The 55740-nt window shown below is 60.8% G+C and carries 59 protein-coding genes and 1 tRNA gene (2 of these 60 running past the window's edge); 31 read left to right on the top strand and 29 right to left on the bottom strand.

Annotation, left to right across the window (positions count from 1 at the left end; genetic code table 11):
• Positions 1-292: the 3' end of a cyanophycin synthetase gene (gene cphA, locus WBK19_RS18090; protein WP_511292235.1), read on the top strand. It extends 2282 nt beyond the left edge of the window; the window shows 292 of its 2574 coding nt (coding positions 2283-2574); its start codon lies off the left edge, out of view; the stop codon is at positions 290-292.
• A 104-nt stretch (positions 293-396) separates the two neighbouring features.
• Here the strand turns inward: cphA and WBK19_RS18095 are convergent, their stop codons facing one another.
• Positions 397-1008, bottom strand: coding sequence for an FxDxF family PEP-CTERM protein (locus tag WBK19_RS18095; RefSeq protein ID WP_511292237.1), 612 nt, complete (start codon positions 1006-1008; stop codon positions 397-399).
• Positions 1009-1586: 578 nt separating this feature from the next.
• Here WBK19_RS18095 and WBK19_RS18100 point away from each other — a divergent pair.
• Positions 1587-2243 carry a hypothetical protein gene (locus WBK19_RS18100; protein ID WP_511292239.1) on the top strand — a complete coding sequence of 219 codons (657 nt, stop codon included), beginning with the start codon at positions 1587-1589 and terminating at the stop codon, positions 2241-2243.
• Here WBK19_RS18100 and ahbB (WBK19_RS18105) read toward each other — a convergent pair.
• From ahbB (WBK19_RS18105) to WBK19_RS18140, 8 genes are all read right to left on the bottom strand, one after another.
• Complete coding sequence (ahbB, locus tag WBK19_RS18105; protein ID WP_511292241.1) at positions 2240-2716, bottom strand: siroheme decarboxylase subunit beta; 477 nt, start codon at positions 2714-2716, stop codon at positions 2240-2242. The genes WBK19_RS18100 and ahbB (WBK19_RS18105) overlap by 4 nt on opposite strands.
• Positions 2713-3171, bottom strand: a complete 459-nt coding sequence (locus WBK19_RS18110) for an Lrp/AsnC family transcriptional regulator (RefSeq protein WP_511292243.1) — start codon at positions 3169-3171, stop codon at positions 2713-2715. Before WBK19_RS18110 ends, ahbB (WBK19_RS18105) begins: the two co-directional genes overlap by 4 nt.
• The gene (gene ahbB / locus WBK19_RS18115) at positions 3164-4135 is read right to left on the bottom strand and encodes a siroheme decarboxylase subunit beta (RefSeq protein ID WP_511292245.1); all 972 of its coding nucleotides are present in this window, start codon (positions 4133-4135) and stop codon (positions 3164-3166) included. The genes WBK19_RS18110 and ahbB (WBK19_RS18115) overlap by 8 nt, the downstream gene beginning before the upstream one ends.
• Before the next feature lie 14 nt (positions 4136-4149).
• The gene (locus WBK19_RS18120; protein ID WP_511292247.1) at positions 4150-5313 is read right to left on the bottom strand and encodes a cytochrome D1 domain-containing protein; all 1164 of its coding nucleotides are present in this window, start codon (positions 5311-5313) and stop codon (positions 4150-4152) included.
• Between the two features lie 7 nt (positions 5314-5320).
• On the bottom strand, positions 5321-5638 hold the full coding sequence (locus tag WBK19_RS18125) for a c-type cytochrome (RefSeq protein WP_494647318.1): 318 nt from the start codon (positions 5636-5638) through the stop codon (positions 5321-5323).
• Positions 5625-5975 carry a plastocyanin/azurin family copper-binding protein gene (locus tag WBK19_RS18130; RefSeq protein WP_511292249.1) on the bottom strand — a complete coding sequence of 117 codons (351 nt, stop codon included), beginning with the start codon at positions 5973-5975 and terminating at the stop codon, positions 5625-5627. The genes WBK19_RS18125 and WBK19_RS18130 overlap by 14 nt, the downstream gene beginning before the upstream one ends.
• A gap of 6 nt (positions 5976-5981) precedes the next feature.
• The gene (locus WBK19_RS18135) at positions 5982-6815 is read right to left on the bottom strand and encodes an ethylbenzene dehydrogenase-related protein (protein WP_511292251.1); all 834 of its coding nucleotides are present in this window, start codon (positions 6813-6815) and stop codon (positions 5982-5984) included.
• A gap of 133 nt (positions 6816-6948) precedes the next feature.
• A complete protein-coding gene (locus WBK19_RS18140; RefSeq protein WP_511292253.1) occupies positions 6949-8634 on the bottom strand; it encodes a cytochrome D1 domain-containing protein in 1686 nt (561 codons plus the stop codon).
• A 258-nt stretch (positions 8635-8892) separates the two neighbouring features.
• On the opposite strand from WBK19_RS18140, the gene cobA reads away from it, so the two are divergent.
• The 5 genes from cobA to WBK19_RS18165 all read left to right on the top strand — a co-directional run bounded on the left by cobA (position 8893) and on the right by WBK19_RS18165 (position 10809).
• Positions 8893-9657 carry a uroporphyrinogen-III C-methyltransferase gene (gene cobA / locus WBK19_RS18145; protein WP_511292255.1) on the top strand — a complete coding sequence of 255 codons (765 nt, stop codon included), beginning with the start codon at positions 8893-8895 and terminating at the stop codon, positions 9655-9657.
• Complete coding sequence (locus WBK19_RS18150; RefSeq protein ID WP_511292257.1) at positions 9654-10052, top strand: Rap1a/Tai family immunity protein; 399 nt, start codon at positions 9654-9656, stop codon at positions 10050-10052. Before cobA ends, WBK19_RS18150 begins: the two co-directional genes overlap by 4 nt.
• 25 nt (positions 10053-10077) lie before the next feature.
• Positions 10078-10162: transfer RNA gene (locus WBK19_RS18155), tRNA-Leu, on the top strand.
• Positions 10163-10319: 157 nt separating this feature from the next.
• On the top strand, positions 10320-10529 hold the full coding sequence (locus WBK19_RS18160) for a hypothetical protein (protein WP_511292259.1): 210 nt from the start codon (positions 10320-10322) through the stop codon (positions 10527-10529).
• A 64-nt stretch (positions 10530-10593) separates the two neighbouring features.
• Positions 10594-10809, top strand: coding sequence for a hypothetical protein (locus tag WBK19_RS18165; RefSeq protein WP_511292261.1), 216 nt, complete (start codon positions 10594-10596; stop codon positions 10807-10809).
• 72 nt (positions 10810-10881) lie between these two features.
• Here WBK19_RS18165 and WBK19_RS18170 read toward each other — a convergent pair whose 3' ends face one another.
• Positions 10882-11388 carry an OmpH/Skp family outer membrane protein gene (locus WBK19_RS18170; protein ID WP_511292263.1) on the bottom strand — a complete coding sequence of 169 codons (507 nt, stop codon included), beginning with the start codon at positions 11386-11388 and terminating at the stop codon, positions 10882-10884.
• 287 nt (positions 11389-11675) lie between these two features.
• On the opposite strand from WBK19_RS18170, the gene queA reads away from it, so the two are divergent.
• The 9 genes from queA to WBK19_RS18215 all read left to right on the top strand — a co-directional run bounded on the left by queA (position 11676) and on the right by WBK19_RS18215 (position 23003).
• Entirely contained in the window at positions 11676-12749 is a 1074-nt protein-coding gene (gene queA / locus WBK19_RS18175; protein ID WP_511292265.1) for a tRNA preQ1(34) S-adenosylmethionine ribosyltransferase-isomerase QueA, read from the top strand.
• On the top strand, positions 12739-13848 hold the full coding sequence (gene tgt, locus WBK19_RS18180) for a tRNA guanosine(34) transglycosylase Tgt (protein WP_511292267.1): 1110 nt from the start codon (positions 12739-12741) through the stop codon (positions 13846-13848). The genes queA and tgt overlap by 11 nt, the downstream gene beginning before the upstream one ends.
• Before the next feature lie 45 nt (positions 13849-13893).
• Positions 13894-14220, top strand: coding sequence for a preprotein translocase subunit YajC (yajC, locus tag WBK19_RS18185; protein WP_511292269.1), 327 nt, complete (start codon positions 13894-13896; stop codon positions 14218-14220).
• 48 nt (positions 14221-14268) lie between these two features.
• On the top strand, positions 14269-16146 hold the full coding sequence (gene secD, locus WBK19_RS18190; RefSeq protein ID WP_511292271.1) for a protein translocase subunit SecD: 1878 nt from the start codon (positions 14269-14271) through the stop codon (positions 16144-16146).
• 12 nt (positions 16147-16158) lie between these two features.
• The gene (gene secF, locus WBK19_RS18195) at positions 16159-17103 is read left to right on the top strand and encodes a protein translocase subunit SecF (protein ID WP_511292273.1); all 945 of its coding nucleotides are present in this window, start codon (positions 16159-16161) and stop codon (positions 17101-17103) included.
• A 585-nt stretch (positions 17104-17688) separates the two neighbouring features.
• A complete protein-coding gene (locus tag WBK19_RS18200) occupies positions 17689-20241 on the top strand; it encodes an ATP-binding protein (RefSeq protein ID WP_511292427.1) in 2553 nt (850 codons plus the stop codon).
• Positions 20242-20243: 2 nt separating this feature from the next.
• On the top strand, positions 20244-21398 hold the full coding sequence (locus WBK19_RS18205) for an ATP-binding response regulator (RefSeq protein WP_511292275.1): 1155 nt from the start codon (positions 20244-20246) through the stop codon (positions 21396-21398).
• Entirely contained in the window at positions 21367-22035 is a 669-nt protein-coding gene (locus WBK19_RS18210) for a response regulator (protein WP_511292277.1), read from the top strand. Before WBK19_RS18205 ends, WBK19_RS18210 begins: the two co-directional genes overlap by 32 nt.
• A 161-nt stretch (positions 22036-22196) precedes the next feature.
• Positions 22197-23003 (top strand): Crp/Fnr family transcriptional regulator, encoded by an 807-nt coding sequence (locus tag WBK19_RS18215; protein WP_511292279.1) that lies wholly within the window; start codon positions 22197-22199, stop codon positions 23001-23003.
• A gap of 63 nt (positions 23004-23066) precedes the next feature.
• Here WBK19_RS18215 and WBK19_RS18220 read toward each other — a convergent pair whose 3' ends face one another.
• The 5 genes from WBK19_RS18220 to purB all read right to left on the bottom strand — a co-directional run bounded on the left by WBK19_RS18220 (position 23067) and on the right by purB (position 26511).
• Positions 23067-23759 (bottom strand): cytochrome b/b6 domain-containing protein, encoded by a 693-nt coding sequence (locus WBK19_RS18220; protein ID WP_511292281.1) that lies wholly within the window; start codon positions 23757-23759, stop codon positions 23067-23069.
• Positions 23760-23828: 69 nt separating this feature from the next.
• Entirely contained in the window at positions 23829-24284 is a 456-nt protein-coding gene (locus WBK19_RS18225) for a c-type cytochrome (RefSeq protein ID WP_511292283.1), read from the bottom strand.
• Positions 24285-24447: 163 nt separating this feature from the next.
• Positions 24448-24765, bottom strand: a complete 318-nt coding sequence (locus WBK19_RS18230) for a DUF2322 family protein (protein WP_511292285.1) — start codon at positions 24763-24765, stop codon at positions 24448-24450.
• A 102-nt stretch (positions 24766-24867) separates the two neighbouring features.
• Positions 24868-25143: a hypothetical protein gene (locus WBK19_RS18235; protein ID WP_511292287.1), complete on the bottom strand. Its 276-nt coding sequence runs from the start codon at positions 25141-25143 to the stop codon at positions 24868-24870.
• Entirely contained in the window at positions 25144-26511 is a 1368-nt protein-coding gene (gene purB / locus WBK19_RS18240) for an adenylosuccinate lyase (protein ID WP_511292289.1), read from the bottom strand.
• 94 nt (positions 26512-26605) lie between these two features.
• On the opposite strand from purB, the gene WBK19_RS18245 reads away from it, so the two are divergent.
• Together WBK19_RS18245 and WBK19_RS18250 are read left to right on the top strand one after the other, a co-directional pair.
• Positions 26606-27214, top strand: a complete 609-nt coding sequence (locus WBK19_RS18245) for a glutathione S-transferase (protein ID WP_511292291.1) — start codon at positions 26606-26608, stop codon at positions 27212-27214.
• A 151-nt stretch (positions 27215-27365) separates the two neighbouring features.
• The gene (locus tag WBK19_RS18250; RefSeq protein ID WP_511292292.1) at positions 27366-27971 is read left to right on the top strand and encodes an HD-GYP domain-containing protein; all 606 of its coding nucleotides are present in this window, start codon (positions 27366-27368) and stop codon (positions 27969-27971) included.
• A gap of 6 nt (positions 27972-27977) precedes the next feature.
• Here the strand turns inward: WBK19_RS18250 and mnmA are convergent, their stop codons facing one another.
• The 3 genes from mnmA to WBK19_RS18265 are packed head-to-tail and all read right to left on the bottom strand — an operon-like array spanning position 27978 to position 30071.
• Entirely contained in the window at positions 27978-29075 is a 1098-nt protein-coding gene (gene mnmA, locus WBK19_RS18255; protein WP_511292293.1) for a tRNA 2-thiouridine(34) synthase MnmA, read from the bottom strand.
• Positions 29068-29622: a hypothetical protein gene (locus WBK19_RS18260; RefSeq protein WP_511292295.1), complete on the bottom strand. Its 555-nt coding sequence runs from the start codon at positions 29620-29622 to the stop codon at positions 29068-29070. Before WBK19_RS18260 ends, mnmA begins: the two co-directional genes overlap by 8 nt.
• Positions 29622-30071: an NUDIX hydrolase gene (locus WBK19_RS18265; protein ID WP_511292297.1), complete on the bottom strand. Its 450-nt coding sequence runs from the start codon at positions 30069-30071 to the stop codon at positions 29622-29624. Before WBK19_RS18265 ends, WBK19_RS18260 begins: the two co-directional genes overlap by 1 nt.
• A gap of 89 nt (positions 30072-30160) precedes the next feature.
• Between WBK19_RS18265 and WBK19_RS18270 the strand changes: the two genes are divergently transcribed.
• The 8 genes from WBK19_RS18270 (at position 30161) to WBK19_RS18305 (ending at position 36916) form a co-directional block, all read left to right on the top strand.
• Positions 30161-31081 (top strand): branched-chain amino acid transaminase, encoded by a 921-nt coding sequence (locus tag WBK19_RS18270; RefSeq protein ID WP_511292299.1) that lies wholly within the window; start codon positions 30161-30163, stop codon positions 31079-31081.
• Positions 31082-31096: 15 nt separating this feature from the next.
• Positions 31097-31285 carry a zinc-finger domain-containing protein gene (locus WBK19_RS18275; protein WP_511292301.1) on the top strand — a complete coding sequence of 63 codons (189 nt, stop codon included), beginning with the start codon at positions 31097-31099 and terminating at the stop codon, positions 31283-31285.
• Between the two features lie 82 nt (positions 31286-31367).
• Positions 31368-32378, top strand: a complete 1011-nt coding sequence (gene waaF / locus WBK19_RS18280) for a lipopolysaccharide heptosyltransferase II (protein WP_511292303.1) — start codon at positions 31368-31370, stop codon at positions 32376-32378.
• Positions 32375-32806 (top strand): nuclear transport factor 2 family protein, encoded by a 432-nt coding sequence (locus tag WBK19_RS18285; protein WP_310493178.1) that lies wholly within the window; start codon positions 32375-32377, stop codon positions 32804-32806. Before waaF ends, WBK19_RS18285 begins: the two co-directional genes overlap by 4 nt.
• A complete protein-coding gene (locus WBK19_RS18290; RefSeq protein ID WP_511292305.1) occupies positions 32803-33768 on the top strand; it encodes a YheT family hydrolase in 966 nt (321 codons plus the stop codon). Before WBK19_RS18285 ends, WBK19_RS18290 begins: the two co-directional genes overlap by 4 nt.
• Positions 33769-33870: 102 nt before the next feature.
• Complete coding sequence (locus WBK19_RS18295) at positions 33871-35247, top strand: phosphomannomutase/phosphoglucomutase (protein WP_511292307.1); 1377 nt, start codon at positions 33871-33873, stop codon at positions 35245-35247.
• A 9-nt stretch (positions 35248-35256) separates the two neighbouring features.
• A complete protein-coding gene (locus WBK19_RS18300; RefSeq protein ID WP_511292309.1) occupies positions 35257-36507 on the top strand; it encodes an EAL and HDOD domain-containing protein in 1251 nt (416 codons plus the stop codon).
• A 94-nt stretch (positions 36508-36601) separates the two neighbouring features.
• Positions 36602-36916, top strand: a complete 315-nt coding sequence (locus WBK19_RS18305; RefSeq protein WP_511292311.1) for a hypothetical protein — start codon at positions 36602-36604, stop codon at positions 36914-36916.
• On the opposite strand, the gene WBK19_RS18310 is transcribed toward WBK19_RS18305, so the two are convergent.
• The 5 genes from WBK19_RS18310 to WBK19_RS18330 form a co-directional block, all read right to left on the bottom strand.
• On the bottom strand, positions 36917-37219 hold the full coding sequence (locus WBK19_RS18310) for a hypothetical protein (protein WP_511292313.1): 303 nt from the start codon (positions 37217-37219) through the stop codon (positions 36917-36919).
• On the bottom strand, positions 37216-39831 hold the full coding sequence (gene alaS, locus WBK19_RS18315; protein WP_511292315.1) for an alanine--tRNA ligase: 2616 nt from the start codon (positions 39829-39831) through the stop codon (positions 37216-37218). The genes WBK19_RS18310 and alaS overlap by 4 nt, the downstream gene beginning before the upstream one ends.
• A gap of 177 nt (positions 39832-40008) precedes the next feature.
• Positions 40009-40362 carry a hypothetical protein gene (locus WBK19_RS18320; RefSeq protein WP_511292317.1) on the bottom strand — a complete coding sequence of 118 codons (354 nt, stop codon included), beginning with the start codon at positions 40360-40362 and terminating at the stop codon, positions 40009-40011.
• Positions 40363-40427: 65 nt separating this feature from the next.
• Positions 40428-41171 (bottom strand): glycerophosphodiester phosphodiesterase, encoded by a 744-nt coding sequence (gene ugpQ, locus WBK19_RS18325; RefSeq protein ID WP_511292319.1) that lies wholly within the window; start codon positions 41169-41171, stop codon positions 40428-40430.
• Positions 41171-42469 (bottom strand): extracellular solute-binding protein, encoded by a 1299-nt coding sequence (locus WBK19_RS18330; RefSeq protein ID WP_511292321.1) that lies wholly within the window; start codon positions 42467-42469, stop codon positions 41171-41173. Before WBK19_RS18330 ends, ugpQ begins: the two co-directional genes overlap by 1 nt.
• A gap of 93 nt (positions 42470-42562) precedes the next feature.
• Here WBK19_RS18330 and WBK19_RS18335 point away from each other — a divergent pair, with 93 nt between their 5' ends.
• From WBK19_RS18335 to WBK19_RS18350, 4 genes are all read left to right on the top strand, one after another.
• Positions 42563-42979: a hypothetical protein gene (locus WBK19_RS18335; RefSeq protein ID WP_511292323.1), complete on the top strand. Its 417-nt coding sequence runs from the start codon at positions 42563-42565 to the stop codon at positions 42977-42979.
• A gap of 46 nt (positions 42980-43025) precedes the next feature.
• Positions 43026-45572, top strand: coding sequence for a sensor histidine kinase (locus tag WBK19_RS18340; protein WP_511292325.1), 2547 nt, complete (start codon positions 43026-43028; stop codon positions 45570-45572).
• Positions 45556-45921 (top strand): response regulator, encoded by a 366-nt coding sequence (locus WBK19_RS18345; RefSeq protein ID WP_511292327.1) that lies wholly within the window; start codon positions 45556-45558, stop codon positions 45919-45921. Before WBK19_RS18340 ends, WBK19_RS18345 begins: the two co-directional genes overlap by 17 nt.
• A 161-nt stretch (positions 45922-46082) precedes the next feature.
• Positions 46083-47555, top strand: coding sequence for a DEAD/DEAH box helicase (locus WBK19_RS18350; protein ID WP_511292429.1), 1473 nt, complete (start codon positions 46083-46085; stop codon positions 47553-47555).
• Positions 47556-47780: 225 nt separating this feature from the next.
• On the opposite strand, the gene WBK19_RS18355 is transcribed toward WBK19_RS18350, so the two are convergent.
• The 5 genes from WBK19_RS18355 to WBK19_RS18375 form a co-directional block, all read right to left on the bottom strand.
• Positions 47781-48557 carry a PP2C family protein-serine/threonine phosphatase gene (locus tag WBK19_RS18355; RefSeq protein ID WP_511292329.1) on the bottom strand — a complete coding sequence of 259 codons (777 nt, stop codon included), beginning with the start codon at positions 48555-48557 and terminating at the stop codon, positions 47781-47783.
• A gap of 86 nt (positions 48558-48643) precedes the next feature.
• A complete protein-coding gene (locus WBK19_RS18360; RefSeq protein WP_511292331.1) occupies positions 48644-49537 on the bottom strand; it encodes an HDOD domain-containing protein in 894 nt (297 codons plus the stop codon).
• Positions 49534-50769 carry a glycolate oxidase subunit GlcF gene (gene glcF, locus WBK19_RS18365; protein ID WP_511292333.1) on the bottom strand — a complete coding sequence of 412 codons (1236 nt, stop codon included), beginning with the start codon at positions 50767-50769 and terminating at the stop codon, positions 49534-49536. Before glcF ends, WBK19_RS18360 begins: the two co-directional genes overlap by 4 nt.
• Positions 50769-51830 carry a glycolate oxidase subunit GlcE gene (glcE, locus tag WBK19_RS18370; RefSeq protein WP_511292335.1) on the bottom strand — a complete coding sequence of 354 codons (1062 nt, stop codon included), beginning with the start codon at positions 51828-51830 and terminating at the stop codon, positions 50769-50771. The genes glcF and glcE overlap by 1 nt, the downstream gene beginning before the upstream one ends.
• Complete coding sequence (locus tag WBK19_RS18375; RefSeq protein WP_511292337.1) at positions 51830-53311, bottom strand: FAD-linked oxidase C-terminal domain-containing protein; 1482 nt, start codon at positions 53309-53311, stop codon at positions 51830-51832. Before WBK19_RS18375 ends, glcE begins: the two co-directional genes overlap by 1 nt.
• Before the next feature lie 194 nt (positions 53312-53505).
• On the opposite strand from WBK19_RS18375, the gene WBK19_RS18380 reads away from it, so the two are divergent.
• Entirely contained in the window at positions 53506-54783 is a 1278-nt protein-coding gene (locus WBK19_RS18380; protein ID WP_511292339.1) for a GGDEF domain-containing protein, read from the top strand.
• Here the strand turns inward: WBK19_RS18380 and WBK19_RS18385 are convergent.
• On the bottom strand, positions 54780-55740 hold the 3' portion of the coding sequence (locus WBK19_RS18385) for a glycerate kinase type-2 family protein (RefSeq protein WP_511292341.1). 296 nt of this gene lie beyond the right edge of the window; only the last 961 of its 1257 coding nucleotides appear in the window; its start codon lies off the right edge, out of view; it ends in the stop codon at positions 54780-54782. The genes WBK19_RS18380 and WBK19_RS18385 overlap by 4 nt on opposite strands.

Raw genomic sequence — 55740 nt, forward strand, 5'->3', positions numbered from 1 at the left:
CGACGACGATATCCGCCAGCAGACCGAAATCCTCGGCGACGCCTTCGATGATGTGATTCTTTACCAGGATGCCTGCCAGCGCGGCCGCGAAGATGGCGAAGTGATCGGCTTGTTGCGTGAAGGCCTGGCCAACGCCCGCCGCACCAAGCAGATAGACGCCATTACCGGCGAATTCATCGCCATCGATACGGCGCTAGGTCGTCTGCAGCCGGGCGACCTCTGCCTGATCCTGATCGATCAGGTTGAAGAGGCATTGGCGCATATTGCAAAGCGGATTGGCGAAGCCGGCTAGCGAGGGAAACCGCCAAGCATGTCGACTAGTCGCATCCTGGCTTCTAGGCAAAAAAACGGGAGCCTCGGCTCCCGTTTGAATTTTAGTCTGCCTCAGCGAACAGATCAGGCGGTCTTTTTCTGCTTGCGGCGAGCAACCAGCGCGCACAAGCCAAGGCCGGCCAGAACCAAGGAGTAGGTTTCCGGTTCCGGAACAGGTGTAGCGACCAAGGAGACGCGGTAGCTGGGGTCCGAAGTTAAGACGGAATCGCGATAGGAGCCGGAAACCACTGCACGATAACTGCCCCCTTGAGTAAGGAAATCATCAAAAGCCACGTTAATCAGATCGCCCGCGTTAGCGGATGCATCCGAGGCACTCCAGATGGAAATCCAACCGCCAATCTGCTGTGCTTGCAGATCCAGTGAAATCGTCGAAAAGCCGCTGGAAGTGAGAGCAAGCCCGAACAACCCCGTTGTCCACTTTCCCTTGCCGCCCAATTCGCCGCTCAGCTCCCACTGCGGCGATGTCGCCGGCAGGTTGAACGTGAGGTAGTCGGTGAAGGAAAGTGTGGCAAGGCCGGCAAGCGCAGCAACAGAGTTGGTACCGGAATCGAAAGATATCGTGCCATTCACTGTTTGTTTCAGACCATTTGTATCGAGACTCTCGGTTATGGCCTGAGCGCCTGCTGAAAAGGCAAGTACCAGTGTGGCAATCCCAATTTTAAGTTTGTTTTTCAACGCAATATTCTCCTTAAATTTCGCAATCAGCCGTTAAAGTTGCAGGCTGGAACAGGGTTTGTCTTATTGCTACCGTTGTTCGATCCAAGTCTCACACACGAGCAACACTGACCGACCACTGCCCCCACCCCAGGAGTCCGGCCGAATCACCCCGTAGGAGCAGGTTATCGACCGTTGGCGAAATTGACCGTGGCATAGTGCACAGTTGAAATGAAATTGTTGCTTGGCACTGTCGGCTGGGTCGTTTGCGGAGAATTCCGCCTGCGTATCGTGTGCGCCTCGGATTGAGGGCACCTGTTTGTTACTGGCCACGTTAGGCAAGCATTGGCTGCTCGCACCCAGGCCAATTTCGCCTCCAACGGCTCTCGGCGGTGCCTTTGAAGATGCGACTCTTTACCAGGACACCTGCCAGCCTGGCGGGGAAGACGGCGAAAAATTGGATTCTTGCGTCAAGGTCTGGCCAATACCCGCCGCTCCAGGCCGCTTGGCGGAAAACGCTGACTTCAGGCGATCCACCGTCAACGGCATTTCACATTGCTTGGGCAAAATGCTCTTGTTGCCTGAACGAGCCCCCTAGCATGAAATCCCGCTTTGCCCTCCTGCTTCTGCTTGCCAGCACACTCGCCGGGGCCAACAACGACAGTTTCAAGGCGCACTGCGAAAAACTGGCGGCGGAGGCTAATTTCACTGCCGTATTCGAGGACAGTCCGGTAAGCCGCGACGACGGCGTCCGGATGGCGGACCTGGCGCGCTTTGCCAAGGCGGGCAGCAGCCTGAACCACAGCACGCTGGGCGTAACCCGGGCCGAACCGGCCGCCAGCATGGCGCTTTCCGTACGCACCATGAGCAATCGCGACGGCCGGGTGTGTGCCGTACCGTCGCTGCAACTGAAACTGGGCTTTTCGAGCTTCGAGGTCCTTCTTGCCCGGGAACTCGGCACCCATCCTTGCCGGCGACGCATCGTGGACGAACATGAGCAGGAGCACGTCACGGTCTGGCGCAACCATCTCAGGATCGGCGCCCGGCTGATGCCGGTTGCGCTACGTCAGTCGCTCGGCCAGGCGGCTTATTTTTCCAGTGTCGGCGAAGCTGAATCCGTGCTGCGCCAACGCGCCGACCAACAGCTCGCCAGCCTGCTGAGCAAGCTCAAGGACGGGATCAATGCCGCACATCAGCAGATCGACTCCCCGGCATCCTATCGCGCTGCGGAAAACCGGATGCGAGCCTGTCCTTAGCTGCCTATCCTCAGCCCGGTCTTTTTGAGGATTCGGGTCGAGTACAGAATGTCCTGCCCGCGACAGGCATCGCCGAGCAAGCGGCGGATTTCGTTGGCCTTGGCCGAACACTCATCGCGTGAGGCACCGTGCACCATGGCGAACAGGTTGTACGGCCAGGCCGGCAGGGCGCGAGGACGGCGGTAGCAATGGGTGACGAAATCGAGGGCGCCGATGCGGGCACCGAGTTCGTCGACCTGCTCATCGGCGACATCCCAGACGGTCATGCCGTTGGCCGTCCAGCCGATGGCGTAGTGGTTGGGAACGGCGCCGATGCGGCGGATGACGCCCGATTCGAGCATGGCTTTTAGCCGGGACATCACCTCGTCGGCCGACAGCCCGAGTTGCTCGGCAAGGGCGTGATAAGGGCGCGGCACAAGCGGCAGGCCGCCTTGCGTGGCAACGATCAGGGAGCGATCAATGTCGTCGATCACTGCCGCGCCTCGAGCTTCATTTCAACGAAAAATTCGCGTTCCTTGGGGAAGGCATAGACCGCCAGGCCGGTGTCACGCTCGATGTGGGCAATGGCTTCGGCGATGCCATCCTTCGTTTCGGTAGCGAGCACGAACCACATGTTGAGCGCGTGTTCGCGGCGGTAATTGTGGGCGACCTGGGGTAGCGCGTTGACCTGCGCCGTGACCTCGTCGTAACGCTCCTCCGGGGCGGCCAGTGCGGCCAGCACGAAGGCACCGCCCATTTCCTCGATCTGGAACATCGGGCCGAAGCGGGTCAGCACCTTGTCGGCGAGCAGGGACTCAATACGTTGCAGCAATTCATCCTCGCTGATGCCCAGTTGTTCGGCGGCCTCGGCGTAGGGGCGTTCGCAGATCGGGAAGTCGCCTTGCAATTTTGCGAGAATTTTCCGGTCGACCGTGGAAAGCTCACGCATAGCGCGCGCCGTTCTGCTTGAAGCGGGTCAGCGAGAAGAGCACCTCGTGGGCGGCCGTTTCAATGCCGTGGTGCTGGCGCAAGTCGGCGATGATGGTCTCGACTTCGCCGCGTTCGCGGCCATGGATCATGCAGAACAGGTTGTACGGCCAGTCGGGCAGGCGGCGCGGCCGGCGGTAGCACAGCGTCACGGCCGGCTCTTCGGCCAGGGCGCGGCCGATCTCGCTGACCTGCCCGTCCGGGATGTCATGAACGAGCATGGCGTTGGCCCGGTAGCCGAGTTCGTGGTGGCGGACAACAACGCCGAAGCGTTTGATGGCGCCCTCTTCGAGCCAGCGGCGAATGCGGCCGAGGACTTCCGGTTCCGAGGCGCCGATGCGCTCGGCGATCAGGGCGAAAGGCCGAATAAACAGCGGCAGACCTTCCTGCAGCACGGAAACCAGACGGCGTTCGGCCTCGTCGATGAGCGCCACCGGATGGACCGGTTGGGCCATGGCGACGCATTTTTTCTTGTCGCCGTTCAGGCAGAAACCGAGGTCGATATGGAATTCCTCTTCGAGCGGCAGGGCCATCAGCGAATAGCCTGCTGCCTTCTCGATGGCGCCAAGGCTGGCCTGCAGGCGCCCTTCAGTCGCGGCGGTGACGACGAACCACAGGTTGTAACGATGCTCGCGTTCGTAGTTGTGATTGACCTCGGGGAAGCGGTTGACAGTGGCCGCCACCGCTTCGAGCTTTTCCGGCGGCACGGCCATGGCGGCCAGCGTCGAGGCGCCGATGCGCTTCGGTGCAAAAACGGCGCCGACGCGGGAAATCTTGCCTTCGCGGCGCAGGTTTTCGAGGCGGCCGAGAACGACCTTTTCCGCCACGCCAAGACGCGCCGCCAACTCGGCAAACGGCGCCGAAACCAGCGGGAAATCACGCTGGAAGTCATTGAGCAACTGGAAGTCGAGGCTGCTGCTGTTCATGGCCAAAGCGTTCATCAGAAACCTATGCGCACGGCGCGCGCGGTGAAGAATATGCCGGACGGGCTTTCGGCCGGGATTTCGCCCAGTTTGGCGAAATTCTCGGTGTTGTAAATCAAAACCTTGTTGTCATCGCGCGCCGAGAGCCAGACATTTTCGCCACGCGGCGCGAATTCCATGTGCAGGATGCCCTTGCCCGGCTCCATCTGATGCGTAACTTTGCCGGCCAGGGTGTCGATGACATCGACCTTGGCGTTGTCCGGGAAGGCGAAATTTACCCAGATCTGGCGACCGTCGGGGCGGGCCATGACGAAGACCGGCTGGCCGCGCACGGGAATGCGGCCGACTTCCTTCCAGGTGGCGACATCGACGACCAGCACTTCATGGCGGCCGATCGCCGGCAGATAGGCCTTGCCCTGCGCCACCGACCAGCCGCGCAGGTGCGGCATCTTGAAAACGGGCAGTTTCTCCTGGCCGCGGCCGTAGTTTTCGAGAATCTTCTTCGCCCCCTTTTCCGGCTGCCAGAGGTCGAGCATGGCGACGCCGTCCTCGCCGAACAGGCCGGCCAGGAAGTAGCGGCCATCCGGCGTCACGAGACCGTCGTAGGGCTGGCTGCCGGCCGGGAAGCGCTGGGTGGTCGGCTGCCTGGGATTACTGAAATCGGTGACGCGGATTTCACCGCCGTCAAACAGTGCGTAGGCGAACCTGTTGCCACCCGTATCGGCGAGGCCGACGACCTTGGAGAACTGACCGGGCGCGAACTCGGCCGGCACTTCGGAAAGCAGTTCGAGGGTATCGCTATCGAAGGCCTTGATGCCGCCCGGTGTGTAGTTCTGGGCGACGACAATGCGACCATCCTGCGAGATCGAGCCGCCGATGGAATTGCCGGACTGGATGATGCGTTTGACGATTTTCGCTTCGAGCAGATCGATCTTGGTCAGCCCGCCGTCGCGGCCGAAGATGAAGGCGTAGCGGCCGTCACGAGAATAGACGGCGGAGGCGTGCGAGAGATCGCCGAGGCCGCCGATGCGGGCATAGGGCTGGCGCGCCGTGGTGTTGACCAGCGTGACGTGGCCGCTGGCCCGCTCGACGATCAGGCCGAGATCGCCGGTGCCGCGCAGTTGCGGGCCGGCGCAGGCGTTGAGGAGCAGGGCAAACAAGGCGATCAGCAGCAGGCGCATGGCGTTCTCACTGGGGGAATGCGGTCATCAGTTTATCGACTATCCACGCCGCTTCGGCTTCGGATAGAAAGGCTTTCCACGGCGGCATCGGCGTTCCCGGGCGGCCGTAGTAGATCGTTGCAGCCAGCCCCTCGGCCGGCTTGTCACGCAGGGTTTCCGGCAGCAAAGCCGGGCCGAGGCCGCCTTTGAGCGTCATGCCGTGACAGGAGCCGCAATCCTGGCGAACGAGGTGCACCAGCTCTTTTTGGCGCGCCACATCCGGCTCGCCGGCGATTGCCACGGTCGACAGGAAAAAAAGGCCAAAAATGAAATTACTCGGCGACAAGAACGACACCTTCCATTTCGGGATGCGGCCCACAATGATAGGGGTAGCGGCCCGGCTTATCGAACTGGCGCTGCCAGCTTTCATCGGGAAACATCCGTTCCGACTCCCGCCCGCCTTCGGCCGGAAAGACGATCGAATGACTGGTGCGTTTTTCGTGATTGGTCCACCGCACGCTGTCTCCCGCCTTGATACTCACCTCGGCAGGGAGGTATTTGTAGCCTTCGATCCGCACCTCGGCCACATTCCCGGCCAGCGCCGAAAATGAAAAGAGCGCCAGCACAAGCGGCGCTCTTTTCAGGCATAGCCATCCGGTATTCAGAACGCGGCCGGATGGCATGCTGCGTTACTGCTTGGCTGCCTTCACGTCGCCATCGGCACCCAGACCAATCGTGTGGCCGAAGGAAACGTGATGGAAACGTCCGCCGGCATGGTCGGCATGAATGGCGATGCCGAAGGGCACGGCCTTGCCCGCTGCCAGAACGGCGTTGCCGGTCAGCTTGCGGGTGAAGGTCACGGTATAGGTATCGCCGGCCTTGGCCCCTTCAGCCGTGCCACCGGCCTTGCCGCCTTCCATGCTGCGCTTGTCGGCGACGTAGCCGTCTGACGATTTGCCGCTGCTCGCCCATTGCACCAGATCGAGGGCACCGGCAGCGACATGCTTGGTCTTGTCCTTGCCCTTCGGCATGCCCTTGGCGTCCTCGTGGCAGGCGGCCCAGCAACCGGCCTGATCAGCCAGCGGCACCTTGTCGTTCGGGAACATGATCGTGGCCTTGACGTCGTTATCCTTGTCGGAATGGTCGAAACCGCCCGCCGGGGCCTTGAAGCTCAGGCGAACATAGAGATTGCTTGCATCGAAAGCAGCCTGCACGGTGACCGGATAGGTCATCGTCTTGGGCGCGCCCTTCGGCTCCATTTCCTTGCTGGCCAGACGCTTGGTGTCGAGGCTCAGCTTGCCGTCTTCAATATGGCAACCGGCACAGGTCTCGCCCTTTTTCAGGCCGGCTGCACCGCTGTGCTCGCCCTTGCCCTGGACCCACTCGATCGGTGCCGCACCCGGGTGGAAAACGTGGATCGTGCTCTTGGCCGCCTTGTTCCAGTCCGGTGCGGCAATGGCCGATTGCGAACCGAGGGCGACGAACGCGCCAAAGACGGCCAGGGAAACGAGATTCTTTTTCATCGTGCTTATCTCCACCAAAATAATTTACTCACCGCGCAGGCCATTGTCCCCCTGCGCAAATTGCTGCTGTTTCATATGCTACGGGGGCTTGCGCCCCCGTAGCTTTAAGTCACATCAAACAATCGACAGTCGATCAGTAGATGTCGTGCTGCGTGTTGTAGACGTTGAACTTGCCGGTCGGCGTGATCATCTTAGGATCGGTGATCACCTTCTTGACCTTCAGCGTAGCATCGTCATAGACAACGATGGCGGACTGGTCGGTCTTGCCGCCCCACAGGGAAATCCAGACTTCCTTGCCATCCGCGCTGTATTCCGGATGCACGGCCCGCTTGGTCGCCTTGGCTTCCGGCATGCCGGAATCCTTGGCAACGTTCAGGATCGCCTTCGGTTTGGAGAGATCCGCCATGTCCCAAACGGAAACAGATTCAGCACGATCCTTGTCGGAGTTCTGTGCCGAGTCAGCCCACAGATGCTTGGAGTTCGGATGCGTCTTGACGAACAGGTTGCCCGGCACGTGCTTGATCTCCTGAACAACCTTCCAGTTGTACTCCTTGAACTTGGCATCAGCCTTCTTGTCAGAAGGTGTGCTGATCAGCGTCACAACATCGGCGCCCAGGTGACCTGTCGCCCAGACCGGACCGAATTTCGGATGAATGAAATTGGCGCCACGACCCGGGTGCGGAATCTTGGCGACATCGACCAGCGCGGCCAGCTTGCCGGTCTTGGTATCCACCGCAGCGATCTTGTTGGAGGCGTTGGCCGCCACCAGGAAGTAGCGCTTCGAAGCATCCCAGCCGCCGTCATGCAGGAACTTGGCGGACGCAATGGTCGTCGTCTTCAGGTTTTCAATGTCGGAATAATCAACCAGCAGAATCTGACCGGTTTCCTTGATGTTCACCACCCATTCCGGCTTGATGAAGGAAGCAACGATGGAAGCAACGCGCGGTTCCGGATGGTACTCGCCATCAACCGTCATGCCGCGGGTGGAAACAACCTTGCGCGGCTTCAGCGTGTCGCCGTCCATGATCACGTACTGGGGCGGCCAGTAGGAACCGGCGATCGCGTACTTGTCTTCAAAGCCTTTGAACTTGGAGGTATCGACCGAGCGGGCATCGAAACCGATCTTGACTTCAGCCACCACACCCGGTTTTTCCATCCACAGGTCGATCAGCGACAGACGACCATCGCGACCGATCACGTAAACGTAACGACCGGAAGCGGAGAGACGGGAAATGTGAACCGCGTAACCGGTCTTGACGATGCTGCGGATTTCCTTGGTATCGCCGTCGATCAGGGCGACTTCACCCGTGTCGCGCAGGGTGACCGAGAACATGTTCTTCAGGTTGTACTTGTTCATCTGCTTGGTCGGACGCTGATCGACCGGCACGATGACCTTCCAGGAATCCAGCGTTTCCTTGAAGCTGTACTCAGGCGGCACATCCGGTACATTCTGGATGTACTTCGACATCAGGGAAATTTCATCCTTGGTCAAAATGTCGTCGAAATTGACCATGCCGCCATCGGTCCCGTAACCGATGATCTTTTCCAGACGCTGCTGGCCGAGCTTGAGCGTGCCACCTTCGGTGACGTTACCGTCCTTGTCCTTCTTCGACCAGTGCGGCTCCAGGTTCTTGCCGGTGGCTCCCTTGCGCAACACACCGTGGCAACCGGCGCAACGTTCGAAGTAAATCTTCTTTGCAGTTTCTTTTTCTGCCGCCGTCATGCTCGGAGCCGCTTTGGCGGTTTCCTGAGCGAAGGCCGTACCCATGGCGACAGCCATGGCGCTAAGTGCAAGCATCCCCACTACTGTTTTCTTCATCTTTCTATCTCCTGGATCGAAATAATTCGCGTCCATCTCCCTCAACGCGATGTCCGCAAGGTTGAACCTGAGCCTCTTCTGCATCCTTGATACTCATCAATCTTTTCGGGCTGATAAATCCATACCATTCAAACGGTTATAGTTCTTTTTAACTACACAGTTAATACTTTGGGCCTATATCGATCATTCATTGACTTCCCGCTATTGGCAGGCGCCGTGTCCCGCATTAGGATGGCCGCCCAAAGGCAGGGATTACGCATGAACAAGCTGAACACACTCGCAGCCGGAAAAGTCTGGCTGGTCGGCGCCGGCCCCGGCGACCCGGACTTGCTGACCGTCAAGGCAGCGCGCCTTATTGGCGCCGCCGATGCACTCGTCTACGACCACCTGGTCGGCGACGGCATCATGGATCTGGCCCGCCCCGACGCCCGCCGCATCTACGCCGGAAAGGAAGCCTCGAAGCACACGCTGCCCCAGGATTCGATCAACGAATTACTGGTCAAACTGGCCCAGGAAGGCCTGTCAGTCGTCCGCCTCAAGGGCGGCGATCCGTTCATCTTCGGCCGCGGCGGCGAAGAACTCGAAACCCTCGTCGCCTCCGGCATTCCCTTCGAAGTGGTCCCCGGCGTCACCGCTGCCGCCGGCTGCGCCGCCTACTCAGGCTTCCCGCTGACCCATCGCGACCACGCCCAGTCGGTCACCTTCGTCACCGGCCACCTCAAGGACGGCACGGTCAATCTCGACTGGCCGGCTCTGGCCCGACCGCGGCAGACCGTCGTCTTCTACATGGGCATCGGCGCCGTCGCCGAAATCTGCCGGCAGATGATCAATCACGGACTGCCCTCGCTGACCCCGGCTGCCGTCATCCGCAATGGCACGCAGACCGACCAGCAGACGGTACTCGCCACACTGGGTACACTGCCGCACCGCATCGCCGAATCCGGCATCAAGCCGCCGGCGCTGATCGTCGTCGGCAGCGTCGTCGGCCTGCACGAAAAACTCAACTGGTTCGAAAAACAATGAAACTTCTCTGGGCCATCCCTCTCCTCTTCGCCGCCTCGGCACACGCCTATACCGGGCAGGAGCTGCGCGGCGACTGCCAGGTAGCCGACGAGATGTACGCCGGGCAAAAGTCCAGCGACCCCTTCCAGGCCATTCGCAGCGCCCGCTGCATCGCCTATGTCGCCGGCTTTGCCGACAGCTACGGCGTCAGCGACTATCTGGCCGAGCAGGTTGGCGTCAAACTCAACGCTTTCTGCCTGCCGAAAGACGCCGACCTGTCGCTGCGCCTCGTTCGCGCCGTCGTCATCCATGTCGAACGCGTACCGCCCAACACGACCGTCAGCCCGGCCACCCTGGTTGCCGGCGCACTGGCCAAAGCCTTCCCATGCAGCGATTCACTTGAACCAAAGAAGTGATTCGTGGATAATCCGCGCTCCGAATGCCCCGGTGGCGGAATCGGTAGACGCAGCGGATTCAAAATCCGCCGCCGAAAGGTGTGCCGGTTCGAGTCCGGCCCGGGGCACCAGGAAAATTTTCCAAGCAGTCCAGGCAAGTCCATAGAACCCGCCCATGCGCGGGTTTTTTGTCGCCTTTCATTCCGGCACGGTCCAGAATGACTGACACGCTCTGAATGTTTAACTTGTTCCCTTCAGAATGCCCCGCCTAACCAAAGGTAGCGAACAATGAAAACGCTGATTGCCCTTGCCGCCCTGCTTCTCTCCGGGTGCGGCCTTGAAACCGCGGGAAGCGCGGCGACAGTGGGAAAACTACAGGCTGACCAGGCCAAGCAGGCGAAGCAGAACATTGACGCCATGAAAGCCGGCCTTGACGCAGCGAACAAGGAAACCGAGGCGAGAAACAAGGCATTGGAAGAAGCGGGAAAAACCGAGTAACACTGCCGCCCGTTTCTGGCACGGGTTCTGCAAGGAACCATGGTCACAGTAGATCGAGGTAACCATGTCCATCAGTTCAATCATGTCCAGCGGCATGCAAAGTTTGCAGGCCAGCATCAACCGTACAGCCATTGCCGGAAGCGGCCTGAATGTAGAAAACGATGACTTCTCCGGGAAGATGGTGGCCATGCGCCAGGGAGAAATTGAAGCCAAGGCAGCGGCAAACGTGATCAAGACCGGCGATCAGATTCTCGGCACGATCATCGATATCCGGGGGTAGTGCGGCAACCGTTGCCGCTCCCCCGGCAAAGCAGGCCGAAAACAATCCGGCCTGTTCCCAGCCTACGGGAGTTCAGTCCCCGGTCATTTTCTTGATGACTTTATCGGTCACATCGATTCTGCTGCTGACGGATACTGCTTCTTGGAGAATCAAGTCCCAGTGCTCGGACTTGGCCAGATCGAAGATGGCTTTATTGGCTTTTTCAAGCACGGCCGAAGTCTCTTCGTTCTGCCGTAGTTTGAGGTCTTCCTGGAACTCCTGCTGTTTGCGCTGAAAACTGACCGATATCTCGGCCAGTTCAGACTCCCTGGCTCGTCGCTGACTATCCGACAGCGAGGCGCCCTTGTCCACCAGCGCCGCCTGACGCGCCTTGATATCATTTTCGATGCGCAGCAAGTCCTGCCGGCGCACTTCGAACTCTGCCTGCATTTTTTTGCTGGCCTTGATGGCCGCAGGCGCCTCCCGGAAAACCCGTTCCAGATTGACGTAGCCAATCTTCAGTTCATCCGCGCAGGCCTTTTGAAAGATGGGCAGAACAACCAGACAGGACAGTAGCGCAAGCCGGAATCCCTTGAGCATGAAGCACCTCGATATTGGAAATTGGAACTAGTGTAGCAAGCCCGACAGTATCCGACGAATTCCTGTCGGCGGTCCACGTTCGAAAGCCGGTGATTATGTAACGGGAAGTGTTTGCTGCCAGGCTTGATCCGGCGAATGGTAGAATCCGGGCCTATTTTATTGACCAACCGAAACGACTTTCGATTGGACAGCCTGCCCGTTGATTGGTGCCATGAAGCCCCGGCCCGACAACGACAATACGGCTTTCCCTGCGCAAAGCCGTTCAAGTTTCCACCTGGATTCAGACCATGTCGTTGACCGTTGACGACTTCGACTTCCCTCTCCCGCCCGAACTGATCGCCCAGCACCCGGCCGCCGAACGCACGGGCAGCCGCCTGCTGCATGTCTGCGGCCAATTCCACGGTCAACTGGAATTTGATCGCAAATTTGAAAACCTGCCAGAACTGCTGAAAGCCGGCGACCTGCTCGTTTTCAACGATACCCGCGTGATCAAGGCGCGGTTTTTCGGTTGCAAGGAAACCGGTGGGCAGGTTGAAGTCATGCTCGAACGCATCGTCGATGCCACGCACGCCATCTGCCAGATTCGCGCCAGCAAGGCACCGAAGCCGGGAAGCAAAATGCGGCTGGGCGGGGCCTTCGAGGTGTGCATGACCGGCCGTGCCGGCACCGATGGCGATTTTTTCGCGCTCGAACTGGTCGACGCAACAGGCGACTTCTGGGAACTGGCCGAGCAGCACGGCAAGCTGCCGCTGCCGCCCTACATCGAACATCCGGCCGAAGGTACCGATGAAACGCGCTACCAGACAGTCTATGCCCGCCAACCAGGCGCCGTCGCCGCGCCCACGGCCGGCCTGCATTTCGACGAAGCGATGCTGGCAAAGCTACGAGCCCAGGGCGTCAACACCGCCTTCCTGACCCTGCACGTCGGCGCCGGCACCTACCGGCCGATGCGCGTCGAGAAGATCGCCGATCACCGCATGCACAGCGAGCGTTTCGAAATTCCGCAGGCCACGGCCGACGCCATCGCCGCGACCAGAGCTGCCGGCGGCCGGGTCATTGCCGTCGGCACGACCAGCCTGCGCGCCCTCGAATCGGCCGGCAACGAAGATGGCACGGTGCGCGTCGGCGCCGCCGAAACGAGCATTTTCATCACCCCGGGCTACCGCTTCAAGGTCGTCGACCGGCTGATCACTAATTTTCATTTGCCGAAATCGACGCTGCTCATGCTCGTTTCGGCCTTTGCCGGCTACGCCAACATCCGTGCCGCCTACGCCCACGCCGTGGCCGAGCGCTACCGCTTCTTCAGCTATGGCGACGCCATGCTTCTGGAACGAACTGGACAACCCTCCGATGCAATTTGAACTCCTCAAGACCGACGGCGCCGCCCGCCGCGGCACATTGACGCTGGCCCACGGCCAGATCCAGACCCCCGTCTTCATGCCAGTCGGCACCTACGGCACGGTCAAGGCGATGACCCCAAAGTCGCTGGAGGAGATTGGCGCCCAGATTTGCCTGGGTAACACTTTCCACCTGTGGTTGCGACCGGGACTGGAAGTCATCAAGGCACACAACGGCCTGCACGACTTCATGAACTGGCAGAAGCCGATCCTCACCGACTCGGGCGGCTTTCAGGTCTTCTCGCTCGGCGCCATGCGCAAGATCACCGAGGAAGGCGTCAAATTTAGCTCGCCGCACGACGGCGCCAAGCTTTTCCTGACGCCGGAAATCTCGATGCAGATTCAGAAGGTTCTGAATTCCGACATCGTCATGATCTTCGACGAATGCACGCCCTACCCGGCGACGCACGAAGAAGCCGCCAAGTCGATGCGCATGAGCATGCGCTGGGCGCAACGCTCGCGCGACGAACACAACAAGCTGGAAAACCACAACGCCCTGTTCGGCATCATCCAGGGCGGCATGTACGAAGACCTGCGCGACGAGTCGCTGGCTGGCCTCGACGACATCGGCTTCGACGGCATGGCCATCGGCGGGCTGTCGGTTGGCGAACCGAAAGAGGACATGGTGCGCGTCCTCGCCCACGTCGCGCCCCGCATGCCGACGCACAAGCCGCGCTACCTGATGGGCGTCGGCACGCCGGAAGACCTCGTCCGCTCGGTCAAGGCCGGCATCGACATGTTCGACTGCGTGATGCCGACGCGCAATGCCCGCAACGGCCACCTGTTCACCCGTTTCGGCGACGTCAAGATCAAGAATGCCCGCTACAAGCTCGATACCGGGCCGCTTGACCCCAGTTGCAGCTGCTATACCTGCACCCAGTTCACGCGCAGCTACCTGCACCACCTCTTCCGCCACGGCGAAATCCTCGGCGGCATGCTCAACACCATCCACAACCTGCATTTCTATCAGGTCATCATGGCCGAAATGCGCGCCGCCATTGAGTCCGGCACGTTCACCGAGTGGTCGGACGAGTTTGTCCGCAAACGGTCATCCGGCGAGTGATAGAATCGCGCGTTCTGAATTTCTTAGTTATCCGGAGTTACCACAATGATTAGCCTTGCCCACGCCCAGACCGCTGCAGCCTCCGCCGACCCGACGGGTGGCCTGATGCAGATGCTGCCGATGATCCTGATGTTCGTCGTGCTGTGGTTCTTCATGATTCGTCCGCAAATGAAAAAAGCCAAGGAACACAAGGCGCTGCTCGCCGCGCTGGCCAAGGGCGACGAAGTCGTCACCCAGGGCGGCATCGTCGGCAAGGTGACCAAGGTCGGTGACAGCTACGTCTCCGTCGAAATCGCCGCCAACACCGAAGTTGTCGTGCAAAAGCCGTCGATCGGTCTGGTTCTGCCCAAGGGCACGCTGAAGTCGCTGTAATCACCCCAAAGGGCGGCTTCGTGTCGCCCTTTTTGCTTTGAAGCCGCCATGAATCGCTATCCACTCTGGAAGTACATCACCATCGCCGTCGCGCTGCTGCTGGGCTTCGTCTATACCCTGCCCAACTTCTTCGGTGAATCGCCGGCTGTGCAGTTGTCCAGCGCCAAGGTCACGATCAAGGTCGACGCCAGGGCCCAGGCCCGTGTCGAGGATGCCTTGAAGACCGCTGGCATCACGCACAACGGCATCCAGCTCGATAACGTCGGCGTCAAAGTCCGCCTGACCAGCACCGACATTCAGTTGAAGGCCAAGGACATCCTGGAAAAGACCTTCAACCCGGATGCCGCCGACCCGCAGTATGTCGTTGCGCTGAACCTGCTGACCGCTTCGCCGCAGTGGCTGACCTCGCTGCACGCGCTGCCGATGTACCTCGGCCTCGACCTGCGCGGTGGTGTCCATTTCCTGCTGCAGGTCGACATGAAGGGCGCGCTGACCAAGAAGCTCGACTCGACCTCGGCCGACCTGCGTACCGTGCTGCGTGACAAGAACCTGCGCCACAGCGGCGTGAACCGCGAAGGTGAGCGCATCGTCGTCAAGTTCCGCGACGTTGAAACCCGCGACAAGGCCCGCTTTGCCATCGGCGACAGCCAGCCCGACCTGCTGGTCACCGAAGCCGGCGACGCCAGCGAACCCAGGCTGGTCGCCACGCTCAAGCCGGAAGCCCAGAACAAGCTCGGCGAATTTGCCCTCAAGCAGAACATCACGACCCTGCACAACCGGATCAACGAACTCGGCGTCGCCGAGCCGATCATCCAGCAGCAGGGCCTGGACCGCATCGTCGTCCAGCTGCCCGGCGTGCAGGACACGGCCAAGGCCAAGGACATCCTCGGCCGCACGGCGACTCTAGAAATCCGCATGGTCGATGACTCGACCGGTGCCCTGGAAGCCGCCTTGGCCGGCAACCCGCCGTTTGGCACCGAGGTTTACACCGAACGTGGTGGCCAGCCGCTGCTCGTCAAGAAACAGGTCGTCCTGACCGGCGATCGCCTGACCGACGCCCAGCCCGGCTTCGACAACCAGACCAACGAGGCTGCGGTTCACCTGACCCTCGACTCGGCCGGCGCCCGCATCTTCAAGGACGTCACGCGCGAGAACATCAACAAGCGCATGGCCATCCTGCTCATCGAAAAGGGCAAGGGCGAAGTCGTTACCGCACCGGTCATCCGCAGCGAAATCGGCGGCGGCCGCGTGCAGATTTCCGGCCGCATGAGCACCATGGAAGCCAACGATACGGCGCTGTTGCTGCGCGCCGGCTCGCTGGCTGCACCGATGGACATCATCGAGGAACGCACCATCGGCCCGTCGCTGGGTGCCGAGAACATCAAGAAGGGTTTCCACTCGACGATGTGGGGCTTTGCCGCCATCGCCGTCTTCATGATCCTTTACTACCAGATCTTCGGCGTCGTCTCGGTCATCGCCCTGGCCTCCAACCTGCTCTTCCTGGTCGCCATCCTGTCGCTGTTGCAGGCCACGCTGACCCTCCCCGGCATCGCCGCCATCGCGCTGACGCTCGGCATGGCAATCGACGCCAACGTGCTGATCAACGAACGGGTGCGCGAGGAACTGCGCAACGGCATGCCGCCGCAAGGCGCTATTTCGGAAGGCTACGAACGCGCCTTCGGGACCATTCTCGACTCCAACATCACGACGCTGATCGCCGGCCTCGCCCTGCTGATTTTCGGCTCCGGCCCGATCCGCGGCTTTGCTGTCGTCCATTGTCTGGGCATCCTGACCTCGATCTTCTCGTCGGTCTTCGTCTCGCGCGGGCTGATCAACCTGATCTACGGACGCCAGAAGAAGCTGACCAAGGTCGCTATCGGTCAACTGTGGAAGCCAGCCGCTGCCACGGTCAACGGCAAAAAATAAGGAAAAACGAAAATGGAATTTTTCCGCATCCAGAAAGACATTCCGTTCATGCGCCATGCGCTGACGTTCAATGTCATTTCGCTGCTCACCTTCATCCTCGCCGTCGTTTTCCTGTTCACCAAGGGCCTGCACCTGTCGGTCGAATTCACCGGCGGCACGCTGATCGAAACCCACTACCAGCAGGCCGCCGATCTCGAAAAGATTCGCGGCGCGCTGGGCAAGGCTGGCTTCACCGACTACGCCGTACAGAACTTCGGTTCGTCGCAGGACGTCATGATCCGTCTGCCGCTGAAGAGCGAGCAGAACACCAACCAGATCGGTGAATCGGTCATGAAGTCGCTCGAAGCCGAAGCGCCGGGCGCCGAACTGCGTCGCGTCGAGTTCGTCGGCCCGCAAGTCGGCAAGGAACTCGCCGAAAACGGCGCAATGGCGCTGCTGCTCGTCGTCATCGGCATCGTCATCTATCTGGCTTTCCGCTTCGAATGGCGCTTCTCGGTCTCGGCCATCATCGCCAACCTGCACGACGTGGTGATCATTCTCGGCTTCTTCGCCTTCTTCCAGTGGGAGTTCTCGCTGTCCGTGCTGGCCGCCGTCCTCGCCGTGCTCGGCTACTCGGTCAACGAGTCAGTCGTCGTCTTCGACCGGGTCCGTGAAACCTTCAAGAAGGTCCGCGGCCTGACCACACCGCAGGTTCTAGACCACGCCATCACGAGCACCATCAGCCGGACCATCATCACCCACGGCAGTACCCAGCTCATGGTCCTCTCGATGCTGATCTTCGGCGGCGAAACCCTGCACTACTTCGCCATGGCCCTGACCATCGGCATCTGCTTCGGCATCTACTCCTCGGTCCTCGTCGCCAGCCCGCTGGTCATGTGGCTCGGCGTCTCGCGCGAGCAGTTCATCGTCAAACCCAAGGTCATCGAAGGCGCCAACGAGGACGGAGCTGTCGTTTAAGCGAATCCCACGGTCAACCAGGTTTACTACGTGAAAAGTAAAAAGCCGCCAAACTGAAATTGGCGGCTTTTTCATTTTGGGTGATTGGTGCCCATTCCGGACCTTCGCGCCAGCGTAGGCCCCACGGCTGCAATCAGAGTCGATCAGTGCGATTAGAAAATGACATTAGGCTTACCATTGCTGCCACTTAACCAAGCCGTTCAGAGCTCCCGGTTTCCAGTTCTTATCGGACCTCGGCCGCAGATGCACGCTGATTCCAGTTGTCACGCTCGCTGACTATCTGCACCTCCTGCCGTGCGAACTACTACTATCTGTGATGAGCGACGCTGCCCTGCACCGGCTGATCGGGAGCAAGAGCGCGGCCAGTAGCGCTACAGACTGCTAATTGACTGGATTTCATTGACAAATCGTTTCCAACACACCGAGAATTTACCGATTATTCAGGGCGATCTACTCTGCTACAGAGTTCGGAGCACATCGTCTTTTCATTGGAGTGCCGCCTTGCCCGATATCTGGCGGCATCAAGGATAGGGAATGTGGGACCGAAGACCTTTTCTCTCACGGCCTGGCGGCAAAACGCTCGTGATGCTTGTTGTCGTCTGGACGATCCTTGTACTCTCGTCCCTGCTGGCCCAGCGCGAACAGCTGAACCGGACGGCCAGCGCCCTGGCCCGAATCGACGCGATTGCCAATCTAAAAAAAGACATGTCAATTCGCAAGTGGGCATCCAGCGTCGGCGGCGTTTTCATTCGAGAGGAAAAAGTCCCCTCATTCAATTCGCTTGAGGAAGCCGAGCGTATTACTGTTGAACGGGGAAATGGTGAAGTTCTGCGCCTGATTTCGGTTACGCCGATACACCTGCTTCTCGCCATCCAGGAAACCAGCAATAACGCCTTCGGCGGGCGCGAGCGCCTGACCTCGAAGCAGTTGCGTAACGTCGAGAACGCGCCCGACGACTGGGAAGCCAGTGCACTGGATGCACTGAGCAAAGGCTCCGAAATGATTACGGAATCCGTCCCAAAGAGAGGTTCGCATGGGCTCATGCGCGCGATGATTCCGATGCGCATGGAAAAGGAATGCCTGGAATGCCACCGCGACACACTGGTCCCAGTGGGCGGTCTGCGCGGCGGCGCGACCATATCGATCAATCTCAACGCCTATCGGACCGCCCAAGATCCGACCTGGCGGGCAATCCAATTCTGGCACCTAGGTATCTGGACCATCGGGCTGATCGGTTTTATGAGTTTTAGCTACTTTGCGCGTCGTCGCGATATCGAAAAGGCCCGGCTTGATGAGGAGCGCAATGAAAACGAGATGGCCTTCGGTGCCATGGCCGAGGGTGCAGTCATCACAGATGCTGAAGGAACAATACTCTGGGTCAACGATGCATTCTGCCAAATCAGCGGCTACCCACGCGAGGAAGTGATTCGCCAGAACCCCCGCGTGCTCAAGTCGGGCCGGCACGATGCCGAGTTCTATCGGAGGCTCTGGACACAGTTAACGGAAAGCGGGCACTGGCGCGGAGAAATGTGGAACAGGCGCAAATCCGGCGAAGTATTTCCCGAGGAAATCTCGATCCAGGCGCTGAAAGGGGCCGATGGTCGCATCCGACGCTACATATCGATCTTTTCGGATATCACCGAGCGCAAACGCATTGAGAAGGAATTACAGGATTATCGGGAAGACCTAGAAAAACTGGTGCGCCAGCGCACCGAGGAACTAACCGAGGCACGCGATGCTGCCGAGGCGGCCAACCGCTCGAAATCTACTTTCCTGGCAAACATGAGCCACGAGTTGCGAACTCCGCTCAACGCCGTCATCGGTTTTTCTCAACTGATGGAAAAAGACCCCGCTCTGGTGGATACGCAACGGCGCCACATTGAGATCATCAATCACTCGGGCAATCATCTGCTGACCTTGATCAACGATGTTCTGGAACTCTCAAAAATCGAATCAGGCAAAGTTGAAATGCGCCGTGAAGACGTCTATCTCGCACGCCTGCTCGAACAAGTCGTCGATATGGTGCAACTGCGTGCCGAACAAGCCGGGCTGGCGCTGGATCTAGAAAGCGAAAGTCTCCCGACGACCGCCGTCCTCGACCCCCTGATGTTGCGGCAGATCCTCCTTAATCTACTCTCCAACGCGATCAAGTTCACGACAGAAGGAAAGGTATCATTGAGAGTGTTCGGGGCGGATCAGGGGCACGACATCGTTCGCTTGACTTTCTCCGTGCTTGACACCGGTATCGGCATCCGGCCGGAAGACCAGGTACGCATCTTTCGCCCGTTCGAACAGGCCGGCCCGCCTCAGCAAGGCGGCACCGGGCTAGGCCTGAGTATCTCCGCACAATATGTTGGCATGATGGGCGGGCGCCTGACTCTCGAGTCGAACCCGGGCATCGGCTCGTCGTTCAGTTTCATGATCGACGTTCCGGTCGGTAGCGGCAACCTGACAGTCGCACCACCAGGGCAAGTCGTCGCCCTTGACGCGGCGCAACAAGGCCGCCTAGTTCTGGTAGTGGACGACATGCCCGAAGCACGCTTGCTCGTCCGCTCCCTGTTGGAACCGTATGGCTTCAGGATCTGCGAGGCTGCCGGCGTCGCTGAGGCCGAGGCCGAACTGGCCTTCAACTCGGATCTACCTGATCTTATTTTCCTAGACTGGTTTTTGCCTGATGGCAGCGGACTGTCACTCATTCGACAGATACGCAGCCAAGATCAAACATGGCAGCCGCGCATCGTCATGCTGACCGCAAACGCGCTCGAGGAAAGCCGCCAGGAAGCACTGGCCGCAGGTGCCGACGATTTCCTGAGCAAGCCCTACGAGGAAGACGAGCTTTACTCAATCGTCGAAAAGCAGTTAGCGATTCGATTTACCCGTCAGCTGATCCGAAATGTGCCGGCGTCACCCTCGGTGGCTGGAGGAATTTCAGCCGCCGACCTGCTCGGACTGCCACCAGAAACCAGGGCACAATTGGCACACGCCGCACTCTCCCTGAACCCCCAAAAAATCGCCGACGCCCTGCATTATCTGGCCCAGGCCCACCCCGAACTGGCACAAGGTCTGGCCGAATTCTCGGATCCAAGCCGCTACCAGCGTCTATGGCAGGTACTGGGCATTCTCGACAGAGAGGAATAAGCATGACCGACAGCTTGATTAGGCGTACCGAAGTCATGGTTGTCGAAGACACGGCAGCTTCACTAGCATTGCTCAGCGAACTGCTGGCTCAAGCTGGCTACACCGTTCGTCCAGCACCTGGTGGCGCCATGGCCCTGCGTTCAGCGCAGGCTAGCCCCCCCGATCTGATCTTGCTCGATATACGGATGCCCGGCATTGACGGCTACGAGGTCTGCCGCCGCCTGAAGAATGATGCACGAACCAGGGACATCCCGGTGATCTTCCTTTCCGCCCTACGCGATGAAGCCGACACCTTGCACGGCTTCGAGTTGGGGGCGGTCGATTTCATTGCAAAACCCTACCGACCTGAGGAGGTTCTCGCCCGTGTCCGCACCCATGCCGAACTACACCGATTGCAAAATGGCCTCGAAGAGCGGGTCCGGGAGCGCACTGCCCAATTGCTGGAAGCTCAGGCTAGCCTGTTCGATTCGCAGAGCAGGCTGCAGGAACTGACTGGATTTCTACAGAACGTGCGCGAGGAAGAGCGCACCCGCATAGCCCGCGAGTTGCATGATGAACTGGGCCAGGCTCTGACCTCATTGCGCATCGATCTCGGCTGGCTTCGCGGCAAGTTTGAAAACAGCGGTGAGGCAACGGTCGACCGCGTAAGTGGAGCCTATGCCCTGGTCGAACGGACAATCGAGGCGCTGCGTCGCATATCGGAAGGTCTTCGCCCCGGCATGCTCGATGTGCTCGGGCTGGCAGCGGCCGTCGAACACCACGTGAACCAGTTTGAAGAACGTAGTGGGATAGCATGCTCGCTAGCGATGAATCGCGAGGAATTCAAGATCGACGGCGAACTGGCCACCAGCATTTTTCGCCTGATTCAAGAAGCGCTGACTAACGTGCTACGCCATGCCGCTGCCAGCCACGTGAGTGTCTTCATCAACGACGACGCAGGTAACATACGAGTCTGCATCGAAGACGACGGCCAAGGGTTTCAGCCCAACCAAGGCAAAAAAACCTTCGGCCTGCTCGGTATGCAGGAACGAGTCAAAATGTTGGACGGAAAGATTGAAATAACCAGCCAACCGGGTCAAGGGAGCCGGATTTTTGCCACTTTTCCTTACCGGGATACTCAAGAAAATGATCCATGTCCTGATTGCCGACGACCATGACATCCTGCGCGCGGGTCTCAAACACATCCTTCACGAGACAGGCGACATAGTCGTTGCGGGCGAAGCCAGCGACGGTTTCCAGGTGCTCGATCTGGTTCGCTCCGGTCAATGGGATGCGCTGGTCCTGGATCTGACCATGCCAGGCAAGAGTGGCATTGAGCTGATCCGCCAGATCAAGGGCGAATACCCCATGCTGCCTATCCTGATTCTCAGCATGCACAAGGAAGATCTTTACGCGGTTCGCTCCTTGAAGGCCGGCGCTTCGGGCTATCTGTGCAAGGACAGCGCCGAGGCGCTCCTCGCCGAGGCAATACGCAAAGTGGTCAGAGGTGGCTTGTTCGTCAACCAGGCAGTTGCCGAAAAACTAGCACTGGACATGCTAGCGGGACCAGGAAATGGCCCTGCTCATAGCCGGTTGACCGACCGTGAATATCAGGTGTTCATCCTCATTGCCCGGGGGCACGGGGTCACTGAGATCGCCAGGGAGCTCAATCTGAGCGTCAAGACAATCAGCACCCACAAGACGAGAATTCTGGAAAAAATGAATTTGAGCAACACCGCCGACCTCATCCACTATGCCATTCACAATCAATTGATTGGCAGCCCTGACGGTCTCGGCACCTTGGATGCTCATTGACTGGAGAACTGCGCTGCCCTAGGAATATTCCTACCCGCAATCAGACAGACTCCTAAGCTAGATTCAGTGAATCTCCCCTATATGGAGCAGACCGCCAAATCTAAACTGATTTCACACACCAGCCACGCCTTGTGGCGAGCAGAAATCAGGATATTTTTGACATGCCCCTTTCAAGCCATCGTTATGTGTGCCGACAACGAGAAGCAGACAAACCAGTTTGCATCGCGGCCCAACTCTCTGCACAGCCCTTATTCAATACCCTTTCGACCACTGAAATCGAGCAACTTGCAGCTACTGCACGCTATATTCGAGTCAAGAAGGGAGAAGTTCTGTTTCGCAAAGGAGACCCGTGCCACGGCTTTCATGTCATTGTTTCAGGCAAGATCAAACTCCTCTTCAATTCGCCGGGCGGCACCGAGAAAGTTGTTGAAATATTGACAGCCGGCCAAACCTTCGGCGAATCGGTAATGTTCATGGAGCAGCCCTACCCGCTCGACGCCCAGGCCTTGAACGAGTCAAGATTGATCTACGTGACCAGAGGCGCGGTGCTACAGGCGCTTGAGTCCAATCCGGTTCTGGCCCGAAATCTGATCAACAGCTTGTCGACAAGCCTCTACCAGTTTTTCAAGAATCAGGAATTTACCGGCAACCGCGCCAGCAAGCAGCGTTTCGCCGATTACATCCTGCGTCAGATAGACCCCGGCGATGCCGACGAAATCTTTCCAGTCGTTATTCTGCCCGCCAGCAAGGGAACCATCGCCTCCCACCTTGGGATCACGCCAGAGCATTTCTCCAGAATTCTCCACGAACTGGCCGAGAGCGAATTGATTGCCGTTCGCGGCAAGCGGATCGAAATCTTGGACATGACACTGATTCAGGAACTTCGGGAAGGTGGCGATGAGAAGTGCTTCATGCCATTAGATAGAAAATCAATTTTTGTAAGCCATGAAATGCTTGCACGTTACTGAAACTGCAGCTACTTAAGCTCGCAAGGTCAGCGCCCTAAGGACCTAGGCGAACCCCCAGGGCAATCACCAGCTTGGCGTTTCCACCACTGCCGACGGCGGCAGCGGCTCAGGTAGCCAGGCGCCACTGGCGCCATAGACGGCCAAACATGCAATGACCAAGGCCACTACCAACGCGATGATGCCACCGCCCCTGGCTGGCTCGCCGGTCGCCCCCTCCTTCCAGCCGGTCAGCATCGGCTTGACCAGATTGTCTTTTTTGAAGTGGCCATGGAAGATGACGGCGCCGACATGGAGGACGACGAGGGCGATCAGGACATTCGAAAGCAGGTGGTGGATGCCGCTCAGGCGGTCGCTGAGCGATTTGTCAATCAGTTCGAACAAGGGGCCGACGAAGGCAATGTCGTCGTTGGAAAACAGGCCGCTGGTGACTTGCACGGTCAACAGGAAAATAAGGCTGAAAACGGAAAGGCCGCCGAGCGGATTATGGCCGAGGCCGCGCCATTCGCCTTTCAGGTAGACCTTGATCCTGGCCGGCGTCGGGAAGAACTGGGCGAAGCGCGCGTAGGTCGAACCGGCGAAGCCCCAGACGAGACGAAAGGCGATCAGGCCGACGATGGCCAGGCCGATCTTGCCGTGCACTTCGATCAGATTGCCGCCCAGCTGCCCGCTGACGACCGCGGCGATGACAGCCAGCACTAGCAGCCAGTGAAACAGGCGGGTCGGCAGATCCCAGAGGCGAATTCGTTGCTTGTTCATGTCCTGACCTTTTGAAACCGGAAAAAAACAGGCACCCGCAGGTGCCTGTTACTGAGGGGATAGCCCGGATTATTTCTTGACCTTGAAGTCGTCATGGCAGCCCTTGCAGCTAGCGCCCAGCTTGCCGAATTGCTCCTTGGCGGCGGTGGCATCGCCCGTCGCGGCAACCTTGGCCATTTCGTTGGCTTCCTTGACGAAGGCACCGGCCACCTTGCCGACACCTTCCTTGTTGGTGAACAGTTCCGCCTTGACGCGGGTGTCTTCCCAGCCCTTGCCCTTGTCGCTACCCGGCACGTACAGCGCGCCCATGCCGGAATTGGCGATGGCCTGGATGGCGTTGGCGGCCTTGATCACTTCGTCCTTGTTGTAGGTGCCTTCAACATTGGCCTTGATGCGGCCCATGTTCCAGGCCATGAAAACGTAGCCGGACTGGCGGAACTTGATGGCGTCTTCAACCTTGACCTGCGCGGCGGCAGTACCCGCCAGAGTGACGGTCAGCAGGGCGAGCAAAAGCTTGGATTTCATTGTGTATTCTCCGATTTCATTGAGGAAAGGTGGGCTGCATCGGGTAAACGATCAAGACCCGCGATTTATTCCATCAAAATTATAACTTGCTAATATGACAATGCCCCGAATATTGCCATGAGCATTTTTCACGGTCATGTTGAAGCGTTTTGAACAGCCTGAATCAGACCGCGAAAACGTGCTTGACACGCAGCGCCGGGGCGCCTTGCTCGATGGCGATGAGGCGGGCGATGTTCGGATGTTTGCCCGGATTGGCGCGCTCGTCTTCGGTGTGCTCGGCGAAGATTTCCATGCCCTTTTTGGCGGCCTCGACGTTGATCGAACCGTAGGTTTGCGCCAGATGGTTATACACCGCCAGCGAACCCTGGCTGCCCGCCTTGTTTTCGATGGCGGCAACAACATTGCCATCGGCGTCGAGCAGGTTGATGGCGGCCAGGTGCGAAATGCCCGGCAATTTCTTGAGGTTTTCGGCAAAAGACATGGATGACCTTTCGTGGATGCGGACGGGGAAGCCGCCCCCCGCCCCGACTATTTCATTTTTCGGCGTTTTTTTCCGGTTGACCGTAGCAATCGGCCGGGCGCCCTACTTCCATTCCCGTTTGGCTTTGACCAGACCGATGATCAGCCCAGTGACAAAGCTGACGGCCGGCACGATGAAGGCAATCGCCTTGATGCCGCGCTCGGCGCCAAAATCGAAGAGCAGCCAGGCGGCGGGCAGCAGGCCGAGGAACAGGCCGATCAGCCCGCCCCGGATGCCACCGTTGATCACCTGGCGGTCAGTCGTCTTGCGCTCACCGGTGCAATGCGGACAGTAGATGGCGTCGGCCGGCACTTCCTGCCCGCATTTGGCGCACTGCATTTAGATGCGCTTGGCCAGTTCGGCCGCCTTGCCGGTGTAATCCCACGGCGTCAGCTTGAGCAATTCAGCCTTGGCGGCCTCCGGGATTTCCAGCGTCGACACGAAGGCCTGCATGCCTTCGCGCGAAACGCGGGTGCCGCGGGTTAGCTCCTTGAGCTTTTCGTAGGCGTTGGGCACGGCGTAGCGGCGCATCACGGTCTGGATCGGCTCGGCCAGCAGTTCCCAGTTGGCGTCGAGGTCGGCCTGCATCACGTGGGCGTTCACTTCCAGCTTGTTCAGACCTTTGAGCAGCGAATCGTAGGCGAGCAGCGTGTAGCCGAGGCCGACGCCCATGTTGCGGAGCACGGTGGAATCGGTCAGATCGCGCTGCCAGCGCGAGATCGGCAGCTTTTCGGCCAAGTGCTTGAGCACGGCGTTGGCCAGCCCGAGATTGCCTTCGGAATTCTCGAAGTCGATCGGATTGACCTTGTGCGGCATGGTCGACGAACCGATTTCGCCGGCCTTGACCTTCTGCTTGAAGAAACCGAGGGAGATGTAACCCCAGATGTCACGGTCAAGGTCGATCAGGATGCTGTTGGCGCGGGCGAAGGCGTCGAACAGCTCAGCCAGCGCATCGTGCGGCTCGATCTGGATGGTGTAGGGATTGAAAGTCAGGCCAAGCGATTCGACGAAACGCTTGGCAAAACCTTCCCAGTCGTAGCCGGGATAGGCGATCAGGTGGGCGTTGTAGTTGCCGACGGCGCCGTTGATCTTGCCAAGCAACTCGACAGAAACGATGCGGACTCGGGCGCGCTCGAGGCGGTAGGCGACGTTGGCCATTTCCTTGCCGAGCGTCGTCGGCGTTGCCGGCTGGCCGTGCGTGCGGCTCATCATCGGCACTTCGGCGTTGACGTGGGCCAGTTCCTTGAGGCGGGCGATGACCTTGTCGAGCGAGGGCAGCATGGCCTGTTCGCGGGCGCCCTGGCACATCAGCGCATGCGACAGGTTGTTGATGTCTTCGGAAGTGCAGGCGAAGTGGATGAACTCGCTGACCTTGGTCACTTCGGCGTTGCCCTTGGTGTTCTTCTTGATCCAGTATTCGAGCGCCTTGACGTCATGGTTGGTGACGGCTTCCTCGGCCTTCACCTCGGCCGCCTGCTCGACGGTGAAGTTGGCCACCAGCGCATCAAGCTCTGCCACGGTCGACGGGGAAAAAGCGGCAATTTCCGAAAAGTGCGGCTCGGCGGCTAGCGCCTTGAGCCACTCGATCTCGACCTTGAGGCGCGCCTTGATCAGGCCGAATTCGGAAAAATGCTCGCGCAGGGCGTCAACCTTGCCGGCATAGCGGCCATCGAGCGGGGAAAGCGCAACCAGGGGATTGAAGGTCATGGAATCATCCTTTTCAGTAAGCCCGCCATTTTACCCGCCCGGCGAAGGCGTCGCCATACGCTATAATCGAACTCCCCAAATCAGAGAGCTCACGATGAAGCTGATCGGCTCCCATACCAGCCCGTTTGCACGAAAAGTGCGGATCGTGCTGGCCGAAAAAAAGATCGACTACGAATTCGTCATCGATTCACCGTGGACGGAAGACAGCAATGTCCCCGACATCAACCCGCTCGGCAAGATCCCTGTGCTGGTGCTGGACGATCACACGCCGCTGTTCGATTCGCGGGTCATCGTCGAGTACATCGACAACGTCACGCCCAACAACAAGCTATTCCCCGCCCCCAATCGTGAACGGACCGAGGTCAAGCGCTGGGAAGCCTTGGCAGACGGCGTGCTCGATGCCGCGGTGAGCGCCCTGCTCGAAGGCAAGCGCCCGAAAAAAGAGCAAAGCGCCAGCTGGATCACGCGCCAGCACGGCAAGGTCATGCGCAGTCTCGACTTCATGGCCAAGGAACTCGGTGAAAAGAGCTTCTGCATGGGCACCCACTTCTCGATGGCCGACATCGCCGTCGGCACGGCACTGGGCTATCTGCGCTTCCGTTTTCCGGAAATTGACTGGCAGGAAAACCACGCAAACCTGGGCAAGCTCTACGACAAGCTGATGCTCCGCGCGCCATTTGCGGATACCGTTCCGCACGACTGAGATGCCCTATCGGCCGGCAAAACGGGGGCACATGCGATCCTCCTGGTCATTGGTCGAGCAGTTTTCACTAGCCAATCGCCAAAGAATTGAAACCTTGGCGCAATCCGAAGGTCGACTCTCGCATGAGCTCATCTGCATGAGGAACCCGGCCGTGAACTGCACCACAGACACCAGTCCGCTGGGCACCATTGCCCGCACCCTGAGCGTTGCCCTCGGGCAGCGCGACCACCATACCCGCGCGCACTCCGACCGGGTCGTCCAGTTGGCTGCCGGGCTCGGTTATCACATCGGCCTTAGCGAAGAAGAAATAGAGTTGCTGGCGCTTGGCGCCCAGTTTCACGACATCGGAAAAATCGGCATTCCCGACCGCGTTCTGCACAAGCCGGCATCGTTCGAGGAAGACGAGTGGGCCTGCATGAAACAGCATGCCGAAATTGGCGAACGCATCATTCTCGCCATTGATGGCGACAAAGCCTCGAACGTGGCCAAGACCGTCCGTCACCACCATGAACACTTCGATGGTTCCGGCTACCCCGACCGGCTTTCGGGAACCGACATTCCGCTTTACTCCCGGATCATCTCGCTGACTGACAGCTACGACGCAATGATCGATACCCGCAGCTACCAACGCGCCCGGTCGCATGGGGTCGTCATGGGCATCCTCGAGCAGGAAAGCGGAATCAAACACGATCCCGACCTGCTCCACGCCTTCACGACCGCCATCGAAAAATCGTCCCTGCGCGGCAAGGACGCTTGATCAAACTCAGCGGATAACGCCGCCACCCAGACAGACGCGGCTCTCGTAGAGGACTACCGACTGCCCCGGGGTGAGTGCCCACTGCGGCTCGGCAAAGCGGATTTCGCAGCTTTCGCCATCGACTCGTTCCACCTCGCAGGGCTGGTCGGCCGTCCGGTAGCGCGGCTTGGCGGTATAAACCCAGTGCGTATGCGGCGCCTGCGCCGACACCCATGACAGCTGCTCGGCGACCAGATCGTCGCGCAACAAGGCCGGATGATCGTGGCCCTGGACGACATAGAGCACGTTCTTTTCCATGTCCTTGCCGACGACAAACCAGGCGTCGTGGTCGCCGCCGCCCGGCTGGCCTTTTTCCTTCAAGCCACCAATGTGCAGACCCTTGCGCTGGCCCATGGTGTGGAACATCAGGCCATCGTGCTCGCCGAGCACCTTGCCATCGTCGAAGCGACGAATTTCGCCCTTCTTCGGCGGCAAGTATCGACTCAAAAAATCCTTGAACGGCCGTTCGCCAATGAAACAGATGCCGGTCGAATCCTTCTTCGCCGCCACGTGCAAGCCTTCCGCCTCGGCGATCTTGCGCACCTCGCGCTTATAGATGTCGGCCAGCGGAAACAGCGTTTTCGACAACTGCGACTGATTCAGGCGATAGAGGAAATAACTCTGGTCCTTGGTGCCGTCCTCGGCCTTGAGCAACTGGAATTCGCCATTGAATTCGCGCACGCCGGCGTAATGGCCGGTGGCAATCTTGTCGGCGCCGAGCTGCATGGCGTGGTCGAGGAAGGCCTTGAACTTGATTTCGGAATTGCACAGGATGTCCGGATTCGGCGTCCGCCCGGCCTGGTATTCGCTGAGGAACTCGGCAAAGACGCGCTCGCGGTATTCGGCGGCGAAATTGACCACCTCGACATCGATGCCGATGCGGTCGGCAACGCTCATCACGTCGATCAGATCCTGGCGCGAAGAGCAGTATTCCTCGGTGTCGTCGTCTTCCCAGTTCTTCATGAACAGGCCGATCACCTTCCAGCCCTGGCGCTTGAGCAGCAAGGCTGCCACGGAGGAATCAACGCCGCCGGACAAGCCGACGACCACGGTTTTTTCAGACATCGGGCCCAGCCCCTTTCTTCCATTCACCCAGCGGCAAAATCACCGCTGGCTGTCCATTATCAACGAACCAGCTATCGACGACGAAGCGTGGCGCATCGCCAGCCGTTTTTTCCTCGATCACCGCCGTCCAGTGCACAAAAAACAGCTTGGCGACGCCCCGCTCCACCGGATCGAGAACGTTATGCCAGCGCAGGTAGCCCCGCGCTTCGAGCAGCTTGAGCAGACGCGTCGTCGAGGTCGAGTGATCAACGCAATCCATCTTTCCCGAGACATGCCCATCATCGAAATTGCCGCCGCGATCGTTGTGGATGTCCGACTGCTCTCCGGCCCAGGCGTAGAGACGACCGATGACCCCGGATATCATTTTTCGCTCATTTTCCGGGTTGACCGCAGCAAACAGCATGCGCCGCACTTCGCCGAGCTGCCCCTCGGTGTAACGAATATCCGCCTGCGCCAGACAACCGTAGCCGTAGCAGATACGCACCGTTTCATCGGCCGCAACCACGCCCGAAAACGCCAGCAACAAGGCGAGCAGCCAGCGACGCATCAGTCGAAATGCACGAGCAGGTCGAGCGGACAATTCTTGCCGGCAATGAAATCTTCAATGCAGCGCAGGATCAGCGGGCTGCGGTGCTTTTCCTGTGTCGCCCTGACTTCAGCTAGCGTCAGCCAGCGGGCGGCGACAATGCCGTCATCGAGCTGGCGCCCCGCCTCGTAACCGCGCAATTCGCCAGCAAAGGCGAAGCGCAGATAGGTCGTATCTTCCTTGGTCGGATGCGTCCAGTTATAGACGCCGACCAGATGCGTCGGCTTGAAGTGGTAAGCGGTCTCTTCGAATGCCTCGCGGGCCACGGCGGCAAGCAGCGACTCGCCTTCTTCGAGATGGCCGGCCGGCTGGTTGAAGGCCAACCCGGCCTCGGTTTCCTCCTCGACCAGCAGGAATTTTCCGTCACGCTGGACTACAGCGGCAACAGTAACGTGGGGTTTCCAGACCATGGTGAAGCTCTATCGGCAAAACCGTTATTTTAACGTCTGATTTCGGCTAGAATTGTGGGCTTTTACAGGCGCAACACGGAGAATCGAACATGTCCATGTCGGATCGCGACGGCTTTATTTGGCAAGACGGAAAACTGGTGCCCTGGCGCGAAGCCACCACCCACGTCCTCACCCACTCGCTGCACTACGGCATGGGCGTATTTGAGGGCGTCCGTGCCTACAAGACCGAACGCGGCACGGCGATTTTCCGTCTCAAGGAGCACACCGAGCGCCTGTTCCGTTCGGCCCACATCTTCCAGATGAAGATGCCGTTCACCGCCGAAGAGCTCAACGAAGCGCAGAAGGAAGTCATCCGCGCCAACAATCTTGAATCCGGCTACCTGCGCCCCCTCGCCTTCTACGGCTCGGAAAAAATGGGCGTCTCGCCCAAGGGCGCCAAGGTTCACGTCATCATCGCCGCCTGGCCGTGGGGCGCCTACCTCGGCGAAGAGGGCATGGAGCGCGGCATCCGCATCAAGACCTCGTCTTTCACCCGCCACCATGTGAATATCACCATGGTGCGCGCCAAGGCTTCGGGCAACTACATGAACTCCATCCTCGCCAACAACGAGGCCACCACCGACGGCTACGACGAAGCCCTGCTGCTTGATCCGGAAGGCTACGTCTGCGAAGGCGCCGGCGAAAACGTTTTCATCGTCAAGAACGGCAAGCTGTACACGCCCGATCTGACGGCCTGCCTCGAAGGCATCACGCGCGCCACCGTCATCCAGCTGGCCGGCGAAATGGGCGTTGAAGTCATCGAAAAACGCATCACCCGCGACGAAGTCTATTGCGCCGACGAAGCCTTCTTCACCGGCACCGCCGCTGAAGTGACGCCGATCCGCGAACTCGACAACCGCCAGATCGGTGCCGGCCATCGCGGCCCGATCACCAAGGCGCTGCAGGAAAAGTATTTCGACGTGGTCTATGGCCGCTCCGCTGCCCACGCCGACTGGCTGGCCACCGTCTAATTCAGGGAGAAAACGATGTCCGACAAAAAGACAATTGAAATCACCGCCCACGACCTGCCGCTACATTGCCCGACCCCGAGCGTCGCGCTGTGGAGCCAGCATCCGCGCGTCTTCCTCGACGTCCTGAAGACCGGCGAAGTGACCTGCCCGTACTGCTCGACCAAGTACGTCTTCACGGGCGAAGTGCCCAAGGGCCATCACTGATCCCCAGCTGTCATTCCCGCGCCAGCGGGAATCCGGTTCACTCCGGGTCCCCGCCAGCGCGGGGACGACGAGCACCGCCCCCATGAAAGCCCTCATCGTCGCCCCCTCCTGGATCGGCGACACGATCATGGCGCAGCCGCTGTTTGCCCGCCTGCACGCCAAGCATCCCGGCCTCCAGCTCGACGCTATCGCCCCGCGCTGGGTGGCGCCCGTCCTGCAGCGCATGGCGGAAATCAGCGACGTCCTCGACAGCCCATTCGGCCATGGCCAGCTGTCGCTCAAGCCGCGCTGGAAACTCGCCCGCCAGCTCGCAGCGCGCCATTACGACGCCGTCTACGTCCTGCCCAATTCGCTCAAATCGGCGCTCGTGCCCTGGCTGGCCGGCATTCCGCTGCGCGTCGGCTTCACCGGCGAATCACGCTACGGCCTGATCAACGTCAGCCACACGCTGGATAAAACAGCCCTGCCGCTCATGGTCGAGCGCTTCGCCCAACTGGCCGAAGCCCCGGGCCAGCCGCTGGGCCATTTCATTTTTCGGCCAAAAATCCGGTCGACCGTGGAAGACCAGCAGAAAGCCCTGACCGAACTGGCCATCGAGCGCCCGGCCCGCGTCGTCGCCTTCTGCCCCGGCGCCGAATACGGCCCGGCCAAACGCTGGCCGGCCGCGCACTTCGCCGCGCTGGCCAAAAAGCTGGCCGAACAGGGCTGCGCCATCTGGCTCTTCGGCTCACCCAAGGACCACGCCGTCGCCGAAGAAATATCGCAACTCGCCCCCGGCCTGTGCCGCAACCTGTGCGGCGCCACCTCGCTGGCCCAGGCCGTCGACCTGCTGGCCATGGCCGAACTGGTCGTCTGCAACGACTCCGGCCTCATGCACGTCGCCGCCGCGCTTGACCGGCCCATCGTCGCGCTCTACGGCTCATCGTCGCCCGGCTTCACGCCACCGCTATCCGACCGCGCCGACATCCTGAGCCTCGATCTCGAATGCAGCCCCTGCTTCAAACGCGAGTGCCCGCTCGGCCACCTCGATTGCCTCAACAAACTGCTCCCCGAGCAGGTCTTTGCCGCCTGCCAGAAAAGGATGACGCCATGAGCGGGCCGACCGTTTATGCCCTGCCCGACGACGTCGAACGCGCCTTTTACGAAGCCATTGTCGAGGGTGACGCCGACCGCATGATGCTGCTCTGGGCCGAAGACGACGAAACCTTGTGCGTCCATCCGACCGGCGTTCGCCTGCTCGGTCTCGTGCCGATCCGCGAAAGCTGGCGCAGCATCTTTGTCAATGCCCGCCTGCGCGTCCAGGCCGAACCCGTCGCCCACTGGAACGGCACGATCATCGCCGTCCATCACCTGACCGAAATTCTCTTCGTCGGCGACGATCCGAGCCCGCACGGCCCGCTCTACGTCACCCACGTCTACGTCCGCGGCCCGCATGGCTGGCGCCTGGCCAGCCGCCACGCCTCGGCGGCCGACGACGGCCACCAGGCGATGGCCGAGGCCGTGCCGCACACGCTGCATTGAAGCCACCCAAGCCCTACCACGCTCCAAGCTGGCTACCCGGCGGTCAGGCGCAAACCCTGTGGCCGCTGCTCATCAAACCGCGCCCGCTCAAACTCCGTCGTGAACGCTGGACAACCCCCGATGGTGATTTCATCGACGTCGATCACCTCGACGGCCCGGCCGATAGTCCGCTACTCGTCCTCTTCCACGGCCTCGAAGGCAGCGCCCGCAGCCATTACGCCATCTCGACCGCCCACGCCTGCAAAGCTGCCGGCTGGCGCCTCGCGCTACCGCATTTCCGCGGCTGCTCGGGCGAACTGAACCGCCGGCCACGCGCCTACCATTCCGGGGATTCTGAAGAAATCGACTGGATCCTGCACCGCCTGCACACAGCCAACGACGGCCGCAAGCTCCACGCCGCCGGCGTTTCGCTCGGTGGCAACGCCCTGCTCAAATGGGCCGGCGAACGCGGCGCCGCGGCCAGCGAACTGGTCACCGGCGTCGCCGCCTTCTGCGCCCCGCTCGACCTCGCCGCCTGCGGCCACCACCTGGCCAACGGTTTCAACCGCATCTATACCCGCCACTTCCTGACCACGCTCAAAGCCATTTCGGCCAGCCGCCTGCAGCAATTTCCCGGCCTTTTCGACGAAACGCGCATGCGCCGGGCGATCAATCTCTACGAATTCGACGACGCCGTGACCGCCCCCATTCACGGCTTCGCTGGCGCCGACGACTACTGGCGACGCGCCTCGGCCAAACCGTGGCTCAAATCGATTGCCGTCCCGACGCTCACGGTCAACCCGAAAAATGACCCGTTTTTGCCATCGCGCTATCTGCCGACGGCGGCCGAAGTCAGCCCCTTCGTCCGCCTCGAGCAGCCCGAAGGCGGCGGACATGTGGGATTTGTCACAGGTTCTTTTCCGGGAAATCTGGACTGGCTACCGCAAAGGCTTTTACACTTCTTCCTTTACGAAATGTCATAAATTAATGACATTCGGGCAACGGGGTGCTGGCTCACAGATATTGCAACAATATCCGTGCATCATTCACACCTTCCCCGCACAAACTCTCCTGACAGGACAACCATGAGCCAACTTCCCGCTGAAATCTTCAAGGCCTACGACATTCGAGGCATCGTCAATAAATCCCTGACCGCCGATGTCGTTCGCCAGGTGGGTCACGCGCTCGGTTCGCTGGCCGTCGAGCAAGGCCAGAAGGCCATCGCCGTCGGCCGTGACGGCCGCCTGTCCGGCCCTGAATTGGCCGGTGCGCTGATGGACGGCATCTGCGCCGCCGGTTGCGACGCCATCGACGTCGGCTGCGTGCCGACCCCGGTCACCTACTTCGCTGCCTACGAACTGGGCTGCCACTCCTGCGTCTCAGTCACCGGCAGCCACAACCCGCCGGACTACAACGGCCTCAAGATGGTCATCGGCGACAATACGCTGGCCCTCGATGCCATCCAGGATCTGAAAAAACGAATCGAAGCCGGCAACCTCAAGCACGGCCAAGGCAAGCGTACTTCGGCCGACGTCCTCGGCGCCTACGTCGAAAAAATCGTCGGTGACGTCAAGCTGGCCCGCACGATGAAGATCGTCATGGATTGCGGCAACGGCGTCGCCGGCGCGATAGCCCCGGAACTCTTCAAGCGCCTCGGTTGCGAGATCGTGCCGCTGTTCTGCGAAGTCGATGGCAACTTCCCGAACCATCACCCGGACCCGTCCAAGCCGGAAAACCTGGCCGACGTGATCAAGGCCCTCAAGGAAACCGACGCTGAAATCGGCATCGCCTTCGACGGCGACGGCGACCGCCTCGGCGTCGTCACCAAGGACGGCGAAATCATCTTCCCGGACCGCCAGCTCATGCTCTTCGCCGCCGACGTCCTGTCGCGCGTGCCCGGCGGCACGGTCATTTACGACGTCAAATGCACGCGCCTTCTCGCCCCGTGGATCAAGCAACACGGCGGCGTACCGCTGATGTGGAACACCGGCCACGCGCTGGTCAAGGCCAAGCTGCGTGAAACCGGCGCCCCGCTGGCCGGCGAAATGTCCGGCCACACCTTCTTCAAGGAACGCTGGTACGGCTTCGACGACGGCCTGTACACGGGTGCCCGCCTGCTCGAAGTCCTCTCCCGCTCGGCCGACGCCAACGCGCCGCTGAAAGAGCTGCCGAATTCGCCGTCGACCCCGGAACTGAACATCAAGATGGCCGAAGGCGAACCCTTCACGCTGATCGACAAGCTCAAAGCCGACGGCAAGTTCAATGGCGCCCAGGAAATCATCACCATCGACGGCGTGCGCGTAGAATACGCAGATGGCTTCGGTCTGGCCCGCCCGTCGAACACGACACCGGTGGTGGTGCTGCGTTTCGAGGCCGACAACGCCGTCGCGCTCGAACGCATCCAGGCCGATTTCCGTCAGGCCCTCAATGCAGTCTGGCCGGGAATTCAACTGCCGTTTTAAAGGAAATTCGTGAGCGAAAACGCCGCCGACCAGCTGTTTCTAGGGCGCCAGCCCATTCTGGACCGCAATCAGCAGCTTTTCGCTTACGAACTGCTTTTCCGCAGCGGCAGCCGCAACTTCGCCGATGTCACCTGCGGCGTGCAGGCAACCGCCACGGTCATCGCCAACGCCTTCACCGAGCTCGGTGTCGAAGCGGCGCTGGGCAGTTGTCGCGGTTTTATCAACGTCGACGAGGCCTTCCTGTTCAGCGACCTGCTCGAATTACTGCCGCGCCACGCCGTTGTTCTCGAAATTCTCGAAACCGTGCCGCCGACGGCGGCTGTCATCGAACGCTGCATTGCCCTGAAAGCCGCCGGCTTCACTCTGGCGCTCGACGACGTCATCCAGCTTGAGCCGGAATACGCCGAACTGCTGGCTCTGGTCGAAATCGTCAAGGTTGATATCCAGCCGCTGTCGCGCGTCCAGCTCATGCAACTGGTCATGAAACTGAAGCCGATGGGCAAGCAATTGCTGGCCGAAAAAGTCGACTCGCGCGAGCAGATGGAGCAATGTCTGAAACTCGGCTTCACCTTGTTCCAAGGTTACTACTTCGCCAAGCCGACGATCATTTCCGGCAAGAAGCTCGATCATTCGCAGATTTCGCTCATGAAACTGATGGGCCTGCTGCTCGGCGATGCACCAACATCGGAAATCGAAACAGCGCTCAAGCCCGAACCCGGCCTGACCATCAACCTGCTGCGCATGACCAACTCGGTCGGCTCCGGCAGTAGTGAAAAAATCACCTCGCTCGGCCACGCCATCACCGTCCTTGGCCGCCGCCAGCTGCAACGCTGGCTGCAATTGCTGGTTTTCTCGGCCGGCAACGCCAGCGTTACGAGCAACCCGTTGCTGCTCTTGTCCGCCACGCGCGGCCGGCTCATGGAACTACTGGCGGGCGAATTGCAGCCGGGTGACATCGGCTTTGCCGACCAGGCCTTCATGGCCGGCATCATGTCGCTAATGCCGGCGCTGGTCGGCCAGCCCATCGCCGATATCGTCGCTCCACTCGGCCTCACCGCCAATGTGCGCGATGCCCTGTGCGAGGGGAGCGGCCCGCTCGGCGCCCTGCTTCGTCTGGCCGAAAGCAGCGAATCCGGCGACATTTCCCGGTTGACCGTGGCACTTGGCGAACTGCCCGGCCTCAGCCCGAAAGCGCTGAACCGTACCCAGACGCAGGCGCTGCTATGGTCCAACAGCATCGGTCAGGAAGCCACGGCATAAGCAGCGCCAGCCGTTACAAAAAGGCGACAGCTCCCGCACAAAACGCGACAGGCACTCGTCTACAATCTTCTGTTTTCACCACGTGAGCGAAAACATGGACAGCACCCGGCAGAACTCTCAGTTTCGCCAAGGCACCCCGCCTGGCCCCTTGGCCAAGCTGGCGGCCTTCGTCCTGAGCGCGGTCTTTCTGGTACTGGCCTTCATGTTCTCGCTGGTCGCCCTGGCCATTGTTGCCGTCGTCGGCGTGTTGCTGGGCGGCTGGCTATGGTGGAAGACGCGCGCGCTGCGCAAGCAGATGCAGAAAATGCGCGAAGCCCAGCAAATGGGTGGCGAGCAACCCGTGCGCAACGATCAGGTGATCGAAGGCGAATTCATCCGCGAAGTGCCGCCCGACCAGCGCCTGGGCTGATCAGCGCAACTTGGGATTGAGCGAACCGCGGTTGTAATCCTTGTCGCCGGGCATCACCGTCCGGCCGATGCCAAAAACGCCGCCCTGCGCTTCGACCGGGCGGGCCTTGTTTTCGGGATACTCAGCAGCTAATTTCTTTGCCTCGGCCGCCATTGCGGCATCGACAAACTCCCAGCGACCATTGGGGAAAAGACGCACTTTTTTCCCGTCGACCGTGGCGGCCTCGATCGGCGTGCGATCAAGCTCGGCGGCGAAGCCCTGCCCCGCCGCCAGAACCAGCATCAGAGCAAGCGCCGCTTTCACAGCTTGCCTTCGACCCAGGCTGACACTGAAGCCAGCGCCGCCGGCAGGTTTTCCGGCTGAGTGCCGCCGGCCTGCGCCATGTCCGGGCGACCACCGCCCTTGCCGCCGACCTGCTGGGCGACCATATTGACCAGTTCGCCGGCCTTGACCTTGCCGGTCAGGTCAGCCGTCACGCCGGCGATCAGCGTCACCTTGCCATCGACCACCGAGGCGAGCACGATGGCCGCCGATTTGAGCTTGTCACGCAGCTTGTCCATGGTTTCGCGCAAGGCATTGACGTCGGCGCCTTCGAGCTTCGCCGCCAGGACCTTGGCACCCTTGACGTCGACGGCGTTGGCCAGCATGTCGTCACCCTGCGCCGAGGCCAGCTTGCCCTTGAGGGCAGCCAGTTCGCGTTCGAGCTTCTTGACCTGATCGAGTACGGCCAGCACGCGGCCATGAACGTCCTTGGGCAACACCTTGAGCGTGCCGGCGACGCCACCGAGGGCGCTTTCCATGTCCTGCATGTAGGCCAGCGCGTTGTCGCCGGTGACCGCCTCGACACGGCGCACGCCGGCAGCGACGCCACCTTCGGCCGTGATGCTGAACAGGCCGATGTCGCCGGTACGTGAAACGTGGGTGCCGCCGCACAGTTCGCGCGACGAGCCGATGTCGAGAACGCGCACGTCGTCGCCGTACTTTTCGCCGAAGAGCATCATGGCGCCGAGCTTCTGGGCTTCGGCAATGGGCAGGACGCGGGTTTCGGTGGCGACGTTGGCGAGAATTTCGGCGTTGACGATATTTTCGACGCGGCGGATTTCCTCGTCGGTCATCGGCTGGTTATGCACGAAGTCGAAACGGGTCTTGTCCGGATCGACCTGCGAGCCCTTTTGCTGGACGTGATCACCGAGCACTTCGCGCAGCGCCTTGTGCAGCAGGTGGGTCGCCGAGTGGTTGCGCATGATGCGCTGGCGGGCCAGCACGTCGACCTTGGCGGCCACGCCATTGCCGACCGAAATGGTGCCCGTCTTGACGACGCCATGGTGGCCGAAGACGGTAGCCTGAATTTTCTGCGTATCTTCGACGGCGAAAATGCCATGCACTGACTGCAGTGCGCCGCAGTCGCCGACCTGGCCGCCGGATTCGGCGTAGAACGGCGTGTCGTCGAGGACCACAACGCCCATTTCGCCTTCGTTGAGCTGGTTGACCGCAGCACCGTCCTTGTACAGGGCGAGCACATTGGCCTTGTATTCCAGTGCCGAATAGCCGTGAAAAGTCGTGGCCGGGCCGTCGTATTCGAGGTTGGTCGCCATCTTGAACTTGCCGGCAGCGCGCGCCTGTTCCTTCTGGCGGGCCATGGCTGCGTCGAAGGCCGCGGCATCAACGGTGATCTTGTGCTCGCGGCAGATGTCCTGCGTCAGGTCGAGCGGGAAGCCGTAGGTGTCGTGCAGCTTGAACGCGGTGTCGCCGTTGAAGACGCCGCCCTCGCCGATCACCTTGAGTTCGCCTTCGAGGATGGCCATGCCGTGCTCGATGGTTTCGAAGAAACGGTCTTCTTCCTGCTTGAGCGTGGCGATGATCTTGAACTGGTTCTGGCCCAGCTCCGGGTAGGCCATGCCCATTTCGGCAACGAGGTCAGGCACCATCTTGTGGAAGAAGGCGGCGCGGGCGCCGAGCTTGTAGCCGTGGCGAATGGCACGGCGGATGATGCGGCGCAGGACGTAACCGCGACCTTCATTGCCCGGAATGACGCCATCGGCGAGCAGGAAGGAGCTGGCACGGATGTGGTCGGCCAGCACCTTGAGCGACGGTGACTCCATGTCGGCATCGCTGGTTTCGCGGGCGGCCGCCTTGAGCAGCGCCTGGAACAGGTCGATTTCGTAGTTGGCATGCACGCCCTGCAGCACGGCGGAGACGCGCTCGAGACCCATGCCGGTATCGACCGAAGGCTTGGGCAGCGGATGCATGACGCCAGCTTCGTCGCGGTTGAACTGCATGAAGACGTTGTTCCAGATTTCGATGAAACGGTCGCCGTCTTCGTCCGGCGATCCAGGTGGGCCGCCCCAGTGTTTTTCGCCGTGGTCATAGAAAATTTCGGTGCAGGGACCGCAGGGGCCGGTGTCGCCCATCATCCAGAAATTGTCGGAGGCGTAGCGGGCGCCCTTGTTGTCGCCGATGCGAATGACGCGCTCGACCGGCACGCCGATTTCCTTGGTCCAGATGTCGTAGGCTTCGTCGTCCTCGGCGTAGACGGTGACGGTCAGCTTGTCCTTGGGCAGCTTGTAGACCTCAGTGAGCAGTTCCCAAGCGTACTTGATGGCGTCGCGCTTGAAATAGTCGCCGAAGCTAAAATTGCCGAGCATCTCGAAGAAGGTGTGGTGACGGGCGGTGTAGCCGACGTTTTCGAGGTCGTTGTGCTTGCCGCCAGCGCGAACGCATTTTTGCGAGGTGGTCGCGCGGGTATAAGGCCGCTTGTCGAAACCGAGGAAGACGTCCTTGAACTGGTTCATCCCGGCGTTGGTGAACAGCAGGGTCGGATCCTCGTGCGGCACCAGCGAGCTGGAGGCAACGATCTGGTGGCCCTTGGAGGCGAAGAAGTCGAGGAACTGCTGGCGGATTTCGGCGCTTTTCATAAGCTGGCTGCCCTTGCGGCGTTGAATTCGGAATCCGAGATTTTAACGCAGGTGCGGCAGGAACTTGAGCCCCCGGAACAGGTTTCAAAACGGATTTGAATTTTGGCTCTTTTTTCCGGTTGACCGTGGAAATGAAAAACCCGCCTGCCGGCGGGTTCTGAGTGAGGCGAAAACTGCTTAGCGACGGCGCGGACGATCCACCCGGCCGTTATGGTTGTAATCGTGCTGGCGATCATGCTTCTGCGCGTAGATGCGGCGGCTCTGGACTTCCTGCGCCTGATGCAGGCGGGCGCGCTCGCCGCGCGTCACGACGCCGTCGGACTTGGCGCGGTTTTCCATGTTATCGACATGCTGCTGGCCGCGATCCAGCCGGTTGGCTTCGCGCTGTGTCAGGCTGCCGGAAGCAACGCCTTGGTCGATGCGCTGCTCCTGATTGGCCTGGCGCTGATCGACACGCGGCGTATTGGCCTGGGCAAAGGCAAGGACAGGCAGAACAAGGGAAAGTACAGCGATGGTCTTGGCGATTTTCATGTTTTTTCTCCTGGTGGTTAGGGCGAACTCCCTGAACGCCATTAGAAAATATTCCGGCGCGAAAATCAGCCGCCCAATTGCAAGCCTTTGTAAGCACTTGTTTCGGCCACAAACAGGTCGAGGCGATCGGTAAAGACGGCGCTGACGCCGCGCTCGAGCAGCGATTTTGCGACATTTTCCGTGTTGACCGTGTAACACAGCACGGGAATGCCATTGGCCTGTGCTTCAGCCAGCACATCATCGCTCAAATGTGCAGCATCGCAATGCAGGGTAACGGCCTGCAACCGCCGCACTGTTTCCAGCCAATCGGCCGGCACCTGCTCGAAGAGCACGCCACGGGGAATCTGCGGCGCCAGGTCGCGGGCAATTTCAAGCGCTTCCAGCGAAAACGACGAGATCAGCGGCTGCACCGTGGCGCCCTGCCAAAGTTCGGTGCTCAGGCGAGCCACCGTTTCCGCCGTTGCGCGCTCGAAGCCTGCCGCCGGCTTGATCTCGACATTAGCCAGCAGCCCATATTCACGGCAGACGGCGACAGCATCCGGATAGCTGGGAATGCGCTCGCCATTGCCGGCATTGAGCGCGAAGAGTTGCGAATCGGAGGTCTCGCCGACCAGCCCCTGGCCGTTCGTCGTCCGCTCCAGCGTTTCGTCATGAATGAGCACGGGCGTGCCATCGCCGGACAGCATCACATCAAATTCAACCGCAGCAAACCCCATCCGAGCTGCCAGCCGGATGCCAGCCAGCGTATTCTCCGGGGCCAGCGACCCGCCACCGCGATGGGCAAACCAGCGCGGTAGCGGAAAATTCATCAGAAGGGTTGCGACTTCTTCAACAGCGGTTTGGCGCCAAGCAGCGCATTGCCCCGGCTGACAGAGGTATCGAGTGCCGCCTTGGCCGGCTTCTTGTCAGCCCACACGGCTTCCATCTCCTCGTTGGTGATGATGCGCACCGCATCAATGTTGGCGACCCGAACAGCCGGCTTGCTGCCATTGCCATTGAGCGAGGCGTAAGCAATTTCCAGCGTCTTGTCGCCGTCTTGCAGCAGCTTGCTGCGCGCCGCGGCGCGGGCCGCCGAGGTCATCGGCAAGCCACCGTAGACGCGGACCATTTCAATCTGCATTTCCGGCGACAGCATGAAACTGACGAACTTCGCCGCCTGCTTGTACTGCACCGGCGTCCGACCGGCGCCAACCCACAGCGAAGCGCCGTCGGCCAGCGACGACTGACGACCGCCATAGACATCGTCGTGATAGGGCAACGGAGCAACGCCAAGTTCGACGCCCTTGGCGTCGCGGAAATCGACATGTTCGCGCGAATCGGTCGTGATCATCGCGCACTCACCTTCGTGGAACTTGGCGCTGGCTTCGTTGCGACGACCAAACAACTTGAAATAATTGGCCTTGCTCCACGTCGCCATCATCGCAAGGTGCTTGACCTGCGGCAGGCCGTTGAACGTCAGCACACCTTTTTCGGACATCGCCGGCACACCGGAGACGGCGCTGACGTTATCGACGTGCACCCAGACCGGCCACGATGAGGTGTAGGGGCAGGCGTAGCCGGCATCCTGCAGCTTGTCGAGCATGCCCTGCATTTCAAACCAGGTCTTCGGCGGCTGGTCCGGATTAAGCTTGGCCTTGCGGAAAGCATTCTTGTTGTAGAACAGCACCGGGGTCGAATAAAGCACCGGCAGGGCAACCACTTTGCCCTTGGCATCGACTACGCCTGCCTTCAGATCACCCGACAGTTCGCCGAATTTCAGCGGCTGGCCAGCCTTGCTCATCATTTCATGCAACGGGATGAAGGCCTTGGGCTGGCTCAGGACATCGCTCATGTCATAGCGGCGCATCAGATTGAGCACCGCCGGCTTGTCGCCTTTTTCCAGACGCACCAGCTTCATCGCGCTGCCCGACTCCTTGTTGAAGCGATCGACAATCGCCTGCAAACGCTCCTCGCCATCCGCACCAAGGTTGTGCGCCAGTTCGAACTCGGCGGAAACCGTCGGCGCAGCCACCGGTTTGGCTGCAGGCTTGGCCGGTTTGGCCTGGGCAACAGAACAGGCCAGGGCCAGCGTGACGGCGATGGTCAAAGGGCGAATGCAATACGACATGAATACTCCAGCAGTTCTTAAAGACCCAAATTATAAAGCCGTGCGCCACGACACACGCCCCACACTTTTCGCAGATATGCGAAAATCCCCCGCATGATCAAGCGAATTTTCCTTATTCTCGCCGTTCTCGGACTAAGCGCCTGCGACCAGGTCAGCCAGAAGCTCGGCCTCGAAGATCCGGCAAAAAAAGAAGCCAAGGCCGAGCAGGAAGCCAAAGCCGTTGGCAGCGCCTGCCGCCAGTCCGGCCGCGCCATCGAGGACTGCTATTCGATCTACGGCTGGTTGCCCAAGGCCGGTATCTACACCGGCTGGCGCGAGATGGACGAATACATGCGCGAGAACAAGCTGGAAACGATAGCGCCGCAACTGCCTCCGCCGGAAGGCCCGGGCAGCAAGAAAAAGAAGAAAGCCCAGGAGGCGGCCAGCGAAAGCGATACGAAGGCAGAGTCCAAAACAGAATCAAAGACCGAAGCCAAGGCAGATCCCGAGCCAAAGGCCGAGAAACACTAAGGTCTGACAAGCACATCTCGTCGAACGCGACCGGAAGGCAGGCGACATGAAATTACCAGCATTTCTGGGCGGCATTCGCGGCAAGCTGATCGGCATCTTTGTGCTGATCAAGGTTGTTCCGCTCCTTTTGCTGGCTGGATTTGCCTGGTATGCCACCACTCAGCTTGGCGAAGACGTTTCAGTCAAGGCGGGCAGCATGGCCGACGCCATGCTCTCGACCATCAAAACAGTCGGCAAGACCGTTACCGACGACTCCATTCGCGCCCTCGACCAGCGCTCGCGCGAGGCCATCGAGTCGCTGACCACCGACGCCGCCAAGGAAATCGCCACTTTTCTGCATGACCGCGACAGCGATATCCGGCAAGCCTCCGGACTGGAACCCTCCGAGGCTGCATTCCGCCGTTTCCTGAGCGAACGGAGCCGGCCGATCTATCAACATGGTCCATGGAAGCTGGCCGACGATGGCCAATCGTGGGTCCCCGAAACCCCGGTCATCCGCGAAGCCAAGGTCACCCGCCCGGTACTGGCCGACAACGCCAGGGATTTCCACACCCGCCCACCGGAATATTTTGGTGAAATCGAGCAACGGCCGCTGTTCGTCGAAATGACTTTTATCGATCTCAACGGCAATGAGAAAATCAAGGTCACTACCGGCCAGCTAACGGAAAAAAGCCTTAAAAACGTCGTCGACCGTAGCAATACCTTCGTCAAGGCAGAGACCTATTTCCCCGAACTGAAAAAGCTCAAGACCGGCGAAATCTACGTTTCCGACGTCATCGGCGCCTACGTCCCGACGCAGGCCATCGGCCCCTACCTGCCGGTCGCCCTGGAAAAAGCCGGCAAACCCTTCACTCCGGAAGAGTCGGCCTATGCCGGCACCGAAAACCCCGTCGGCAAGCGTTTCCGCGGCATTGTCCGCTGGGCCATGCCGGTCGTCAGGGGTGGCCAGACCGTCGGCTATGTCACGCTCGCCCTCGATCACGACCACATCCGCCAGTTCTCGGACCGTCTGATGCCAACCGACGAACGCTATACGCCAATCGCCGACGCCATCAAGGGCAACTACGCCTTCATCTGGGATTACAAGAGCCGCTCGATTTCCCATCCGCGCGACTATTTCATTGTCGGCTACGACCCGCAGACCGGCCTGCCGGCCACGCCGTGGATGGACGCCAACCTGTATGCCGAATGGCAGGCCGGCGGCAAGCCTTCCCATGAGTTCCTGGCCGGCATTCCCTCATTCCGCAACCAGAACCTGAAACTCAAACCGGCCAAGGAGCTGGTCAAGGCCGGCACGGTCGGCCTCGATTGTCGCTACCTCAATTTCTCGCCGCAATGCGACGGCTGGAATGCGCTGACCGAACATGGCGGATCGGGCTCCTTCGTCATCTTTTTCTCCGGCCTGTGGAAACTGACCACCGCTGCCGCCATCCCCTATTACACCGGCCAGTACGGCAAGTCACCACAGGGTTTCGGCTTCGTCACCATCGGCGCCAATGTTGATGATTTCCACAAGGCGGCGACCGATACGGCAGGCAGGATCAACCGACTTGTCGAAGAAAAGGATGCCAGCCTGGCCATCCAGCGCGGCGAACTGCTCGACCATATCGCCGAGAGCCTGACCTCGACCGGCATCGGCCTGTGGACCTCGACCCTGCTCATGGTGGCCATCGTTATCGGCATTGCCATCTGGATGGCCGGGCTGCTGACCCGGCGCATCACGGCGATGATCTCGGGCATCCACGCCTTCCAGGAAGGCGACCGGAAACGCCGTCTGGATGCCGGCTCTTCCGACGAAATGGGTGAACTTTCCCGCTCCTTCAACCGGATGGCCGACTCGGTCGAAGAATCCTTCAATCGACTCGAAGAAGCGCGGGAGAAAGCAGAGGAAGCCAGCCGGCAAAAATCGGCTTTCCTGGCCACCATGTCGCACGAACTGCGCACCCCGCTCAACGGCATCCTCGGCTTTGCCGAGTTGCTCAAAAGCGAACTGGAAAACCCCGAACATCAAGGCTATGTCGAAATCATCGAGCAAAGCGGCGGCCATCTGCTCAATCTGGTCAACGAAATTCTCGACCTCGCCAAGATCGAATCGGGCGAAATGCGTTTCAACAAAATTGCCATATCGCTCGCCGACGTGGTTGGCGAAAGCGCCGCCGGCCATCAGGTAAGCGCCGAGGCAAAAGGCTTGCAGTTCGAACTCCAACTCGCTGACGATCTGCCCTCCGAAATCACCACCGACCCGACCCGCCTGCGCCAGATCCTGAACAACTTGCTGAGCAACGCCGTCAAATTCACCGATAGCGGCCGGATCAGCTTCAGTATCAGTCGCGTCGGCCAAGCCGTCGCCTTTGCCGTTCGCGATACCGGCCCGGGCATCCCGCCGGAAAGCCGCGAAACGATTTTCGAGAAGTTCAAGCAACTGGAGAACTTCCTGACCCGCGAACACGGGGGAACCGGACTAGGACTGGCGCTCGTCCGGCAATTGGCAGAACATATGGGGGGGAAGGTCACGCTGGAATCCGAAGTCGGCGTCGGATCAACTTTCACGGTTTACCTGCCACTGGATATCAGTCATGACGGAACAACGTAACGCACTGGTCGTAGACGACCACCCCACCAACCGCCTGCTCGCCTCTGCCATACTCAAGAAGCTCGGCTGGATGGTCATGGAGGCAGAGAGCGGCAGTGCAGCACTGACGCTGGCCGCCAACCATCGATTCCGGCTCGTATTGCTCGACATCAGCATGCCCGGTCTTTCCGGCGAAGACACTTGCGCCCGGCTACGGGCGGCTGAGACAAGCCCGCCCTTGTACATCGTGGCCTATACCGCCCACGCTTTCCCGGAAGATCGTGAGCGCTTGCTCGCCGAAGGGTTCGACGATGTGCTGGTCAAACCCATCAGCCGTCAGCGCCTCGAAGAGTTGATTGCCGATCTTTGACCGCCAGCGCGCCTGGCGACCAAGCCCTGACCGATTTCCGACCGGGCCTCAAGCATCCGGGTACTAAAGGGCTGGTAAGCGTATAATCATGCCCCATGTCTGAAATCAATACCTTAGCTGGCGAGAACGCCATCATCATCGCTGCCGATGCAGTGCCCGAAATCACCTTTGCCGACCTCGGCCTGGCGCCCGAACTCCTGCGCGCCGTGCTCGACGAGGGCTATACCAAGCCAACGCCGATCCAGGCCCAGGCCATCCCGCTGGTTATCTCCGGTAAGGACATCATGGGCGGGGCCCAGACCGGCACCGGCAAGACGGCTGCCTTCACGCTGCCCATCCTGCAGCGCATCCTGCCCTTTGCCAGCAGCAGCCCGTCGCCGGCCAAGCACCCGGTCCGCGCCCTGATCCTCGCGCCGACCCGCGAACTGGCCATGCAGGTCTACGAGTCGGTCAAGACCTACAGCAAGCACACGCCGATCCGTTCCATGTGTGCCTTCGGTGGCGTCGATATCCGGCCGCAGATCGCCGAACTGAAAAAAGGCGTCGAAATCCTCGTCGCCACCCCCGGCCGCCTGCTCGATCACGTCGAAAACAAGAGCGTCAGCTTCAATTCCGTTCAGGCACTCGTTCTCGACGAAGCCGACCGCATGCTCGACATGGGCTTCGTCCCCGACGTTACGCGCATCCTCAACATGCTGCCGGCCCAGCGCCAAAGCCTGCTGTTCTCCGCCACCTTCTCGGAAGAAATCAAGAAACTGGCCGACAGCATGCTCAAGTCGCCGATCCTGATTGAGGTTGCCCGCCGCAACCAGGTCTCGGAAAACATCACCCACCGCGTCCATCCGGTTTCCGAATTCGGCAAACGCGGCCTGTTGATAAAACTGCTCAAATCGGCCGAAATCCGCCAGTGCCTCGTCTTCATGCGGACCAAGCAGGGCTGCTCGCGCCTGACCCGCGAACTACAGCGCGCCGGCATCAAGGCCGACGCCATCCACGGCGACAAGAGCCAGCTCGAACGCATCAAGGCCCTCGAAGCCTTCAAGAGCGGCGAAACCGACGCCCTGATTGCCACCGACGTCGCCGCCCGCGGCCTCGACGTTGACGACCTGCCCTACGTCATCAACTACGAGTTGCCGCACACCCCGGAAGACTACGTGCACCGCATCGGCCGCACCGGCCGCGCCGGCAAGCTGGGCAACGCCATCTCGCTGGTCAGCGCCCGCGAAGTCGTCTATCTGGTCGATATCGAAAAACTCATCAAGCGACCGATCGAACAGGTCGAAGTCGCCGGTTTCGAGCCGGAAGCGGAATACGAATACCCACCGGGGAACAAGAAAAAACGCAGCGCGCCAGTCATCGCCCCGGTCGCCCAGCGGCCGGAACGTGGCGAGCGCCCCGAGCGCAACGAACGTAGCGAACGCACCAGCCGTCCGGAACGCAACGAGCGTTCGGATCGCCGTCCGCCGCGTCGCAACCCGATGATCGCCGCTGACGGTTTCGACTTCAGCAAGCCCTACGAAGACAACTCGCCACGGGGCGATGTGCCGGATTCAGCCACGGCAGCAGCCAAGGTAGATCCACACAAGCCGAAGCGGGTTGTTGCTGCACTGCTCGGTGGGCTCGGCCGCAAGTAGGAAGGACGAATCGGCGCCTGTCTGGCGCTGGATTATTTCTGGTTAATTGGCTGGGGTTCCGCCTTCTTGGCGGGCGTACTTTTTCTTGGCGAAGCAAGAAGAAAGTACGCCCGCGCCTCAAGCGCGGAAAACAAGGGTCACGAAGAGGCACCAGCACCGCGAGGGCGGAACCCCAAGCCAATTCCCTGGAAAGCGCCATGTGCGCACATAGCACAGAGCAAAGACTCAGCCCCGCGCCGCAGCCCCCTTGGCCGGCAGCGCTTCAATCAACTTGATGATTGCCAGCGACAGATTGTCGCCACTCCCCTTGGCCCTCCTTCGGGCCACGTCGATCAGAATTTCGCAGGCTTGCCGAGCTGAATTCTGTGCGACCAGCGTGCCGAGTTCTTCGTCGTCGAAATAGCCCCAGAGGCCATCCGAACAAAGCACGAAGGCGTCGCCGGCAACAAGATCAACGGTTTCCGAAAGGGTGATTTTCGGATCGTCCTGACCGCCGAGCGAGGCCAGCAGCACATTGCGGTTGGGATGGGTCAGCGCCTGCTCGGCGGTGATTTTCCCGGTTGACAGGAGAAACTCGACATAGGAGTGATCGACCGAGCGTTCGACCGGCTTGTTGCCGCGAAAATGGTAGATCCGGCTGTCTCCGCAGTGCCCCCAGGTGATTTTTCCCGGTTGCAGGAGCAGCATCACGGCGGTGCTGTGCGGGTCCATTTCATTCATGAAACGCGATGCCTTGATCATCGTGTGCGCTTCACGCATGGCATTTTCAAGCATGCGCTGGGGACTTTCATCAACCGCTGAAAACTGGTCGAGATTGGTTTTGGCGGTATGCACGACCTGCTCAGCGGCCAGTGCGCCGCCGGTGTGGCCGCCCATGCCGTCGGCGACGACAGCCAGCGCGACGCCACGTTTCCGGGCGTGCGGAAGGATCGCCACGCGATCCTGTTGTTCCTTGCGATCCCCTTGGTGCTGCGCCGCGCAGGCGTCGAGTGCTATGGACATCCAATCCCCTTTTTGCGAGGAAGCTTATCACGGAAGGGTTGAGCGACTATTAACACTGTGTCCGGCCTTGCTTTTAGTGCGGGCATTCAGGCCTCTACGGCGCAACCGAATCGTTCAAGAACGATATCGACAAACTCGGGCAAGGCCTCCTCACTGAGCCCCAGTTCGGGCAGCACGTCGCTCTTTACCCGCTCCCATTCGGGGCTGGCGATGCGCTGATCGCGATAGTAGATATCGACGGCAAGCTGAACGATGGCAACCATGCTGCGCGCTTCGTGCTGCCCCAGTTCGCTGATGGCATGGTGAAAGCGGATGGCATCGCAAATGAACTCCGGCAAGTGCCAGTGGCGGGCAACCAGGTAGCCGACGACACAATGATCGGCATTGAATTTCCGGTCCTCTTCGGCCAGGTCGATCCAGATGCCGGGCGCACCGAGTTTCATCTCGGCGCAATAGGTCGGGAAGCGCTGCATGAGCAGGGGCACGCCACAATCGTGAAAGATGCCGGCCAGGTAAGCCTGATCGGGAAAGATGTTGCAGACGGCGACCCGCTCGTCGGCAATCAGCATGGCCAACTGGCCGACAGCATGCGAGCGGGCCCAGAAGGCCTCGTAGACCCGCCGGTTTTTCTTGATCTCGCCTGCCCCGGACAGGGCAATGGCCTGCACCAGGTTGAAAGTCTGGCGGACACCGACGGCATGGAGGACGGCTTCGACGGAATCGAATGGCTGATGCTGGCGGTAGGCTGAACTACCGACGACTTTGAAAAGCATCGCCGTCAGCCCCGGATCCTTGTTGATGACGCGGGCCAGCAACCGGACATCGAGCTCGCTGCGGCTGATGAGCTGGCGCAGCTCTTCGAGGACGCGCGGCTGGGCGGGAATCTTGACGCCGTTCTCAAGCAGGCGCTTGATGCGCGCTGAATCGTCGGCGCCGAGCGACTGGGTGATTTCGAATACGGATGTTACGTCCTGAGTCATGCCATTGCCTCGTCAATCAATTCAATCCAGTGCCGCACGGGCAGCGTGCTACCCGCCTGCAAGTGAGTCAGGCAACCGATATTGGCTGTCGCCGCCAGCGCCGGGCCACCGGCATTGAGGGCGGCCAGCTTGTTGGCGCGCAGCTTTTTCGCCAGCTCGGGCTGCAGGACGGAATAAGTGCCGGCAGAACCACAACACAGATGGCTGTCGGCGACCGGTGTCAATTCGTAGCCGGCGGCCTGTAGCAGGACCTCGATGCTGCCGCGAATCTGCAGGCCATGCTGCAGCGTGCACGGCGAATGGAAGGCCAGCTTGCCGCGCTTTTCCGGGTGGCTGGCCAGCAAGGGCAGCAAGGCCGCTTTTTCCGCCGCCAGAATCTCTGATGGGTCGCGACTCAAAGAGCTGATTTTCGCCGCTTTTTCGGCGTAGACCGTGTCATCGGCCAGGATGTGGCCGTAATCCTTGAGCTGCACGCCACAGCCGGAGGCGGTGACGACGATGGCTTCGACACCTGCTTCGATGTGCGGCCACCAAGCCTCGATGTTGCGGCGCATGTCGTTTTTGGCCGCTTCCTGGTCATTGAGGTGAAAACGCACGGCGCCACAGCAGCCGGCCTTGGCTTCTTCAAACAGTTCGATCCCCAGCTTGTCGAAAACGCGTGCCGTCGCCGCGTTTATGTTGGGAGCGAGCGAAGGCTGAACGCAACCGGCCAGCGCCAGCATACGGCGTGCGCGGGCAACCCGCTTCGGCCACGGTGCGCCCGATGGCTGAGCGGGCGGCAATTTGTCGGCAAGTGCGGTCGGCAAGAGCGGCCGAACCGCCCGACCAAGGGCGACTGCCGGGCCAAACAGCGCGGGGTTGGGCAACACGGTTCTGAGCAGCGCGCGTGTCACGCGGTCGGCGAAACGGCGCGGCAGTTTTGCCTCGACGACCATGCGTCCGACATCGAGCAGATGGCTGTATTTGACGCCCGACGGGCAGGTCGTTTCGCAAGAACGACAAGTCAGGCAGCGATCGAGGTGGGTGCGCGTCTTGTCGGTAACGTCCTTGCCTTCGAGCACCTGCTTGATGAGGTAGATGCGGCCACGCGGGCCGTCGAGTTCGTCGCCGAGCAATTGGTAGGTCGGACAGGTGGCCGTGCAGAAGCCGCAATGGACGCACTTGCGCAGGATTTCCTCGGCGATCTGGCCGGCGTGGGTGGCGCGCAGTTCGGCGGTGAGTTTGGTATCCATCAGAACTCCGCGTAGAGGCGGCCGGGGTTGAGGATGCCCTGCGGGTCGAAGGCTTTTTTGAGGCGACGATGCAGGGCCAGCAAGGCCGGCGGCAGCGGCGCAAAGGGCCCTTCGAGGCAGCGCAGCGATTCCGGCGCCCGGTAGAGCACGGCGTGGCCCCCGAGGCGAGCCGCAGCGGCACGAACGGCCGCGTGATCACCATCGACTGCGCCGGCATACCAGCGCAAAGCCCCGCCCCACTCAATGGCGCACAGGCCGTCTAGTTCGGGTGACGGCGCGGTTGACGGCACGGCCAGTCGCCACAGCGGGCTGGCGGCGAAGGCGGGATGCGTTTGTTCGCGTATCGAATTCCAGTGTTTTTCCGGGTTGACCGTGGAATTGCCGCCGAGCTTGCTCGTAGCCGCCTCGACTGCGGCCCGTGCGCCGGAAAGGCGCAGCCAAAGCTGGCCGTCGTGCCAGAAGGACGCCGAAATCGGTAGCGGCTGGCCGCCCCATTCGTTAAGCCGGCGAATAGCCTCGTCCGCATCGCAGTCAAAAACCAGCGTCGTTTCGGCCACCAGTTTGGGCAGCACTTTGAGCGTCACTTCGGCGATGACGCCGAGCGTACCGAGGCTGCCGGCGATGAGGCGCGACACGTCGTAGCCGGCAACGTTTTTCATGACCTGGCCGCCGAAATTCAGCATCTGGCCGGTGCCATCGACCAGTTTTACGCCGAGCACGAAATCGCGCACGGCGCCGGCCTGCTGCCGGCGCGGGCCGGAGAGGCCGGCGGCGACGCAGCCGCCGACCGTGGCGCCGCTGAAATGCGGCGGCTCGAAGGCGAGCATCTGGCCTTTTTCGGCCAGCGCGGCCTCGACCTCGGTGAGCGGCGTGCCGCATTTGGCGGTGACGTAGAGCTCGGTCGGCTCGTAGGCGACGATGCCGCGATGGCCCGAGACGTCGAGCACATCGCCGGCCAGCAGACCGCCGTAGAAATCCTTGCTGCCGGCGCCGCGGATGCGCAGCGGCGTGCGGTTGCCATGCGCTGTTTTGACGGCCTGAACAATCTCGTCGAGTTGCATCAGAAGCGCTCCAGCTCGGGAAATTTCACGTCGCCATGATGGACGTGCATGCGGCCGTATTCAGCGCAGCGGTGCAGGCTGGGCACGGCCTTGCCGGGGTTGAGCAGGCCGCTTTCGTCGAAGGCGGCCTTGACGCGGTGGAAGGCTTCGATTTCCGGCGTCGCGTACTGGACGCACATCTGGTTGATTTTCTCGATGCCGACGCCGTGTTCGCCGGTGATCGAACCGCCGAGCGCGACCGACAATTCGAGGATTTCGGCGCCGAAGGCTTCCGCGCGTTCCCAGTTTCCCGGCTGCGAGGCGTCGTACATGATCAGCGGATGCAGGTTGCCGTCGCCGGCGTGGAAAACGTTGGCGCAACGCAGACCGTATTTTGTCTCCATGGCGGCGATGGCCGAGAGCATTTCAGCTAGCCGCTTGCGCGGGATCGTGCCGTCCATGCAGTAGTAGTCGGGCGTGATGCGACCGACGGCGGGAAACGCCGCCTTGCGCCCGGCCCAGAAACGCAGGCGCTCGGCTTCGGACTGCGAGACGCGGATGTCGCTGGCACCGGCGGCGTTCAAAACCTCGGTGACGCGGGCGATTTCCTCGGCGACCTCTTCCGGCGTGCCGTCCGACTCGCAGAGCAGGATGGCTTCGGCGTTCATGTCGTAGCCGGCTTTCACAAACGGTTCGACGGCGGCGGTGGCGGCCTTGTCCATCATTTCCAGCCCGGCCGGGATGATGCCGGCGGCGATGATCGCGGCCACGGCGTCGCCGGCCTTGGCGACATCTGCAAACGAAGCCATGACGACCTGCGCCAGTTCCGGCTTGGGAACCAGTTTGACGGTGACTTCGGTGACCACGCCGAGCATGCCTTCGGAGCCGATGAGCAGGGCCAGCAGGTCGTAGCCCGCCGCATCCGGCGCTTCCGAGCCGATCTCGAAAACCTCGCCTTCGATGCTGACGACGCGGATGCGCAGGACGTTATGAACAGTTAATCCGTATTTCAGGCAATGCACACCACCCGAGTTCTCGGCGACGTTGCCGCCCAGCGTGCAGGCGATTTGCGATGACGGGTCGGGCGCGTAGTAGAGACCGAAAGGCGCGGCAGCTTCGGAGACGGCGAGGTTGCGCACACCGGGCTGAACGACGGCGAGACGGGCCGTGCGGTCGACACGCAAAATCTTGTTGAAACGGGCCAGCGACAGCACGACGCCCTGGGCGTGTGGCATGGCGCCGCCGGACAGCCCCGTGCCCGCACCGCGGGCGACTACTGGCACACCCAGCTGGTGGCAGGTGCGCAGGATGTCGATGACCTGTGCCTCGGTTTCCGGCAGGCAGACGGCCAGCGGCAGTTCACGGTAGGCGGTGAGACCGTCGCATTCGTAAGGGCGCAGGTCCTCCTCCGCGCTGAGCAGACAGTGTGCCGGCAGAATGCGCTTCAACTCGCGAGCCAGAGCGATACGGTCAGTCAGGAAAGGGGTTTCAACGTTATCCATCGGCGCATTCTAATCCGACCACGGGCCACTGCATAAGGATTACCGACAAGCCGCGGAACCCCCGCCCGCCATCGCGCCAGCGCTTATCCAGAATGGATTTTCAGCGTCAATATCGGTGTTTTCGCCGATATAATTGCCGATTGTCGAGCGTTCGGATTCCGAAGACGCGAAGCGCATTTCAGGAACGATGAACCATGGAACTCTGGAGCAACCCCGACAACGCCGCCCTGCTCAAACGATTGCTTGGCGAACTGGACGAGCAACTGGCATTGGACCCGCCGGATGAAGCCCTGGTCGTCGACAGCGTCAATGTCGCTTGGCCGCGGATCAAGGACTGCCTCGACAAGGCGCTCAATCACGGAGAGAAGAGCGAGTGCCAGCAGATGATCGAGGAATTGGCGCGGGACGGAACGCCGTTCATGCTGTTTTCGCATCAGTTCGGTGTGCTCAGGAACCTGATCGTCAAACTGGTTCTCGAGCGCAGTGCGCTTGACGATGCCAAGGCCATCTTCACGCTGTTCGAGGAAATGGAAGAAGCCTTCGCCGCCGCTTATCTGCGCGTGTTCCTGCAGCGCCTGAGCACCCGCAACCATTCGCGGCTAAGCCATATCCGCGTCCTGAGCGACAAGAACATCCTGATCTATTTCGAGAGCCATCTCGAGTGGATCGCCCAGCTGCTTGCCGCCGTCACCGCCCGCAGCCCAACGGCCATGCCGGAACTCGACCACCTGCGCTGCGCCTTCGGGACCTGGCTGAACGGCGACGGCGCCGAACTGATCCGCGACAAAAACCATCTTGCCCAGATCTGCAAACTGCATCAGTCGCTACACCATGTGATCACCGAGATCTGCGCCATCATGGAGCACCGGCGGTCCAGCGGCCCGATCTACGCGCTGCTGAGAAAGGCGGAAACCTACTCGCTGGAACTCGGCAACGAAATTTCGCTGCTCAACAGCATCGTCATCATGAGCATTTACAACAAGGACCCGCTGACCGGTTTCCTCAACCGGCGCTTCCTCGACCGGGTGATCATCACCCAGATGGAGATCGCCAAAGCCACCGAGACCGCCTTCAGTCTGGTCATGTTCGACATTGATCATTTCAAGAAGCTGAACGACGCGCACGGCCACAATACCGGTGACCGCGCCCTCGAGCACATCGCGACCCTGGTGCGCGACACACTGCGCCAGTCCGACCTGGTTTTTCGCTATGGCGGGGAAGAATTCCTCCTCGTCCTGCCCTCGACCGGCGATGCGCCGGCCCACCTTTTGGCCGAAAAGCTGCGCCAGCGGATTCACGACACGCCGCTGGCCGGCGAGCCGGCGATTGCGCTGAGCGCCAGTTTCGGCGTCACCGAAATCTCGCCGCGCAGCTATTCGGTGGTCGACAGCCATCTGGTGCGCGACGTCATCGCCGAGTGCGACAGCAAACTCTATGCCGCCAAGCGGCACGGCCGAAACCGGGTGGTCTAGACGATCAGCAGGGCGCGAAAGTCGTTGACGTTGGTTCGCGTCGGGCCGGTGACCAGCAGGTCGTCGAGTTCGGAAAAGCAGGTCCACGCGTCGTTGTTGGCCAACCGGGCGCGCAGATCGAGTCCGGCCGCCTTGGCCCGGGCCAGCGTGTCGGGCGTGACGAAGGCGCCGGCGTTGTCTTCGCTCCCGTCAATGCCATCAGTGTCCGCGGCCAGAGCGTGGATGCCCGGCGCGCCGTCGAGCGCCAGGGCCAGGCTGAGCAGGAATTCGGTGTTGCGCCCGCCGCGGCCATCGCCTTGCATGGTCACCGTCGTTTCGCCGCCGGAGAGCAGGACGCAGGGCTTTTGGGCCGGAAAACCGTGTTGACCGCAGGAACGCGCCATGCCGGCCATGACTTTGCCAACCTCGCGCGCCTCGCCTTCGATGGCGTCGCCGAGGATGAGCGGCGTGATGCCGAGCTGGCGCGCCTCGGCGGCGGCCGCTTCGAGCATCTGGCGCGGGCTGGCGATCAGGCGGAAAGCGCTGTTGGCCAGACGCGGATCGCCCGGCTTGGGCGTTTCGAGCTCGCCGGACTCGAGGCGGCGGCGCAGGTCGGACGGGATGGCGATGTGGTGAAAATCGAGCACCTTCAGCGCATCGGCACAGCTCGTCGGATCGCCGACCGTCGGGCCGGAAGCGATGACCGCCGGGTCGTCGCCGGGCACGTCGGAAATGGCCAGGGTCAGCACCGAGGCCGGCCAGGCGGCAGCAGCGAGGCGCCCGCCCTTGAGCGCAGACAGGTGTTTGCGCACGCAGTTGATCTCGCCGATGCTCGCCCCCGAGCGGAGCAGCGCCGAGGTGAGCGCCCGCTTTTCGGCCAGCGTGACGCCGGGCGCCGGGGCGGCGAGCAAGGCCGAGCCACCGCCAGAAATCAGCGCCAGAACGCGGTCTTCCACGGTCAACCGGGAAATTTGCTCA

The organism is Azonexus sp., assembly GCF_049652925.1.
In the GTDB taxonomy this organism is placed as follows: Bacteria; Pseudomonadota; Gammaproteobacteria; order Burkholderiales; family Rhodocyclaceae; genus Azonexus.

Coding starts and splice junctions, on each gene's coding strand:
- WBK19_RS18265 (WP_511292297.1), bottom strand. CDS start 30,071: ATGGTCTGGAAACCCCACGTTACTGTTGCCGCTGTAGTCCAGCGTGAC.
- WBK19_RS18210 (WP_511292277.1), top strand. CDS start 21,367: ATGATCCATGTCCTGATTGCCGACGACCATGACATCCTGCGCGCGGGT.
- WBK19_RS18135 (WP_511292251.1), bottom strand. CDS start 6,815: ATGAAAAAGAATCTCGTTTCCCTGGCCGTCTTTGGCGCGTTCGTCGCC.
- secD (WP_511292271.1), top strand. CDS start 14,269: ATGAATCGCTATCCACTCTGGAAGTACATCACCATCGCCGTCGCGCTG.
- WBK19_RS18330 (WP_511292321.1), bottom strand. CDS start 42,469: ATGTCGTATTGCATTCGCCCTTTGACCATCGCCGTCACGCTGGCCCTG.
- WBK19_RS18215 (WP_511292279.1), top strand. CDS start 22,197: ATGCCCCTTTCAAGCCATCGTTATGTGTGCCGACAACGAGAAGCAGAC.
- WBK19_RS18205 (WP_511292275.1), top strand. CDS start 20,244: ATGACCGACAGCTTGATTAGGCGTACCGAAGTCATGGTTGTCGAAGAC.
- WBK19_RS18160 (WP_511292259.1), top strand. CDS start 10,320: ATGAAAACGCTGATTGCCCTTGCCGCCCTGCTTCTCTCCGGGTGCGGC.
- WBK19_RS18150 (WP_511292257.1), top strand. CDS start 9,654: ATGAAACTTCTCTGGGCCATCCCTCTCCTCTTCGCCGCCTCGGCACAC.
- WBK19_RS18260 (WP_511292295.1), bottom strand. CDS start 29,622: ATGCGTCGCTGGCTGCTCGCCTTGTTGCTGGCGTTTTCGGGCGTGGTT.
- ahbB (WP_511292245.1), bottom strand. CDS start 4,135: ATGAACAGCAGCAGCCTCGACTTCCAGTTGCTCAATGACTTCCAGCGT.
- WBK19_RS18220 (WP_511292281.1), bottom strand. CDS start 23,759: ATGAACAAGCAACGAATTCGCCTCTGGGATCTGCCGACCCGCCTGTTT.
- WBK19_RS18110 (WP_511292243.1), bottom strand. CDS start 3,171: ATGCGTGAGCTTTCCACGGTCGACCGGAAAATTCTCGCAAAATTGCAA.
- secF (WP_511292273.1), top strand. CDS start 16,159: ATGGAATTTTTCCGCATCCAGAAAGACATTCCGTTCATGCGCCATGCG.
- waaF (WP_511292303.1), top strand. CDS start 31,368: ATGAAAGCCCTCATCGTCGCCCCCTCCTGGATCGGCGACACGATCATG.
- WBK19_RS18245 (WP_511292291.1), top strand. CDS start 26,606: ATGAAGCTGATCGGCTCCCATACCAGCCCGTTTGCACGAAAAGTGCGG.
- cobA (WP_511292255.1), top strand. CDS start 8,893: ATGAACAAGCTGAACACACTCGCAGCCGGAAAAGTCTGGCTGGTCGGC.
- WBK19_RS18360 (WP_511292331.1), bottom strand. CDS start 49,537: ATGACTCAGGACGTAACATCCGTATTCGAAATCACCCAGTCGCTCGGC.
- WBK19_RS18140 (WP_511292253.1), bottom strand. CDS start 8,634: ATGAAGAAAACAGTAGTGGGGATGCTTGCACTTAGCGCCATGGCTGTC.
- WBK19_RS18165 (WP_511292261.1), top strand. CDS start 10,594: ATGTCCATCAGTTCAATCATGTCCAGCGGCATGCAAAGTTTGCAGGCC.
- WBK19_RS18130 (WP_511292249.1), bottom strand. CDS start 5,975: ATGCCATCCGGCCGCGTTCTGAATACCGGATGGCTATGCCTGAAAAGA.
- WBK19_RS18320 (WP_511292317.1), bottom strand. CDS start 40,362: ATGAAAATCGCCAAGACCATCGCTGTACTTTCCCTTGTTCTGCCTGTC.
- glcE (WP_511292335.1), bottom strand. CDS start 51,830: ATGCAACTCGACGAGATTGTTCAGGCCGTCAAAACAGCGCATGGCAAC.
- yajC (WP_511292269.1), top strand. CDS start 13,894: ATGATTAGCCTTGCCCACGCCCAGACCGCTGCAGCCTCCGCCGACCCG.
- WBK19_RS18380 (WP_511292339.1), top strand. CDS start 53,506: ATGGAACTCTGGAGCAACCCCGACAACGCCGCCCTGCTCAAACGATTG.
- WBK19_RS18170 (WP_511292263.1), bottom strand. CDS start 11,388: ATGCTCAAGGGATTCCGGCTTGCGCTACTGTCCTGTCTGGTTGTTCTG.
- WBK19_RS18225 (WP_511292283.1), bottom strand. CDS start 24,284: ATGAAATCCAAGCTTTTGCTCGCCCTGCTGACCGTCACTCTGGCGGGT.
- WBK19_RS18345 (WP_511292327.1), top strand. CDS start 45,556: ATGACGGAACAACGTAACGCACTGGTCGTAGACGACCACCCCACCAAC.
- tgt (WP_511292267.1), top strand. CDS start 12,739: ATGCAATTTGAACTCCTCAAGACCGACGGCGCCGCCCGCCGCGGCACA.
- alaS (WP_511292315.1), bottom strand. CDS start 39,831: ATGAAAAGCGCCGAAATCCGCCAGCAGTTCCTCGACTTCTTCGCCTCC.
- purB (WP_511292289.1), bottom strand. CDS start 26,511: ATGACCTTCAATCCCCTGGTTGCGCTTTCCCCGCTCGATGGCCGCTAT.
- WBK19_RS18270 (WP_511292299.1), top strand. CDS start 30,161: ATGTCCATGTCGGATCGCGACGGCTTTATTTGGCAAGACGGAAAACTG.
- WBK19_RS18335 (WP_511292323.1), top strand. CDS start 42,563: ATGATCAAGCGAATTTTCCTTATTCTCGCCGTTCTCGGACTAAGCGCC.
- WBK19_RS18375 (WP_511292337.1), bottom strand. CDS start 53,311: ATGGATAACGTTGAAACCCCTTTCCTGACTGACCGTATCGCTCTGGCT.
- WBK19_RS18200 (WP_511292427.1), top strand. CDS start 17,689: ATGCTTGTTGTCGTCTGGACGATCCTTGTACTCTCGTCCCTGCTGGCC.
- glcF (WP_511292333.1), bottom strand. CDS start 50,769: ATGGATACCAAACTCACCGCCGAACTGCGCGCCACCCACGCCGGCCAG.
- WBK19_RS18305 (WP_511292311.1), top strand. CDS start 36,602: ATGGACAGCACCCGGCAGAACTCTCAGTTTCGCCAAGGCACCCCGCCT.
- WBK19_RS18295 (WP_511292307.1), top strand. CDS start 33,871: ATGAGCCAACTTCCCGCTGAAATCTTCAAGGCCTACGACATTCGAGGC.
- WBK19_RS18100 (WP_511292239.1), top strand. CDS start 1,587: ATGAAATCCCGCTTTGCCCTCCTGCTTCTGCTTGCCAGCACACTCGCC.
- WBK19_RS18230 (WP_511292285.1), bottom strand. CDS start 24,765: ATGTCTTTTGCCGAAAACCTCAAGAAATTGCCGGGCATTTCGCACCTG.
- ugpQ (WP_511292319.1), bottom strand. CDS start 41,171: ATGAATTTTCCGCTACCGCGCTGGTTTGCCCATCGCGGTGGCGGGTCG.
- WBK19_RS18235 (WP_511292287.1), bottom strand. CDS start 25,143: ATGCAGTGCGCCAAATGCGGGCAGGAAGTGCCGGCCGACGCCATCTAC.
- WBK19_RS18355 (WP_511292329.1), bottom strand. CDS start 48,557: ATGTCCATAGCACTCGACGCCTGCGCGGCGCAGCACCAAGGGGATCGC.
- queA (WP_511292265.1), top strand. CDS start 11,676: ATGTCGTTGACCGTTGACGACTTCGACTTCCCTCTCCCGCCCGAACTG.
- mnmA (WP_511292293.1), bottom strand. CDS start 29,075: ATGTCTGAAAAAACCGTGGTCGTCGGCTTGTCCGGCGGCGTTGATTCC.
- WBK19_RS18285 (WP_310493178.1), top strand. CDS start 32,375: ATGAGCGGGCCGACCGTTTATGCCCTGCCCGACGACGTCGAACGCGCC.
- WBK19_RS18340 (WP_511292325.1), top strand. CDS start 43,026: ATGAAATTACCAGCATTTCTGGGCGGCATTCGCGGCAAGCTGATCGGC.
- WBK19_RS18275 (WP_511292301.1), top strand. CDS start 31,097: ATGTCCGACAAAAAGACAATTGAAATCACCGCCCACGACCTGCCGCTA.
- WBK19_RS18120 (WP_511292247.1), bottom strand. CDS start 5,313: ATGCGCCTGCTGCTGATCGCCTTGTTTGCCCTGCTCCTCAACGCCTGC.